The sequence below is a fragment of the Mycobacterium montefiorense genome (assembly GCF_003112775.1).
GTDB classification, from domain to species: domain Bacteria; phylum Actinomycetota; class Actinomycetes; order Mycobacteriales; family Mycobacteriaceae; genus Mycobacterium; species Mycobacterium montefiorense.
The window spans coordinates 282,846-340,516 of record NZ_BFCH01000018.1; the positions used below are offsets into that span (position 1 = coordinate 282,846).

Here is a 57,671-nt window from a genome sequence, read left to right on the forward strand (position 1 = left end):
TGCTCGACCACAATCCGCCGAACGACACCCCGTTGCGCGATATCTCGACCGTGGTCGGCGCCGACTATCCCGATGCCACCGTCTTGACACTCAGCCCGAGCTACGTGGGCAGCTACAGCACGCACTTCCCCCGCGTCACCCTTGAAGCCGGCGAAGACATCGCCAAGACGGGCAATCCGGTGGTCTCGGCGCAACATTTCTTGCACGAGCTGGAAAGCCCCGAGTTCCCCTGGACCGGGCTGACCATTTTCTTGCTTATCGGCGTGCTCGCGGCGGCCGTCGGCGCCCGATTCCTGCAGCTGCGCAGCCGACGGTCAGCAACCTCGGCCGATGCCGAAGAGGCTGACGTAGCACAGCCCGTCGAGGGCATCTAACCTCCCACGTTCGCCTCGGCCGGTTGGGCTGGGGACGACTCACAATCGTCTGCGGCAAATCGCGTAGGTCACCGTTCGGTCACATTAAACGCACGTAGAGGGTTGCGATTTGTGACGAGCGTTTCCCCGGCGACCGGTGTGACGTACGGTGCAAATGATGCTCGTGTTTTCTTTGGCGCTTATAGAGGTAAATGTGTCTGGCGCCGCCGTCCGTGTTAAGCCCAAGGGGAGCTAAGTCGAATGAGACGCACACGCCGGGGCCCAGCTGCGCGACCGGCCGCGAGGTTGGTCCGTCCGGTCATTCCAGCGGTCCTGAGCGTGGCCATGCTCGTCACCACACCGGGTCTGGCGCAAGGTGATCCGAACGCCGACACCCTCGGCGCGCTGATCGCGAATGTCGCCAAGGCCAACCAGCGTCTGGAAAACCTGAGTGCTGAAATCCAGTCGGAGCAAGAGGCCGTCAACAAGGCCCTGGTCGATGTGGAGACCGCACGGGACGGCGTGACCACCGCGCAGCATGACGTCGAGGTCAGCCAGCAGTCGGTCAAGGATGCCAACGCGGCAATCGCTGCGGCCCAAAGCCGTTTCAACACGTTCGCGGCGGCCACCTACATGAATGGTCCGTCGGGGAGCTACCTGACCGCGACTAGCCCCGAAGACATCATCGCCACCGAATCCGCTTCGAGGACCCTGGCGACCAGTTCCCAAACGGTGATGGACAACCTGCAGCGGGCCCGCACCGAGCAGGTAAACAAGGAGTCGGCCGCGCGGCTGGCCAAGCAAAAGGCCGAAAAGGCTGCTGCCGACGCGAAATCCAGTCAGGATGCCGCGGTCGCTGCGCTCACCACCTCGAAGCACAAGTTTGAAGAACAGCGTGAGCAGATCGACCAGTTGGCCGCCGAGCGGGACGCGGCCCAGGCCAAACTGCAGCAGGCCCAACTCGCGTCCGCGCATTGGTCGACCGGAAACGGCGGCGGTGCACCAACGACGGGCGACCGGTGGGACCCCGGCGCGCCGGCCAGTGCGCCCCACACCGGCGGCCGCCAGTGGGACGGTTGGGATCCCACGCTGCCGATGGTGCCCAGTGCCAATATCCCGGGTGACCCGGTCGCGGTGATCAACCAGGTGCTGGGCATCTCGGCCACCTCCACGCAGGTGACCGCCAGCATGGGGAAGGGCTTCCTGCAGCAACTCGGCATTCTCAAGCCCGACGACACTGGGATCACCAACGCCGCACCCGGTGGGGTCGGGGGACGCATTCCGCGGGTTTACGGCCGGCAGGCCTCCGAATACGTGATCCGTCGCGGCATGTCACAGATCGGCGTGCCCTACTCCTGGGGCGGTGGCAACGCGGCCGGCCCGAGCCACGGAATCGACTCTGGCGCCGGGATCACCGGCTTGGACTGCTCGGGCCTGGTCTTGTACTCGTTCGCCGGGGTGGGCATCAAGCTGCCGCACTACTCGGGTTCGCAGTACGGCCTGGGCCGCAAGATCCCGTCTTCTCAAATGCGCCGCGGCGACGTCATCTTCTACGGCCCGGGCGGCAGCCAGCACGTGACGATCTACCTCGGTCAAGGCCAGATGCTCGAGGCCCCCGACATCGGACTGAAGGTGCGCGTGGCACCGGTGCGCACCAGCGGCATGACCCCGTACGTGATTCGCTACATCGAGTACTAACGAGGAGCTATGGGGCACAAGCGTTTTCGCCTGATCAACTTGGCCTGGATTACCACAGTGGTGACCGGGCTGATGTTGTCTGTCGCCGCCCCGGCCACGGCTGACCCCGGCGGGTGGGACCCCACTTTGCCGGCCACCATCAGCGCCGGCGCTCCGGGCGATCCGCTCGCCGTGGCCAACGCTTCGCTGCAGGCCACCGCCCAGGCCACCCAGACCACCCTCGACCTCGGTAAGCAATTTCTGGGCGGCCTCGGGATCAACATCGGCGGCGATTCCGCTCCCACCGCGGCTACCCCGACCAACCCCGGCGGCAAAATCCCGCGGGCCAACGGCCGGCAGGCCATCGAGTACGTGATCCGGCGGATGGGCTCCCAGATGGGGGTGCCGTACTCATGGGGTGGTGGCTCGCTGGAAGGCCCCAGTAAGGGCGTCGGCGACGGCGCCAACATCAACGGTTTCGACTGTTCGGGCCTGATGCGTTATGGATTTGCCGGTGTCGGCGTGCTGATCCCGCGGTTCTCCGGTGACCAGTACAACGCTGGCCGCCACATTCCTCCCAACGAGGCCCGGCGCGGCGACCTGATTTTTTACGGCCCGGGCGGCGGCCAGCACGTCACCATGTATCTGGGCAACGGCCAAATGCTGGAGGCCTCCGGAAGTGCCGCCAAGGTGACTGTGAGCCCCGTGCGAAAGCCCGGTATGACGCCGTACCTGACTAGGATCATCGAGTACTGACCCAGGTGTGCCGTCGGGATCGCGGCCGAACCCGGCGGGTTTGATTTGCTCGTCAGCGGAGCGCGGCGTCGACGGAATCCCTAGGGCCTGGAATAGTTGGACGAGGGCACGTAGCTGCCCCACGACATTCGTCGTGATGGCAGTTGTGTTCGATTTGAGCTGTATCGGTTAAACCGAGAAGAGGATGTTAATGACAGCAGCAGGTGGGCCGCCCCCGGGCGCCAGCGGTTACTCGGGTCCGAGCGGGCAGTCTGGCCCCGGGGCCCATGCGGCGCCAGGTGGCGCCGACGGATTGGCTGCCGAAGTACACACCCTGGAACGGGCCATCTTCGAGGTCAAGCGGATCATCGTCGGTCAGGATCAGCTGGTGGAGCGGATGCTGGTCGGTCTGCTGTCCAAGGGCCACGTGCTGCTCGAAGGTGTCCCCGGCGTGGCCAAGACGCTGGCCGTCGAGACGTTCGCCAAGGTCGTGGGCGGCACGTTCGCGCGTATCCAGTTCACGCCCGACCTGGTGCCCACCGACATCATCGGTACCCGCATCTACCGGCAGGGCAAGGAAGAGTTCGACACTGAGCTCGGCCCGGTCCACGTCAACTTCCTGCTCGCCGACGAGATCAACCGCGCGCCGGCCAAGGTCCAGTCGGCGCTGCTGGAGGTGATGGCCGAACGTCAGGTGTCAATCGGTGGCAAGAGATACCCGCTGCCCAGCCCGTTCCTGGTGATGGCGACGCAGAACCCGATCGAGCACGAGGGGGTTTACCAGCTGCCCGAGGCGCAGCGTGACCGCTTCCTGTTCAAGATCAATGTCGGGTACCCCTCGCCCGAGGAAGAGCGCGAGATCATCTACCGGATGGGCGTTAAGCCGCCGCAGCCCAAGCAGATCCTGGACACCGGTGACCTGCTGCGGCTGCAGGACGTCGCGGCCAACAACTTCGTGCACCACGCGCTGGTCGATTATGTGGTGCGCGTCGTCACCGCGACCCGCCATCCCGAGCAACTCGGCATGAACGACGTCAAGACGTGGATCTCGTTCGGCGCATCGCCGCGTGCCTCATTGGGCATCATCGCGGCCGCCCGTTCGCTGGCGTTGGTGCGCGGTCGCGACTATGTGATCCCGCAAGACGTCGTCGAGGTCATCCCCGACGTGCTGCGCCACCGTTTGGTGCTGACCTACGATGCGCTCGCCGACGAAATCTCGCCTGAGGTCGTCATCAACAGGATTTTGCAGACCGTCGCCCTTCCGCAGGTGAATGCCGTTCCGCAGCAAGGGCATTCGGTTCCGCCGGTGATGCAGGCTGCGGGCGCGGCTAGCAGTCGGTGACCGATCCGAACCCCGCCGCGAAGTCCGCGGCGCTACATCCGCCGTCGTTTCAGCGCGGACAGCTCGATGACCCGAAATTGTCGGCGGCGCTGCGCACGCTCGAACTCACCGTCCGGCGCAAGCTCGACGGAGTCCTGCACGGTGACCACCTCGGCCTGATACCGGGCCCGGGTTCGGAGCCGGGGGAGTCGCGGGAGTACCAGCCCGGCGACGACGTCCGGCGGATGGACTGGGCGGTCACGGCCCGCACCACCCACCCGCACGTGCGGCAGATGATCGCCGACCGCGAGCTAGAGACCTGGATGGTGGTCGACATGTCGGCCAGCCTCGACTTCGGCACCACGGTCTGCGAAAAGCGTGACCTGGCGGTCGCCGCGGCGGCCGCGATCACATTCCTCAACAGCGGGGGCGGCAATCGGCTGGGCGCACTCGTCACCAATGGTGCGGACAACGTCCGGGTGCCGGCCCGCTCCGGGCGGCAACACGAACAGACGCTGTTGCGCACCATCGCGACTATGCCCAAAGCGCCGGTCGGAGTGCGTGGTGACCTGGCGGTCGCCATCGACGCGTTGCGTCGCCCGGAACGCCGTCGCGGAATGGCCGTGATCATCAGTGACTTCCTTGGGCCGATCAACTGGATGCGTCCGCTGCGCGCGATTGCTGCTCGCCACGAGGTGCTGGCCATCGAGGTGCTCGACCCGCGCGATGTCGAACTACCCGATGTGGGCGACGTTGTGCTTCAGGACGCCGAAACCGGCGTGACCCGCGAATTCACCGTCGATGCGCAACTGCGGGATGACTTCGCCAAGGCGGCGGCGGCGCATCGTGCCAACGTGGCCCGAACGGTTCGCGGTTGTGGCGCACCGGTTTTGACGCTGCGCACCGACCGGGACTGGATCGCCGACATCGTCCGCTTCGTGGAGTCCCGCCGGCGTGGGGCCATGGCGGGGCGCCAGTGACTCGCGCTTTTCCCAAGGCGGTCATGCACGGCGAGACGGGTCTGTTATGACAATGCCTTTGCTCGGCGCGATGTCACTGTCCGGGTTCGCGCACGCATGGTTCTTCCTTTTCCTGCTCGTCGTTGTCGGGTTGGTCGTGCTGTACGTGCTGATGCAGTTGGCCCGCGAGCGACGCATGCTGCGGTTCGCCAACATGGAGCTGCTGGAAAGCGTGGCTCCCAAACGGCCCGCTAGATGGCGCCATGTGCCGGCGATCCTGCTGGTGGCATCGCTGGTGTTGTTCACCGTCGCGATGGCCGGGCCGACGAACGACGTCCGGATTCCACGCAACCGCGCGGTGGTGATGTTGGTGATCGACGTGTCGCAGTCGATGCGTGCCACCGACGTCGAACCCAACCGGATGGCCGCCGCGCAGGAGGCGGCAAAGCAATTCGCCGACGAGCTCACACCGGGCATCAACCTCGGCCTGATCGCCTATGCGGGTACCGCGACGGTGCTGGTGTCGCCGACGACCAACCGCGAGGCGGCCAAGATTGCGCTGGACAAGCTTCAGTTTGCCGACCGCACCGCCACCGGCGAGGGGATCTTCACCGCGCTGCAGGCCATCGCCACGGTCGGCGCTGTCATCGGTGGCGGCGACAAGCCGCCGCCGGCCCGCATCGTGCTGTTCTCCGACGGTAAGGAGACGATGCCGACCAACCCGGACAACCCCAAGGGCGCCTTCACCGCCGCACGGACCGCCAAGGACCAGGGCGTGCCGATCTCGACGATCTCGTTCGGTACCCCGTACGGCTTCGTCGAGATCAACGACCAGCGTCAGCCGGTGCCGGTCGACGACGAGACACTCAAGAAGGTCGCCCAGCTTTCGGGCGGAAATTCCTTCAATGCCTCGACCCTGCAGGAGCTCAAGGCTGTGTACGCGTCGCTGCAGGAGCAGATCGGCTACGAGACGATCAAAGGTGACGCCAGCGTGGGCTGGCTGCGGCTGGGAGCGCTGGTGTTGGCGCTGGCGGCGCTGTCGGCGTTGCTGATCAACCGCCGGCTACCGACCTAGCTGATCTCGCGATGGTCTTCGGCGACGTCGCATTCGATGCGCTCTTCCCAAACCAGCACGCCAGCAGTTGGTAATGGCTCTCGAGCTCATGGCGAGAGATAGCTGGCGTGCTACCAGGGCCTCGCTGCCCAGAAACGGGTCTGCCATGGCGGAATTGTGCCGAGAATCACCGACAAGCGCCGCGAGTCGAGGTATGTTCCGGCCGCAAAGGGGGCAGATTGCAGCCCTGCCGCACCGAGGCGATAAGTTGGCCGGGTGACTGACGTAGCCACCGAGCTCGCCGCCGACGGCGGCAAACCCGCATTCGTATCGCGTTCAGTCCTGGTGACGGGCGGAAATCGGGGGATCGGCCTGGCGATCGCGCAGCGGCTGGCGGCCGACGGTCACAAGGTTGCCGTCACGCACCGCGGTTCGGGTGCGCCCGAAGGGCTTTTCGGCGTCGTGTGTGACGTGACCGACAGCGACGCCGTCGACCGCGCCTTCAAGGAGGTCGAGGAGCACCAGGGCCCGGTCGAGGTGCTGGTGTCCAACGCCGGTATCTCCAAGGATGCGTTCCTGATCAGGATGACCGAGGAGCGGTTCGAGGAGGTCATCAACGCTAACCTCACCGGTGCGTTCCGGGTGGCCCAGCGCGCATCGCGCAGCATGCAGCGCAAGCGATTCGGCCGGATCATCTTCATCGGTTCGGTGTCCGGCAGCTGGGGCATCGGCAACCAGGCCAACTACGCGGCCGCCAAGGCCGGCCTGATCGGCATGGCCCGCTCCATCTCCCGGGAGCTGTCCAAAGCCGGGGTGACCGCGAATGTGGTGGCGCCGGGCTATATCGACACCGAGATGACCCGCTCACTCGACGAACGCATCCAGGAGGGTGCGCTGGAGTTCATCCCCGCCAAGCGGGTCGGCACTGCCGAGGAGGTCGCCGGGGCGGTCAGCTTCCTGGCGTCTGAAGATGCAAGCTACATCGCCGGCGCCGTCATCCCCGTGGACGGCGGCATGGGCATGGGCCACTAGAGAAGGAAAACATAGACATGGCAGGCATTCTCGACGGCAAGCGGATCCTGGTAACCGGGATCATCACCGACTCGTCGATCGCGTTTCACATCGCCAAGGTGGCCCAGGAAGCGGGGGCTCAGTTGGTGCTGACGGGCTTTGACCGGTTGCGGCTGATTCAGCGCATCGCCGATCGGCTGCCGGAAAAGGCCCCGCTGATCGAACTCGATGTGCAGGACGAAAAGCACCTCGACACGTTGGCGGATCGGATCAGCGCCGAGATCGGCGAGGGCAACAAGCTCGACGGTGTGGTGCACTCGATCGGTTTCATGCCGCAGACGGGAATGGGTATCAACCCGTTCTTCGACGCGCCCTACGAAGACGTGGCCAAAGGCATCCACATTTCGGCGTACTCGTACGCTTCGCTGGCCAAAGCGGTGCTGCCGATTATGAATTCCGGCGGCTCTATCGTCGGTATGGATTTCGACCCGACCCGGGCCATGCCGGCCTACAACTGGATGACGGTCGCCAAGAGCGCACTGGAGTCGGTGAACCGGTTCGTGGCGCGCGAGGCCGGTAAGGCGGGGGTGCGCTCGAATCTCGTTGCCGCCGGGCCGATCCGAACGCTCGCGATGAGCGCGATCGTCGGTGGCGCACTCGGCGACGAAGCCGGTGCTCAGATGCAGCTGCTCGAGGAGGGCTGGGACCAGCGCGCCCCGATCGGCTGGAACATGAAAGACCCCACGCCGGTCGCCAAGACCGTGTGCGCGCTGCTTTCGGAGTGGCTGCCCGCGACCACCGGCTCCATCATCTACGCCGACGGCGGCGCCAGCACCCAATTGCTTTAACCGGCAATGGAATTTGACGCCGTCCTGCTGCTGTCCTTCGGGGGACCAGAGGGCCCACAGCAGGTGCGACCGTTCCTGGAGAACGTCACCCGCGGCCGCAATATACCGCCGGAAAGGCTAGACGACGTCGCCGAGCAGTATCTGCATTTCGGCGGCGTATCGCCGATCAACGGCATCAACCGCGCGCTGATCACGCAACTGGAAGCCGAGTTAGCTGACCGCGGTTCGGATATGCCGGTGTACTTCGGCAATCGCAACTGGAATCCGTACGTCGAAGATACGGTAAAAGTCATGTGTGACAATGGTATTCGTCGCGCTGCGGTATTCACCACGTCAGCCTGGAGCGGCTACTCCAGCTGCACGCAATATGTCGAAGACATCGCCCGCGGCCGTCGGGCCGCAGGTGCGAATGCGCCCGAGTTGGTCAAGCTGCGAACCTATTTCGATCATCCGCTATTCGTAGAGATGTTCGCCGACGCGATCGCGGCGGCCGCCGACACGTTGGCGGCCGAGTTGCGTGGCGAGGCGCGGCTGGTATTCACCGCACATTCGATTCCGGTGGCCGCCGATGAGCGCTGCGGCCCGCGTCTGTATAGCCGTCAAGTCGCTTACGCCACAAGGCTGGTCGCCGCGGCCGCCGGATACGCCGATTACGACCTGGCCTGGCAATCCCGATCGGGTCCGCCGCAGGTTCCGTGGCTGGAACCCGACGTTGCTGACCATCTGCGGGTACTGGCGGAGACAGGCACCAAGGCCGTCATCGTCTGTCCCATCGGATTCGTCGCCGACCACATCGAGGTGGTGTGGGACCTCGACGAAGAATTGCAGTCACAAGCGCGGGCGGCGGGGGTGGCATTGGCCCGGGCCGCCACGCCGAACGCCGACCGGCGATTCGCGATGCTGGCCGCGGATTTGATCGACGAACTGCGCTACAGCCGCGCTCCGGCCCGCACCAGCGGACCTGACCCGGTACCGGGTTGCCTTGCCAGCGTCGACGGCGCGGCGTGCTGCCCGCCGCATTGCGTTGCGGGAGAAGAGGGTTAGTCGGCCCAGGCCGAGTACAGGATCGCGTTAACCGCGGCCATTCGCGCCGAGCGCACCACCGAATTCAGCGGTCGCAGTGCGTCGCCGGCGATCCGCGCCTCCGACGATGATTGGGTACCGATCGGTTCCAGCCCGGATACGACACGGGCCGCGAAGCGATCCGCGGTCGGAGCGCCGCCCGCGTGCGCGGACGGATCGGAGGCCCGGCTGAGCCCGGCGCTCACCGCGATGATCGCGTCGACGTGTGCGGCGTTCTCCAGCACCCGCACGGCACGCGACGGCGCGTGGTCGGGAACCCGGTGTTGCCGCGCGGATTCCAGCAACTGTTCGACAAGTCCTCGCGGATCGTCGATGTCGCTTGCCGATCCCAGCCCGATAGCGCCGAGCGCATCGGCGGCCGAACGCACGGCCGACCGCAGCGAGTATTCGGCATCGCCCAGCTCGTGGTGTTCGAACACCGGCGCGCCGGGCAGTGAATACACCGTCCACGCCAGCGCGCACAGTTCCGGTAAGCCCGGGTCGTCGTCGCCGGCCTCCTCGGGATCGGTGTACGAGAACTCGGGGACCAGCCCGACAGCGGCGGTGGGGTCGTCCGGGTGGGTGATGATCACCGCCTCACCGGCGGCTAGCGCGTCGCGCTCGAACTGGGTCCCGGGGGCCAGGCCGCGAACGTCACCGGGAACCGGCAACACCACGTTGATCGTCCCCGGCAATGGACCCGAAGCACCCGTGGCCCCCGGCAGCGTCAGCCGGCCAACCGCGGCGCGCAGCGTCTGCAACAACGAGACGGTCCCGGCGTCGTGCACGTCGGGCCACGGCAGCCCGGTGTGGCCGGCTGCAACAGCATCATACGCGGTGACCGATTGCTTTGGCGCCCAAAGGGATAGCGCGTCCAACACGTCGTCGGGCGCAGCCTTGCCCGCGAGCCAGGCGTTAGCCCACACGGACAGCGAAACACTCGGACACCACATGATCTCGCAGTGTAGTTGTTTGGTCCGGCAAAGGCGGATCACGCGTATTCTGACGGCATGGCGATCGCGCTGAGCTGGCTAATCTTCGCACTGGCTCTTGCCGGCGCGGAGGCACTGACGGGCGATATGTTCCTGTTGATGCTGGGCGGCGGTGCGTTGGCCGCCTCGGCCACCGCATGGTTCACGGATTGGCCGATCCTGGCCGACGGGGCGGTGTTCTTGATTGTTTCGGTCCTGCTGGTCGTGCTGGTGCGGCCCGCGCTGCGGCGTCGGCTGACGCCTACACACGAGCTGCCCACCGGCATCAAGGCCCTCGAGGGCAAACGCGCGTTGGTGCTTGACCGAGTCGCCCGTGACGTGGGCCAGGTGAAGCTCGATGGCCAGGTGTGGACGGCGCGCCCGTTCAACGACGGCGATGTCTACGAACCCGGCGAATCGGTCACTGTCGTGCACATCGACGGCGCGACGGCGGTGGTGATCAAACAGTAGCCCGTCGACACAGGCGCTGCGAAAGCGCTGCGAGAGAAAGGAATTCCGGTGGAAGGTGCGGTTGCTGGTTTGGTGTTGCTGGCAGTCCTGGTGATCTTTGCAATCATCGTGGTGGCCAAGTCGGTTGCGTTGATTCCGCAGGCCGAGGCCGCGGTGATCGAACGGCTGGGTCGGTACAGCCGCACGGTCAGCGGGCAATTGACGCTGCTCATCCCGTTCATCGACCGGGTGCGTGCCCGGATCGACCTGCGCGAGCGGGTGGTGTCATTCCCGCCACAGCCCGTCATCACCGAAGACAACCTGACGCTCAACATCGACACGGTGGTCTACTTCCAGGTCACCGTCCCGCAGGCCGCGGTGTACGAGATCAGCAACTACATCGTCGGCGTCGAGCAGCTCACCACCACCACGCTGCGCAACGTCGTCGGCGGCATGACGCTGGAGCAGACCTTGACGTCGCGCGACCAGATCAACGGGCAGCTGCGCGGAGTGCTCGACGAGGCCACCGGCCGCTGGGGCCTGCGGGTCGCCCGGGTCGAGCTGCGCAGCATCGACCCGCCGCCGTCGATTCAGGCCTCGATGGAAAAGCAGATGAAGGCCGACCGGGAGAAGCGGGCGATGATCTTGACCGCCGAAGGTACCCGGGAGGCGGCGATCAAACAGGCCGAGGGCGCCAAGCAGGCGCAGATCCTGGCCGCCGAGGGTGCCAAGCAAGCCGCGATCCTGGCCGCCGAGGCGGAGCGGCAATCCCGGATGCTGCGCGCCCAGGGTGAGCGTGCCGCGGCCTACCTGCAGGCGCAAGGTCAGGCCAAGGCCATCGAGAAGACGTTCGCCGCGATCAAGGCGGGCCGGCCCACCCCGGAGATGCTGGCCTACCAGTACCTGCAGACGCTGCCCGAGATGGCCCGCGGCAGCGCCAACAAGGTGTGGGTGGTCCCCAGCGACTTCAGTGCGGCGCTACAGGGTTTCACCAAACTGCTGGGCGCACCGGGCGAGGACGGGGTGTTCCGGTTCGAGCCATCTCCGGTCGAGGACGTGCCCAAACACGCGGCCGACGCAGACGACGCCGAGATCGCCGATTGGTTTTCCACCGAGTCCGATCCCAAGATCGCCCAGGCGGTAGCCAAGGCAGAGGCGATAGCCCGCAAGCCGGTCGATGGCCAGCCGGGGCCGCCGCCGGAATTGACCCAATAGGATTGCCGGATGACTGCTTTGAGTTCGCCGAAGACCTATGCGGCGCTGGGCGCGTTTCATGCCGTGGACGCGGTGTTGTGCGGTGTTCAGGTAGCTCCGATCAAGAAAGTGTTGGACGACGTCGGTCTTCCGGACAACGTTCGGCCCGTGCTGCCGGTGGTGAAGGCGGCCGCGGCGGTCGGCTTGCTGTCCGTCAGCCGCTTCCCCGCGCTGGCCAGGCTGACGACGGCGATGCTGACGCTGTACTTCGTATTGGCGGTGGGCGCGCACGTCCGGGTACGCGACAAGGTCGTCAATGGCCTTCCGGCAGCGGTATTTTTGGCCATCTTCGCCGCGATGACGGTGAAGGGGCCGGAGCACAACTAGTCAAGCCGTAACTCGACCAACGGCAGCGGAGTGTCGGTGTCGGTGATCGCAACGCCGAGTGTTTCTTCGAGCACCGGCCTGAATTGTTCCCACGTTCGCCGGTGACGGCTGCGGTAGTCGGCCAGCGTGCGATCGGCTTCGCGTTGGTCGAGGACACGTGCGGTCGCGGGCGCGGGCGCGCGGCTGCCGACGTAGATGCGCACCCGTGGGGAAGCTTCGATGTTGCGGAACCACTGCGCTTTTCGGCCGAACCCCGATGCGACGATGTATACGTCTGCCCCGCGGTGGTCGACCACTTCCAACACGGCGTAGCGCCGGACGCCGGACTTGCGGCCCAGATGTTCGAGCATCAGGATGCGCGAGCCGAACAGTGCGCCGCCGCGGCACCGGTAGATCCAGATCGGCGCGCGGACAAGAGGTCGGGTCCGCAACAGCCGCCCGGCCGCCCTGGCGACAAGGGATCGCGAATGTGCTTGTGCCACTTAAACCAAACCCAGGGGGCACTGCTACGGCGAGACCGGATCGAGCCGCGGTGACGGCGGCAGCGCGTGGGGCCCCGGCGGCAATGGTGGCATCGGCACGGCACTCGGCGCTGGCGCCGGTGTGATGGCAGACGGCGCGGGATACCCTGACGGCGGTGTCGACGAGAACGGCGGCGGATAGGGCGGCGGGGGCAGCTGGACGCGGATCGTAAACACCAGGCCGGTGATCGCGAACGCGGCGATCGCGCCGAGGATCAGGCCAACCAGACCGGCACCAAGTAACGCCGCGGTGGAGAATCGCCGCCCGGGTGCGCCGATGGAGTTGTTGTCGGATGTCATGCGGCTCCCCACATTGCTCGTCGGATCAAGACGGTGGTGCGTCCGGTCTTTAGCGCGGACCGGGTCGTTGCGCGATCGCGGCGGTTAGCTGCCATTTGTTCAGCCACGGCTGTACTAGCTCGGCCACCGAGAATTTGGCCGGGGCCAGGCAGCCCGCGTTGGGAGTGGCAGGATTGCTGCCACGGATGTCGATGCCGACCGCCGTGGCGGTGCCGTCGTTTTGAATCAGATAGACCGGGCCGCCGGAATCGCCGCATTGACCGCCCGCCAAGAACGAGACCTTGCTCTCGGTGACGTCGAGCACCGGGCCGCATTCGGCCTCACCGCTACTCATGCCGAATTTGCACAGTTCCTGTCCGATCGACAGATCGGTGGTGACCCCCGTGATCGGCAGCGTGGTGGCGACTGCCGAACTCCGCGGGACGTTGTCGCCGTCGAGCACGATCAGGCCGATGTCGTGTTGCTCGTTGTGCACGCCTTCGCTGACTGTGCGGGCGAATGTGCCCAGCTTTGCGTACGGGAGGATTCCGCCGAGGTTCATCACCACCTTGCTTGGTGTGTGGGGCCGATTGCAATGACCGGCGGTGAGAAGACCAGCCTCACCCGTGCTGGTACGCACTAAAAAGCCGGCAGTGCAACCCATTCCGCCGGAGCCATCGGCGTATTCAACATAGATGCCCGCGCCCGGGCCGGCGGCCGTCGACGCCGGCAATGCGATGGGGGTCAGTTCGGGAATGGGCGCGGGTTCTTGCACGCGCTCGATGTGCTTGGGTGCCAGCCAGATGGCCGTCATGCACACAGCGGCGGCGAATGCGGCTGCGATCGTCAGCCACGAGGCGCGCGTTCGCTCCCGTGCGGCATGCGGGTACGAGACGGCCGACGCGACGACCACGCCGCCGGTCGGTACGCGATACAGCCTGATCCGATCGAGCAGGAACGACAAGACAGCGACGCCCACCGACGCGAGGGCGCCGAGCAGGAGCACGAGCAGGCCCGCCCGCGACGGCTGCAAACCGAAAGTCGCTAGCTGCTGCGCGTAGACCCGCTCCATTGAGTAGATCTTTCAGGCAACTGGCTGCCGCACTCAACAGTCCGGCCCGGTTAGCTGATAATGACCGGCTCGGAAGCGGGCTCGTCGGGGTGCGCTGTGTGGTGTCGTCGGCGGTAATGACGGACTTCGACGAACAGCCCCGTGAGCCCCAGCGCACTGGTGACCAGCGACACCAAGAAGAGCAGCGGGCTGGGGTGACCGGCCAGCGCGTCGCCGAGAAAAACCACCGCGGCGGTGCCGGGCAGTAGACCGGCCAGCGTGGCCAGCGTGTACGGCCTGATGCCGACCGCGGACGCGGCGGCGGCGTAGTTGACCGCCGAAAACGGCAGGACGGGAATCAGCCGCAGCGACAGGACCGACACCCAGCCCCGCTCGCGCAGCCGCTGGTCGGCCCGGTGCAGCGCTCGGTAGCGAACCAGCCGGTCGAACCGCCACCCTGCAGCGCGGACCAGCACCAGCGCCAACACCGCGCTAGCGGTACTGGCAACCACCGCGATCAGCACGCCCAGGGCGGGGCCGAACAGCAGCCCCGCGGCCAGGGTGAACGCCGTGCGCGGGATTGGCACCACCGTGACAACGGTGTGCGCGATCAGAAACGCCAACGGGAACCAAGGCCCCAACGATTGAGCCCAATCGCGCAGCTGCACCGCGCTGGGCAATGGAACACATAGCGCCAGCGCAACCAAGAGTGTGATACCGACCACTGCCGCCAGAGCGCGCGGCCGGGACACCTGGCGCGTGGTCATCCCCAGCGCGCGCCAGAGACTGCGCAGCGTGCTGGTGGTTTTGGAAGTGGCGGAGCCCGTCACGCCACTAAACGTTACGGGCCAGAAATGAATAACTTGTATCCCGGGCCTGGCGTTTCGGCTTGTCCTGGCTCGATCGATTCACCTCGCGGTTTTTGGCGGCGGGGGCAATCAATTAGCCTGATTAGTGAGTCGCGTGTCCTCCGCAACCTCAAGCAACGTTGCCAATAGCTGCGAAAACAGGAGCCGTCGGTGTCCATTGACGTACCCGAGCTCGCCAACCTAGAACAGGTTCGCGAGCGCTGGCGCACCGCGGTGGCAGGTGTGCTTGCCAAGAGTGCCCGCAAGGAACCCGCCGAGTTGGGCGAACAGCCCGAGCATCTGCTGGACACCCAGACATACGACGGGTTCGCCGTACGCCCGCTTTACACAGCGTTCGACGAGCTGCCCGAACCGTCGCTGCCCGGCGAGTGGCCCTACCTGCGTGGCGGGGACCCGTTCCGCGACGTGAAATCCGGCTGGAAGGTCGTCGAGGCGTTTCCGGGCGCCGCAGCCACCGCCGCCGAAGCCAACGCGGCCGTGTTGGGTGCGCTCGGCGACGGGGTCAGCGCGCTGCTGATCCGCGTGGGGACGGACGGTGCGACGGCCCAGGACCTCGAGGTGCTGCTCTCGGGCGTCTACCTGAGCATGGCGCCGATCATCATCGAGGCCGGTGCCGACTACGTGGCGGCGGCCGACGCGATGCTCGCCCTGGTGGCCGACGTCGAAGCCGACCAGCGTGCCACCTTGTCGATTGACCTGGGCGCCGACCCTTTGACCGCGGCGCTGAGCGGGCGTCCTGCGGCGGCGATCGACGACGTCGTCGCGGTGGCTTCGCGCGTGACCGACGAGCGCGGCGTGCGGGCAATCACCGTCGACGGGACCGCCTTCCACAACCTCGGCGCCAACGCGACCTGGGAACTGGCCGCCGGAATCGCGGCCGCGGTCGCCTATCTGCGGGTGCTCACCGAGGCGGGGATGCCGGTGGGTAAAGCGCTGGGCCAGATCAGTTTTCGGCTTGTCGCCGATGACGATCAGTTCATGACGATCGCCAAGATGCGCGCAGCGCGTCAGCTGTGGGCGCGGGTCGCAGAGGTTGTCGGCGAACCCGACGCCGGCGGGGCGATCGTGCACGCGCAAACGTCGCTGCCGATGATGACCCAGCGCGATCCGTGGGTGAACATGTTGCGCTGCACGCTTGCCGCCTTCGGTGCCGGGGTCGGCGGCGCCGACACCGTGCTGGTTTTCCCGTTCGATATCGCGATCCCGGGCGGGTTTCCGGGCACGGCAAGAAGTTTCGCGTGCCGAATTGCACGCAACACACAGCTGCTGCTGCTAGAGGAGTCGCACGTGGGGCGGGTGCTGGATCCCGCCGGTGGATCGTGGTTCGTCGAAGATCTCACCAAACAGCTTGCGCAGCGGGCGTGGGAGCAATTCCAGGCCGTCGAGGCTCGCGGCGGGTTCGTCGACGCTCGTGACTACATCGCCGAGGCGATCGCTGACATCGCCGGACGGCGTGCCGACGACATCGCGCATCGCCGTACGGCGATCACCGGCGTCAACGAATTTCCGAACTTGACCGAACCCACACTGCCGCAAAGTGATTCGATCGGCCAGCCGGATGTTGGCAACCTGCAGCGCTACTCTGCCGCGTTCGAGGCGCTACGCGATCGCTCGGACGCCTTCCTGGCCCGCACCGGTGCCCGCCCGCAGGCGCTGTTGCTTCCACTGGGGCCGCTGGCCGAGCACAACATCCGCGCCACATTCGCGGCGAACCTGCTGGCTTCGGGCGGCATCGAGGCGGTCAACCCGGGAACGCTGGACACCGGGGCCGTCGCCGCGGCGGTGTCCGATGCGGGATCGCCCGCCGTGGCGGTGATCTGCGGTACCGACAAGCGTTACGGCACCGAGGCGGCGGGAGCCGTCGACGCGGCGCGTGCCGCCGGAGTGTCCAGGGTCTACTTGGCGGGGCCGGAAAAGGCGGTGGCCGACACTGGCCCGCAGCACCGGCCCGACGAATACCTGACAGCTAAAATCAATGCGGTCGAAGCGCTTTCGGATCTGCTCACTCGGTTGGGGGCGTAACAAGATGACAACGTCTACTCCTGTGATAGGCAGTTTCGCCGACATTCCATTGCACGGCGATCGAGCGGGCCAGCAGCCCACCGAAGCTGCCGTGGACGAGCATGTCGCCGCGGCGGCTGCCGCGCACTGGTACACGCCAGACCAGCTAGTCTGGCGTACCCCGGAAGACATTGACGTCAAGCCGGTGTACATCGCCGCCGATCGTGCGGCCGTCGAGGCCGACGGCTATCCGCTGAAAAGTTTCCCCGGCGAACCACCGTTTGTGCGCGGCCCGTATCCGACGATGTATGTCAACCAGCCGTGGACAATTCGGCAATACGCCGGCTTCTCCACCGCCGCGGAGTCCAACGCGTTCTACCGTCGGAACCTGGCCGCCGGCCAGAAGGGCCTGTCGGTGGCCTTCGACCTGGCCACCCACCGCGGCTACGACTCCGACCATCCCCGCGTTCAGGGCGACGTTGGAATGGCCGGTGTGGCAATCGATTCCATTCTAGACATGCGGCAGCTGTTCGACGGCATCGACCTGTCCACGGTGTCGGTATCGATGACGATGAACGGCGCCGTGCTGCCGATCCTGGCGTTGTACGTGGTGGCGGCCGAGGAGCAGGGGGTGCCACCGGAGAAGCTGGCCGGCACCATCCAGAACGACATCCTCAAAGAGTTCATGGTGCGTAACACCTACATCTATCCGCCCAAGCCGTCGATGCGCATCATCTCCGATATCTTCGGCTACTCCAGCGCCAAGATGCCGAAGTTCAACTCCATCTCGATTTCTGGCTACCACATCCAAGAGGCCGGTGCTACAGCGGATTTGGAGCTGGCCTACACGCTGGCCGACGGGGTCGACTACATCAAGGCAGGCTTGGACGCCGACCTGGACATCGACAAGTTCGCGCCCCGGCTGTCCTTCTTCTGGGGCATTGGGATGAACTTCTTCATGGAAATCGCCAAACTGCGCGCCGGCCGGTTGCTGTGGAGCGAATTAGTCAGCCAGTTCGACCCGAAGAGCGCGAAATCGCTGTCACTGCGCACACATTCACAGACCTCAGGCTGGTCGCTGACCGCCCAAGACGCGTTCAACAACGTTGCCCGCACCTGTATCGAGGCGATGGCCGCAACGCAGGGCCACACCCAGTCACTGCACACCAACGCGCTGGACGAAGCGCTGGCGCTGCCCACCGACTTCTCCGCCCGGATCGCTCGCAACACCCAGCTGGTGCTGCAGCAGGAGTCAGGCACCACACGGCCGATCGACCCGTGGGGCGGCTCCTATTACGTGGAGTGGCTGACTCATCAGCTCGCGCAGCGCGCGCGTGCCCACATCGCCGAGGTTGCCGAGCACGGCGGGATGGCGCAGGCCATCGACGATGGCATTCCCAAGCTGCGAATCGAGGAGGCCGCCGCGCGGACCCAAGCCCGGATCGACGCGGGGATCCAGCCGGTGGTCGGGATCAACAAGTATCAGGTCGAAGAGGATCAGGAGGTCGAGGTCCTCAAGGTCGAAAACAGCCGGGTGCGCGCCGAGCAGTTGGCCAAACTGAAAGACCTGCGGGCAAGCCGGGATTCGCAGGAAGTCGAGGCCGCCCTGGCAGAGTTGTCCCGGGCGGCCGCCGCACAGGGCCGCGCCGGGGAAGATGGGCTGGGCAACAATCTGCTGGCGCTGGCCATCAACGCCGCGCGTGCCAAGGCCACGGTCGGGGAGATCTCGGATGCGCTGGAGAGGGTGTACGGCCGCCACCAGGCGGAGATCCGTACCATCGCCGGCGTCTATCGCGACGAAGCCGGAAAGGCTCCGAACATGGCAAGCGCCACCGAACTAGTCGAGAAGTTCGCCGAGGCCGACGGCCGCCGGCCCAGGATTCTGGTGGCCAAGATGGGCCAGGACGGCCACGATCGCGGTCAGAAGGTCATCGCAACGGCGTTCGCCGACATCGGCTTCGACGTGGACGTCGGTTCGCTGTTCTCCACGCCCGAGGAGGTGGCCCGCCAGGCTGCCGACAACGACGTCCATGTGGTCGGCGTGTCCTCGCTGGCCGCCGGACACCTGACCCTGGTGCCGGCGTTGCGTGACGCGCTGGCCGAGGTCGGTCGGTCCGACATCATGATCGTGGTCGGTGGCGTCATTCCGCCCGGTGACTTCGACGAGCTGTACGAGGCCGGCGCCGCGGCCATCTTCCCGCCCGGCACGGTGATTGCCGACGCCGCGATCGGCTTGCTGCACAAGCTCGCCGAGCGGTTGGGTTACCACCTCAGCTAGATGGCGACCAATGCCGGCAAGGCCGATCGTGAGGCCGTCGAAGGGCTAGCCGAGGCCATTCGCAGCGGGGACCGGGCCGCGCTGCCCCGGGCCATCACGATGCTGGAGTCCACCCGCGGCGACCATCGCGAGCGGGCGCAGCAGCTGCTGCTCGACTTGCTGCCCGACTCCGGAAACGCCCATCGGGTGGGCATCACCGGGGTCCCCGGGGTTGGAAAGTCCACCACCATCGAGTCATTGGGTATGCACCTGATCGACCGTGGCCACCGGGTGGCGGTCCTGGCGGTCGACCCCTCCTCGACGCGCACGGGCGGCTCGATCCTCGGCGACAAAACCCGGATGTCGCGATTGGCGGCGCACCCGGATGCCTACATTCGGCCGTCGCCTACGTCGGGAACGCTGGGGGGCGTAGCAAAGGCCACCCGGGAGACTGTCGTCCTACTGGAAGCGGCCGGTTTCGACATCATCCTCATCGAAACGGTCGGGGTGGGCCAATCCGAGGTGGCCGTGGCCAACATGGTCGACACCTTCCTGCTGCTGACTCTGGCGCGCGCCGGAGACCAGCTGCAGGGCATCAAAAAAGGCGTGCTGGAGCTCGCCGACATCGTGGTGGTGAATAAAGCCGACGGCGATCACCTACCCGAGGCGCGCAAAGCCGCACGCGAGCTCTCGTCCGCGATCAGGCTGATCTATCCTCGTGAAACCCTATGGCGGCCACCAGTTCTCACGATGAGTGCGATGGAGAGGACCGGTTTGACCGAGATGTGGGACACCGTCGAGCGCCATCGGGAGGTGCTCAGCGAGGCGGGGGAGTTCGATGCTCGACGGCGATCCCAACAGGTCGACTGGACCTGGCAGATGGTCCGGGACACCGTCCTGGACCGGGTGCTGTCCAATCCGGGGGTGCGCAAGATGCGCGCCGAGTTGGAGCGGCAAGTCAAAGCCGGCGAGCTGACCCCTGCGATGGCGGCCCAGCAAATACTAGACGCGGCGTCTCGCTAACGGAAAGGTAAATTAATCCGTGTTTGCGCTTGACACAGGCTGATCCAAAGTAAATTCAAAATTGTGACGGTAGACAATGGGGTCGATCACCGCGCGAATCCCTCCGACGATGCCCCTGACGCAGGTCATCGTGTGTTCGGTTCGGTGGACCCAAATTTCTCTTGCGTCGTACGCGGTTTTTCGAGCCTGTTCCCCGGACGTCGATTCGGCGGCGGAGCGCTGGCGGTCTATCTCGATGGCCAACCCGTCGTCGATGTGTGGACGGGCTGGTCGGACCGGGCGGGGCAGCTGCCCTGGACGGCTGACCGGGCGCCGATGGTTTTCTCGGCGACCAAGGGCATGGCGTCGACCGTGATCCACCGGCTCGCCGATCGGGGCCTGATCGACTACGAAGCCCCGGTCGCCGAGTACTGGCGTGAGTTCGGGGCCAACGGCAAATCGACCCTCACGATTCGCGAGGTGATGAGGCACCGGGGCGGCTTGTCGGGCTTGCGCGGAGCCACGCAGGAAGACCTGCTGGATCACCTCGTCATGGAAGAGCGGCTGGCAGCTGCGTCTCCCGGACGCTTGCTGGGCAAACCGGCCTACCACGCGCTGACCTTCGGCTGGCTGATGTCCGGCCTGGCCCGTGCCGTGACCGGCAAGGGGATGCGCGCACTGATTCGCGAAGAACTGGCAGAGCCACTGGGCACCGACGGCATGCACTTGGGCCGCCCGCCCGCTGGCGCCCCGACGCGGGTAGCCGAAATCATCATGCCGCAGCACGTCATCGGCAATCCGATCATCGGCTATGCGGCACGCAAGGTGGCTACCGAGCTGTCCGGTGGATTCCGCTCGTTGTAGTTCCGTGGCGTGATGGCCGCGGTGCAAGGCGATATCCCGCTCCTGGATGCTGAGATGCCGGCAGCGAACGGGGTGGCAACGGCTCGTGGTCTGGCGCGGATGTACGGCGCCATCGCCAATGGCGGCGAGATCGACGGCATCCGATTCTTGTCGCCGGAGATTGTCGCCGGACTAGCCGGACGGCGGAGCCTGAAGCGGGACCGAAACATCATGGTGCCCTTGTCATTCCACCTGGGCTATCACGGCGTGCCGTTCGGCAACGTGATGCCGGGATTCGGGCACGTCGGAATGGGCGGTTCGTTCGGTTGGGCCGACCCCGCGTCCGGGCTCGCGTTCTCGTTCGTGCACAACCGATTGTTGTCACCGTTCCTGGTGCTGGATCACTCCGGGGTGGCCACGTTGGGCAATCTGCTGCGGGTGGGCGTCGGTAAGGCCCGCAAGCATGGGTTCCGGCCGGTGAGCGAATTCGGGGCGCCGTTCAGCGAGCCTGGCGCCGTCGCTGGTTGATCCGAGTTCCCCCTCGAAATGCCGGGTTCGGCGGTATTATCAGCGAACCCTCGATGGTGTACACTCGGTGCCAGCCAAAGAACCACGAGGTTAGGGGCCGAGTGAAAGGGCTTCTTGGTGCGTACACCCAGATCCACCATCGAAGTGCCCGTGCCAATTTCCTTTCGGTCCCGTAAATTACCTTGGGTAATGATTAAAAGTCGGTGTTGCACCGCGACGGGCGCGCGAGCCGCATCCGGCACGGGACGGCGCCCATGACTGGCCTGCCAAACAGCGTGCGTCGCACGGTGCTATTCGTGCTGGGGCCGCAACGGTCCGGTACGTCGGCAATTACCCGCGTTCTTTCTCTGTGTGGTGTTGCGTTACCTGCCGGGATGTTGGGCGCCGACGCGGGCAATCCGCGCGGCTATTGGGAACCGCGCAAGGCCATCGCCATCAACGAAGGCATCCTCTATCGCCACCAGAGCGCGTGGTTTGATCCTTCGCTGCGCTCGATGGACGACGCGCTCGATGCTGAAGAGAAGGCCGCCTGCATCGCTTCGATTCAGGAGTATCTCACTGGGCTGCCAGACGCGCCGCTGCTGGTGATCAAAGAACCCCGGATTACGACGCTGACTGAACTCTGGTTCGAAGCGGCACGACGGGCCGGGCTCGACGTTGCGGTCGTGATCGCGGTACGCCACCCGTTGGAGGTGATCTCGTCCGTCGCCGCGACCTGGCGAGTGTCGCGCGAGCTCTCGGGTGCCCTGTGGTTGAAATACAGCCTCATGGCGGAGCGGTGCACCCGCCGTCTGCCGCGCGTGTTCGTTGACTACGCCGACTTCCTCGACGACTGGCCGCGGGAGATAAAGCGGATCGCCACGACGCTCGACATCGAATTGAACACGCACCAAGAAGATGCAATCGAGGCGTTCCTCACTCCTGATCTCCGGCGCCAGCGCCACTCCGGATGCGTGAAAGGGAAGGGGCTTGTCGGTGCGGACTGGATTTCAGTGGTCTACAACACAGTCGTATCGCGAAAGCGACGAGTTACGCACGGCGTGTGAGGACTTCAGCAGCCGGTCCAAGAAAATACTGTTCAGGTTGCTGCGGCCGTCGGTTGCGATGCCGATGATGGAGCTTGTCGCGATGGCACACGGGCGCCGCGGAACCTGGGCCTAGCGGCTTGGAACCGGTCTCGAATCGATCGGCAACTACCCGCGTCTAGCCGCCTTATCTCGGGAATGCTGCTGACGCACCCGCGGTCATATATATGATCGACTGAACCCATTCTCGACAATGCATGTGTTCGTGCTACCAACCCTGCAGACCAACGGGAGACGTCGACCCTTGACACAATCCGTGCTTATCACTGGTGGAGCTGGATTCATCGGGTCGGCGCTGTCGCGCCGCCTCATCAAAGCCGGTTATGACGTCGCTGTGCTCGATGTCCTGCACCCGCAAGTGCACGCCACAGGTCAAGCGATCGACTTGCCGGCATCCGTGCGGTTATTCACCGGCGACGTCACCCACGCGCCCGACTGGGATGCCGTTCTTCGGTTGTTCCGTCCGTCCCAGATCGTTCATCTGGCAGCCGAGACGGGAACGGCACAGTCCCTGTCGGAGGCGACCCGTCACGGATCCGTCAACGTCGTGGGCACCACCCAGCTGCTGGACGCCCTGAGCCGCTCGGGACTTGTGCCCGACCAGCTGGTGCTGGCGTCGTCGAGGGCCATCTACGGCGAGGGCGCTTGGCAATCCGGTGCACAAACCTTCTATCCGCGGCCGCGCAGCCATGCACAGCTGGCGGCCGGCATCTGGGATCCGCAAGGCCCTACGGGTGAACGTGCGGTGCCACTTGCGAGCTGCGCAGACCGGACAGAGCCTCGGCCCACCAACGTGTACGCGGCGACCAAGCTCGCCCAGGAGCACACGCTCGCCGCCTGGACCGCCGCGCACGACACGAACGTCAGCGTGCTGCGACTGCAGAACGTCTATGGGCCAGGCCAGTCGCTGACCAATTCGTATACGGGGATAGTTGCTCTCTTCGCGCGGTTGGCCCGCGAGCAACACGCGCTGGAGGTCTACGAAGACGGTCGGATCGTGCGCGATTTCGTGTACATCGACGACGTGGTCGACGCGCTTTTTGCTTCGGTCCAGCAACCCGCGGCCGAGCAACGCTGCCTCGACATCGGGTCAGGCACCCCGACAACGATCCATGAACTGGCGCAAACGATCAGCGCCGTCTGCGGGGCGCCCGAACCGGTCGTCGTATCGAAATTCCGCGATGGCGATGTGCGTGCCGCGAGCTGCGACATCGAGCCCGCGAAAGAAGCGCTGGATTGGCGTCCCAAGTGGACGCTCGACGATGGATTGCGCGAACTGCTGGAATGGATCGGACAACAGTACGAATCCCCTTCCACGGCAACCGATCACACACTCGAATCAAACCGCCCGGTAGCCGAACATGCCGGTCGCAATTAACGGCACCCGCGCTATGAATGGCGGGTCCTTTAACGAGCGGGTGCGCACGGCCCGCGATGACGCCGTGGGTCAAAGGACAAGCCACGCGGGCCGGCTCCGGACGCGGTGACGCTGAGTTGGCTGGGGGGCTCAAGATGACTTACGGGCAATCGCGTGATTCATTCCGCAATTGAAGTGATTCGCTATTAGTGTAGCCAGGACAGGGAGGTCACCGGTGGGCGTTGTGGTCGACAAGCGGGCGGTGGAGCGGACGACAGTTCATCGTCTGTGGAAAGCGGTCCTCATTGGCAGCGCGCTTGTCGTGGCCACAGCATGCTTTTACGTGCCGACTCTCTTGATCCCGATCGGAGTACTCCTGGGGTTGCTGATTTGTGCGCGCATTGTTTATCCGGGGCGTGGTCGCTACATTCCCAATTTATATGCGCGGGACACCAGGATTTATGACGAGGCATATGGCGATTTTGTTCGCCAGACCATGTCGGATCTGCGCCGACGTCGGATTCGGGGCCACACATTGTTGTCCGAAGCGTCGAACTTGGCGGGGCCGTCCCTGGGCGGCTCCGACGAATTGATCCTGGATCTCGGCGTCTGGATCGGGTGGTCAACAAGGCTCATATCCGATGCCAGCGATCGAATGGTCTACGGCTTCGACAGCTTCGAGGGTCTCGTTGAGGACTGGAAACTCGAGGATCATGTCGTCAAACGCGGAACGTTTTCCTTAACGGATCCGTTCGCTCAACGTTTTATGCACGACACCGGCGTGACTTTTCGTGAGGGCTTACCTGACGCTCTCGGCCGTAAAGTCCAGTTCGTCAAGGGCAGCACTTACGACACGCTGGCTCCATTTCTGGCAGACCGGCCGAACGCGCCGATCAGGCTGTTTCACATGGATTTGGACACATATGAGAGTTGCCTGCATGGATTGGAGACGTGCAAGGAACACTTCGTGCCGGGGTCCATCCTTGTCTTCGACGAGTACCTCGTCACCAATGGCGAAATGCGGGCGTTCTTCGAGTTTCAGAATCGCTACGAGCTGGAATGGCAATACCGGGCCTGGGGTCTCGAGATGATGGAGATGAATCTCGAGATGGTTTCCCACCGGTGGAAACGCATCTTTTACCGCTTGGTCGCGCTTCCGGTTTATTGGTTGATCGGGGAGGGCAGCTTCACGGTGAAGTGCTTCCGAAAGCCGTTCTGGCGATTCTGGTTAGGCGCTCCGATAAGCGACATGCTTTTCCTGCTCGGTGCCGCTGGGTCGCGGAAATCGGTGAGTCTCGAGATCACGGGTCTGGGTAAGCTCGACCGGACGCGCTAGGTTGACCGGCGATTGGCGGTAGACTGCCCCACGCCATGAGTCCGTGAAGTTCGATTGGTTGGCTCCCCAGCGAGCAAAGCCCAAGCCGCCTTCGAAGACTGTCTGGCTTCGTCGAGGTCACGGTCACAGGTTGCGCCCGAGCATGAGGGAAAGCCGCGAAACGAGTTGGCGGGGTCGGCGGACATCTAGGCTGAGCAACCGGCTGACACATGGGAAGAAGAAGTAGACGTATGGGAAGTAAGGGGCAGTTTTGACCGCAGCTGAATGCGACTCGCGATCGGCGTATCTCGACCTACTCCGTCGTGACCTCACAAGATACGGTCACGATCAGCTGGTGCCCGTCGGGTGGCACCGCCTGGGGCGGCCTGTTTTCAATAGCCGTAATTTTATGCTGGTCCGTAAATATCCGTTTAACGAGCATGCTCGGAACCTGGGCCTGGATTGGCCAACGGATGCTCTGACGATGATTGGGATGCAGCGGCTGATCAGTCTGCAGCATTGCGTGGAGTCCGTGCTGGCCGACGGTATTCCGGGTGATCTGGTCGAGTGTGGCGTGTGGCGGGGCGGCGCTGCGATTTTGATGCGTGCGGTCCTTTCGGCTTACGGGGACCTGACGCGGAAGGTGTGGCTGTGTGATTCATTCGCCGGCGTACCACCCCCAGATCCTGCGAATTACAAAGCCGACAAGGGAATTAAGCTGCATCGTCATGCGAAAATACTGGGAGTCCCAGAGGCGGAAGTAAGGGCGAACTTCGAGCGTTATGGCTTGCTGGACGATCAGGTGCGGTTTATCCCTGGCTGGTTCAAGGACACGTTGGCGGACGCTCCGATCGAGCAGATTGCGGTGTTGAGGCTCGATGGGGATCTGTATGAATCGACGATTCAGGCTCTCGATGCTCTCTACCCGAAACTATCGTCCGGCGGTTATTGCATCATTGACGACTACCACGCGCTGAAAGCATGTGAGCAGGCCGTGGCGGATTATCGTGAAAAGCAGGGCATATCTGCCGATATCGTAGAAATCGACGGCACAGGTGTGCTGTGGCGTAAGCCATGACCGCCAAACAACCGTAAGCTTTGGATCCGCAATGAAATTTGTGCTGGCATGCTATGGAACTCGGGGTGATGTCGAGCCTTCCCTCGTTGTCGCACGAGAACTACAGCGCAGGGGCCACGATGTGCGGATGGCCGTCGCGCCCGACCTGATGGAATTCGTCGAGGCGGCCGGGCTTCCGGCGGTCTCCTACGGGCTGGATACGCGGACCTGGCTGGACGTGTACCGCAACTTCTGGACCTCTTTCTTCAGCAGGTTCTGGCGGATCCGGCAGTTGAGAAGGCTGTGGCACGAGATGTGGGAGCTCAGCGACCAGACCTGGACACAGATGAGCACAACGCTGGTGTCGCTGGCGAAGGACGCCGACCTGCTGTTCGCGGGGCTGAGTTACCAGGAACTGGCCGCCAATATTGCTGAGTATTACGACCTTCCGCTGGTCACGCTGCATCATGTCCCGGTGCGGCCCAACGGGCAGGTCGTTTCGATCCTGCCCTCGCCGGTGGCCCGCTACGCGATGACGGTGTTCGACTGGTTCTGCTGGCGCCTTAATAAGAAAATCGAGGACACGCAGCGGCGTGAGCTCGGCCTATCCAAGGCAATCGGGCCCTCCCCGGGACGGATCGCCGAGCGCCAATCCCTGGAAATCCAGGGCTACGACGAGGCTTGCTTTCCCGGGCTGGCGACCGAGTGGGCGAAATGGGATGGCCACCGCCCCTTCGTCGGCACGCTGACGATGGAGTTGACGACAGACGTCGACGACGAGGTCGCGTCGTGGATCGCCGCCGGCACACCACCAATCTGCTTCGGTTTTGGCAGCATGCCGGTGGAATCGCCGGCCGACACGATCGAGATGATCAGTGCCGCCTGCGCGGAGTTGGGAGAACGGGCATTGGTGTGTGCCGGCTGGAGTGACTTCAGCGGCGTTGTGTATTCCGAACACGTCAAGGTGGTGGGAGCGGTCAATTACGCAAAGGTCTTTCCCGCCTGCCGCGCGGTTGTGCATCACGGTGGCTCGGGAACCACGGCCGCAAGCATGCGCGCCGGAGTTCCCACGTTGATTCTCTCGATGGACCCCAACCAGACGATCTGGGGATCGCAGCTCAAAAAACTGAAAGTAGGGACCTCCCGGCGCTTTTCGAGCACCGCCCGCGAATCGATGGTTGCGGACCTGCGCCGGATCCTCGACGCGGAGTATGCGACGAGGGCGCGCGCGCTCGCTACCCGGATGACCAAGCCCGCCGAGAGCGTCAGCACCGCCGCAGATCTAGTCGAAAACTTCGCTCGCACGAAGCATTACGCCTAATTGGTGAACGCGGCTCACCGCCAATTGTCCGGGGATATAACCCGAACCCGCCGGTTTGATTCGCTGCCCGGTGCAACTCGTCATTCGTCCGGCGGCAGCAGTGTAATCAAAACTTTGCGGAGGTGTTGCGTTATTGAATAGTAAATCCGCAGACCGCCTTTGCCCTCCCATCACGTCTTCTGATAGCAGGCAGGGGCCCGGTAAGATGTATCTGTTGCTACGGCGAATTTGGGGGAACTTGAACCATGAAAGACCCGTCTGAACCAGGGGTAAGCACGCTAGCCTGGGCTTGCTTACAACCATCGGAAGTGATAGGTCTAGCCTCGCGATGAAATTTGCTCTGGCATGTTATGGAACTCGTGGGGATGTCGAGCCCGCTCTCGCAGCGGGACGCGAACTGCTGCGCAGGGGGCATGAAGTTCGCATAGCTATTCCGCCCAACTTGCTCGCCCTGGCCGAGACTGCCGGGCTGGATGCGGTTGCCTATGGACCGGACATGCAGGCGTTCTGGGACGACGAGTTCCTGCGCAACTTCTGGTCGAGATTCCGTCGCACGTTTTGGACTGTCAAGGGTCCGATCGAGTTGGTGCGTGAAGCCTGGGAGCCTGTTCTACGGTCCTGGACGGACATGAGCACGACTCTTACGGCGCTGACCGCGGGGTCCGACGTGCTCTTCACCGGGCAGCTGTACCAGGACCTCGCGACGAACGTGGCTGAGTACTACGACATCCCGTTGGCTGTGCTGCATTACATCCCGATGCGCCCCAACGGTCAGCTCATTCCGAACCTGCCTTCGCCACTCGTCCGGACCGGTATGGCGGCGTACGACTGGATGGTCTGGCGCATGAACAAGAAGGCCGAGGACACGCAGCGCCGTAAACTCGGCCTACCGAAAACCGACTGTGCGTCGCCGCAGCGGATCGCTCGGCGCGGGTCACTGGAACTGCAGGCATACGACGAGGTGTGCTTCCCCGGGCTGGCGAAAGAATGGGCGAAATGGGGTGAGCGGCGGCCTTTCGTCGGCGCCCTGACGATGGGCCTGACGACGGATGTCGACGACGATGTCGCGTCATGGGTGCACGCTGGGACACCTCCGATTGTTTTCGGCTTTGGCAGCATGCCGGTCAGCGAATCTCCGGCCGATACGGTCGAAATGATCGCGGCGGCGTGCCAGCAATTGGGCGAGCGCGCCTTGATTTGCGCCGGTTGGGCCGACTTCAGCGAAGTGCCGCATTTCGATCACATCAAGATGGCCGCGGCGGTGAACTACGCGAAGATCTTCCCGGGTTGCCGCGCCGTAGTGCACCATGGTGGGTCGGGCACCACGGCCGCGGGACTTCGCGCGGGTCTTCCCACCCTGATTCTTTGGACAGCGGGAGACCAGCCGTTCTGGGGCGGTCATCTCAAACAGCTGAAAGTGGGTGCCGGCCGGAAGTTTTCGGCCACCACCCAGGAAACATTGGTCGAGGATCTGCGGGAGATCCTTAAACCGGAATACGCCACCCGCGCCCGAGCCATCGCGCCCCAGATGACGCCGGCTGCAGATAGCGTCAGCCGTGCAGTTGATTTGCTTGAAAGTTTCGCGCATAACGGACGCTTTGCGTGATCGACGCTAGTCTGGGAGCCACCCCCGCGTTGCGTCGAGAGAAGTGGGGGGCGTCCGGACCGGCGGGGTTTCGGTAGCTGGCCTCCTGTGCATCCGACGTCGCAGGTGCGCTTCGGCAACGCGAGTCGGAGGTGAGGTGCTGGGTACTCAGCTAACATGATTGCTGGTCGACCGGGGGAGTTGACAGAAGAACGTGGAACGCGTCGATGGCGTCGTAGGGGCGTCTAGGCTCCATGACTGGGAGTAAGTGACATGCGAGGAGAGGACAGTTTTGACCGTGACTGATCGCGACTCGCGGTCTGCGTACCTCGATCTACTCCGTCGTGACCTCACTCGATATGGCCAGGATGAACTGGTGCCGGTGGGGTTGTACCGGCTGGGGCGGCCACTTTTCAACGCGCGGAATTTCATGCTGGTGCGCAAACGCCCGTTCAATGAGTACGCGCGGGATCGCGGCCTGGATTGGCCGGCGGATGCTTTGACCATGATTGGCATGCAACGGCTGACCAGTTTGCAGCACTGTGTGGAGACCGTTCTGGACGATGGCATTCCGGGTGATCTGGTCGAGTGTGGTGTGTGGCGGGGCGGCGCTGCGATTTTGATCCGTGCGGTCCTTGCGGCTTACGGGGACCAGACGCGGAAGGTGTGGCTGTGTGATTCGTTCGCCGGAGTGCCTCCTCCGGACACGACGAATTACAAGGCGGATAAGGGTATTAGATTGCACCGGCATGCGAACGTGCTTGGGGTATCTGAGGCAGAGGTTCGAGCGAATTTCGAGCGTTACGGGCTGCTGGACGAGCAGGTTCGTATTCTGCCGGGATGGTTCAAAGACACATTGGTCGACGCTCCGATTGAGCAGATCTCGGTACTGAGGCTTGATGGTGACTTGTACGAATCGACGATTCAGGCCCTGGATGCGCTTTATCCCCGGTTGTCGCCCGGAGGTTATTGCATCATCGATGACTACTACGCGCTGAAAGCGTGTGAGCAAGCGGTAACGGACTACCGCGAGAAGCACGGAGTAACTGCTGAGATCGTGGAAATCGATGGCACCGGCGTGCTGTGGCGCAAGCCATGACCATCGCACAGCTGTAATGTCTGGGTTCCCAAAAGCACGGACGGCAAATGCCGTTCGCGGGAAACCGCTTGTCTACGAACATGTTTGCTTTCCGAGCTGCTGCATACTAAGTCAAATGAGTTGGTAGTGAACCCGTCCGATTCGCCGGAGACAAGGTGCGCGCCAATGCTATGGTTGCCGCCGTGGCCACCGGTCTAAACGCAAAAACAAACCTGCTGATGTGGTGGGTGCGCTTTGAGTACTGGCTCGCGCGCGCCGTGCTACCAGACGTGTACGCAAGCGACGGGCTGATCAGCTTCCACAACGATGCGTTCCTCGACGACCCCGCTTTCCAGCGCGCTTACCAACGCGGTGCGCGCGCTCTGCCCGACCAGGACTGGTATCAGTGGCAATGGCGGGTGCACGTCGGGCTATGGGTGGCGCAGAACGCGAACCTGCTGGACGGCGATTTCGTCGAGTGTGGCGTCAGTTACGGGTTCTTGAGCAGCGCCATCATGGAGCGCCTCGACTGGGATCGGACCGGCAAAACCTTCTATTTGCTCGACACCTTCTCGGGGATCGATCCCCGCTTCGTCACCGACGGGGAACGCGAATCGGGGGAAGTTGAACGAAGCCAGCTCAAGCTGCGCAATGGGATGTATGTCAGCGGCGTCGAGGGTGTCCGCGCCAATTTCGCGCAGTGGAAAAACCAACGCATCATCGTTGGTACGGTTCCGGAGACCCTGGAGCAAGTCGAGGCGCGCGCGGTCGCTTACCTGCACATTGACATGAACTGCGCTCCGCCCGAAATCGCTGCGCTGCGCCACTTTTGGCCGCTGCTGACACCAGGCGCCTTTGTGCTCCTCGACGACTACGCGAACCGAGGGCGTGACGAGCAGCGCGTCGCTATGGATATCTTGGCGGCTGAGTTGGGGGTATCGATCTGCGCACTGCCCACCGGGCAGGGCCTGCTGATCAAGCCGGCCAAATAGTTCGCTCAGACGGACGCCTTCCGGCGGGCGGCATCTTCTAAGAGATCAGCCGTGCGGCCAATGCTTTCTTCGGGTTTGGTCATCCGGGTAGCGAGTTCGCGGGCGCGGCTGGTGTATTGCGGGGTCAGGATCTCGCGCAGATCGGTAATCAGCGTCTCCTGGGTGGCGGTCGAAAAGCGCCGGGCGGCCCCGACTTTCAGCCGTTTGACTTGAGCTCCCCAGTACGGCTGATCGGCCGAGCTCCACAGCACCAGCGTGGGGATCCCCGCGCGCAGGCTCGCGGCAGTGGTGCCCGAGCCGCCGTGATGAACTACAGCGCGACAGCCGGGGAAAACGGTCGCGTAGTTCACTGGGCCTACCAGCTTGACGTGATCGGGATGTGGAACGTTCGTGAAGTCCGTTCCGCCGAAGCACACCAACGCGCGCTCGCCCAACTCCGCGCACGTCGCGCTGATCATTTCGACCAACTCGGTGGGGGATTCCACCGGTATGCTGCCCGAGCCGAAGCAGATCGGCGGTGTTCCCGCGGCGATCCACGATGTGACCCCGTCGTCGGCCTTGGTCGTCAACTCCATTGTCAGCGCGCCGACGAATGGTCTGCGGCCATCCCATTCCGCCCACTCGGCGGCGAGCCCGGGAAAGCACACCTCGTCGTAGCCCTGGATTTCCAGCGATCCTCGCTCGGCGATCCTTCGCTGTGAACGCGATGCCGCGCTCGACAGGCCCAGTTCGCGGCGCTGCTCGTCTTCGACCTTCTTCGTCGAGCGCCAAAACAGCCATTCGATCGCCGTCATCGTGGAACGGACCAGGGGAGCCGGCATGCTCGGGACGAGCTGGCCGTTGGCCCGCATGGGGAAGTGATGCAGCGTGGCCAGCGGAATGTCGTAGTGCTCCGCCACGTTGGCTGCGGCCTGTTCAAAGTTGATGCCGGTGGATAGCAGGTCGGCTCCCTCCGCCAGCGACATCAGGGTCGTATTCACCTGGGCCCAATGCACGATGATGGGCTCCCAGATTTTGCGCACCAGGTTGATCGGGCCGCTGATCGTCCAGGCGCTCCGGAAAAAATTCGTCCACATATTGCGCAGGAAATCCTCATCCAGAAATTTCTCTATCGGTGGCCCGTAAGCCACGGCCGCCAGCTCAGCCTCCTCGGCGAAGTCCATCAATCCGGGGGGGACCGCCAAACAGACTTCGTGCCCCCGGCGCTGCAGTTCGCGGCCGACAGCGGCGGACGGCTCGATATCGCCGCGCGTCCCGTAGCTTGCCAGGGCGAATTTCATCAGGAGCAAGGCCTTTCAGTTGCCGTCTAGTTGTTCGTTGCCGGCATGCGGGCGAAATTTTCGAGCAGATCGGCTGTCTTGGCGGCACTTTCGGCGGGATTGGTCATCCGGGTGGCGATGTCGCGGGCACGGTCGACACAATCCGGGGCGAGGATCTCGCGCAGGTCGCCGACGAGTGTTTCTTGGGTGGTGGCCGAAAAGGGCCGGGCGGTGCCCACCTGCAGTCGTTTGACCTGGCCGGCCCAAATCCTCTGATCACCCAGGCTCCACAGGCTCAGCGTCGGCACCCCGGCGCGCAGGCCGGCGGCCGTGGTGCCGGCGCCGCTGTGGTGGACGACCGCCCGGCAGGCGGGGAAGACAGTGGCATAGTTCACCGGGCCAACCACTTTGACGTGATCGAAATGAGGCACGGTGCTGAAGTCACTCCCGCCCGAGCCGACCAGTGCTCGCTCGCCCAACCTTGCGCACGCCGAGCCGATCATCTCGATTGTTTGGGCTGGAGACTTCACCGCCGTACTGCCGAAGCCGAAGAAAATCGGCGGAGTTCCGGCAGCAATCCACGCCGCGACATCCTCATCGGCCTCCGTGGACATCGCTATCGTCAGGGTGCCCACGAACGGCCGTTGATCGCGCCATTTGGCCCATTCGTCGGCCAATCCGGGGAACACAACCTGGTCGTAGGCTTGGATCTCCAGCGATCCACGCGCGCTGATGCGGCGGGGGGCCGGCCCAGTGGCCTTCGGCAGGCCCAGTTCGCGGCGTTGTGCGTCCTCGGCCCTCTTGGTTACGACGCGCTGCGGCCAGTCCAGCAGCGTCATCGCGGTGCGTACCAGCGGCGCGGGCACATTCGGCGCGAGTTGGCCGTTGGGCAGCATCGGAAAGTAATGCATCGCGGCCAAGGGAATGCCGTAGTACTCCGCGACATTGGCGGGGACCTGAGGGAAACCGGGGCCGGTGAACAGCAGATCGGCGCCGTCGGCCAGCGCCACCAGCGTCGCGCTCATCTCGCCCAACGAAACTTGCAGCAGGTCCTGAGTTTGGCGCCACGAGTCGAGCACCTGCCGGACCTTCCAGAACTTGCGGAGGAAGTCCACGTCCCAGAACCCTTGTTGCTGATCCGGTCCGTAGGGGACCACATCAAGCCCGGCCGCCTCGACGAGATCCACCAGGTTGGGCGGGACGGCCAGCCGGACTTCATGCCCTCTGCGCTGCAGTTCGCGTCCGACGGCGGTGCTGGGTTCGATGTCGCCGCGGGTTCCGTAGCTCGCCAGCGCAAACTTCACGACGAATCCTGCCTTCCGTGTGTCGAATAGTAGGACGACGCCGCTGCCACGACATTAGTCCTCGCCTCTCAGATGTGCTTTGGCTGGGTGGCCCCGGCCAGCTGGCCGTTGGTTACCAACAGTGGCACTAGCGGACGCTCACTGTCCCCTGATTGCAAAACCATGGTATGACCGAAATGCATCCGGTGAGACGACCGCGAGCGGGGTATCCGATTGATTGGGCTGCGCAAGCGGTTGAATGAATCGTGGACGGCCGCTGATTGGTGTTATGGCTCTAGCACACGCAACATAGGTAACCGTCGGGCGTCACCGCTATCTTCAACTTCCGCGGAGGTCCCGCGGTCAATCTTGAGTTCGGAATGCGACCGGGCGGCGCTGGGTGCGGGCAGTGCTTCGGTGCCCACCACACTGCTACTTGGGGTTTCACCTATCCCTTCTTTAATTATCCTGCCGTGCAGCGCATTACGGGGTCCACACGCAACGTCGATTAGCCGGCTTGCCAGGTCGGTACTATGATGGTGCGTCCGTAACCTCAACTGCAACTTGGGTCTTGGGGATTACGCTTGCCCCTGTCGAGTATTGCCGTAACCACTTGCAGCGCAACATATGCAGGCACGTCATCGTCAAATACAAAGTGCGCTAGACGAAGTACGGCCTGCTCGGCCAGCAGTTCTAGCCGCTTGTGCGCCGCATTTCTGACTGGCGGGGCGGCACCTGGAACGTCTGGACGTGAGCTCCCGTCTCCTCGGCGCTGTGGTCGCCGGCAAACGCGTGTTCCTGATCGGTCACACGGGGTTCGAGGGCAGTTGGATGACGGCGCTGCTTAAGCGGTTGGGATGCGGCGTGTACGGCTATGCCCTGCCCCCAAACGGAAACCGAGCCTGTTCGGATTGGCGTCGGCGCGCAAACTACTCTCCGGGGAAGCACTTGCGGACATCCGCGATCCTTCTAAACTCGTGGAGTCATTGCGCATCGCACAACCCGGCTCTGGTGATCCACATGGCGGCGCAGGCGTTTGTGCGGCGAAGTTATGCTGAGCCGGTCGAGGATGTTGGTTTCGGGATGGGGAGAAGAGTATCAAGTGCGAATTGAGATAGGAAAGCGCCCGTGAACGAGCACGAAAAAGCTTGCGCTGAATGTGCCGAGGAAGTCGCCGAACAGGGCAAAACCCAAGAACTTACGCTCCTTTCTTCTCAATGGATTTCCGCGTCCACTAGTGCTCGATACCCATACCATTTCGCCGCGCTTGGCCGCCCGCAGGATATTGCGGCGACGATTGTCGAAGACCTGCCGGTCGGTGCCCATCCGGATCGTCTCTGGGGACACGGGAACAACCCGAAAACCGTCGTTTGGAAGCACTTTGAGACCCATCCGGAGTTCGAGATCGATGACTCCATCGATAGCAAGCCGCTGATCTCAGTGGCGCCACGCGGGTTCCTGCGCAGGAAGATGTGAACGTGGAAGATGTGAACGTGAATGGCCAAGTTCGAATAAGTATCGGCATTCCCGTCTACAATGGCGAGGCGTCTCTTGAGCAGGCTCTCAGATCTATAAATTCTCAGTCGTTCCGTGACTATGAGGTGATCATCTCTGACAATGCATCCACGGATAATACGGCTCAAATTTGCCGAGAAATGGCTGCAATCAATCCTCGAGTGAAATACTTTCGTCAGGAAAATAATATTGGCGCCGCTGCTAATTTTAAGTTCGTTTTAGATAAAGCAGTGGGTGAATATTTTCATTGGCTTGCTGCAGACGATACGCGGTCAAGCAATTTCTTGGAATTAAATATCAACTTCCTGGACGAAAATGTCGACCATGTAGCGTCAACCTGCCCGAACAGGTTCAAGGGGCAGGCCGAAGCGGACAATGTCACCTTCTCGCTTGTCGGCACTCCGGCCGAACGCTTTGCGGGCTTTATGGACCACTGCTGGCAATCTCAAGCTGTGTACTACTCTGTGGTTCGGACCGCAATCCTGCGCCAATGTGATGTCATCGGTCAGTCATTCTGGGCGGCAGATTGGGCGATCGATCTGTTCCTTGCCTCGCGTGGAAACATAAATCGAACCGATGACGGCTGGTTGGAACTCGGTGTGTCGGGAGCCAGTAGCGGCGCGGACGCATGGCGTGTTCTGCGAAGTGGCCGCATCGAAGCTGTACTGCCGTTTTTCACTTTCTCGGCCCATGCGCTCAAATTGGCCAAGCCTTTCCCTCTGGCCGACAGATTGTCACTATTGTCTCGGCTTGTGGTTCTCAACTGGCGCGGGGCCTATGGGAAAGCATTCACCGCGTTGTATCAGCGGTACAAGGCCGGTCTGCGCCCAATGCGGAGGGGCAACTGAATGCTGCGCAGTATCAAATAAGTGCTTGAGGATGGACTAGCGGAGGGGGCAGAGCGGGAAACTTCGTCGCCGGTGTTCCCGAGTTAAAAACTCTGTAGAATCCCTGCCGTAAGTGCGGCGTGAATGCCGTTACTTACCAACTAGTTTCGCCGAAGGTAAGCCCGCGGCCAGTACGTCACCCGCTCCGTCAAGGCACTCTCGTTGAACGGCCAGGCAGGCTCGACACAATCGAATTCAGGATGGCCTTCCAAAAACTCGTCTATTGCCGAGAGCGGATTGTTCCAAGACCAGTCCTCTTCAGTTCTTGGAGCACCAGTCACCTGCTTCATGATTCCGTCGCACACGACGATATAGCTACCAGGGCTTACAATAGGTGAGTAAGCCTCAAGCTCTGCAGTTACGTGATCCTTGAGGTGATTGCTGTCCAAAATCACCAGGACGGTCTCCGATTTCCCGATCGCGCCCTTCACCGAATCAACGATCACCGAATCCACGGAGCTCCCCTGGATCAGGGAGATGGCCGGACTAAGTCGATGCTCCTCGATCGCCTTCCTATTGTGCGGGCGAATATCGATGTCAATACCGACAACCCTGCCCTTCCCGATCGCCGCGCAAAGGCTAGCGTAGAAAATCAAGGAACCACCGTGCGCAACGCCTGTCTCAACGATTACATCTGGCTTAACCTCGTAGATGACTTCTTGAATTCTGAGCATGTCTTCTGGAAGCTGGATTATTGGCCGGCCGAGCCAACTGAACCCATATACGTATTTCGTATCCCAACCTGCCCTCAACCATGCTTCAGAAATGATAGAGAAAGCTTTAGGGTCACTCAAACTAATTACCGAGCCATCGCTTAGAGTGATAGTCGAATTCGATGAGGAATAACTAAAGTCCGACATTGTTCCAATTCCTTTTAATGGGTCATCTGAAGTGGTTTTAATTGCTACTTACTGAACGGATCACACCGAGCACCTCATGTGCACAAGGGTGCGCGAAGATTCGCCCGCGCAATCAACTGAAGGAATTTCTGAAAGCTCGACAAGCTCGCCATGCGGTCCGCGAGTCTCGTAGAGTGGCGTCTCTTTCACTCTAGAAAAGCCGCACAATTCATAGAATCCGACCGCCGGATTATCGGACAACACCCTAACCCACACATCGCCAATACCAAGGTCCAACTTCGCCCAGTTGACCAAGCGTGAGAATGCGCTTCTCATCAGGCCAGGTTCCGACTTCCCCGCAAATCGGACAATTGCATCTCCTTCGATCCTCGCTCCAGCAGGATCTCCGTAGGCTAAACCCATATAGCCGTAATGGTCATTCGATTCAATATTGCTCACCGAAAACAATATCCGTGAAGGATCGCCTGCTACGGCCCCCGCAAGCCAGCCCGCCGTTCGCTCAGCGGTGGCGGTAAAATAGGTAAGGAAAGAAGCGGAATTAGAATTGCGGGCTTCCGTCAGCATTCTAACTGTGCGGTCGTCTATCCGGTCGGCCTGACAGTTAATTGGGAAAAGGCCATATGCTGTCCCTTCGACCGGCAGGCAGAGGGAAGAAAGATCGAGATCACCGACGCCCTTGAGGCACTGGAACAGCTCTTGGTACTTCATCAGTCAGCCTTGAATGTCGAAATGGAATTGATCACTCGCGATTGATCTTCACTGCTCATCCTACTGTGGAGCGGAACGGAAAGAATCTGATCAACGATTTTTTCGGTGACCTCCAGCGATCCCCTACGGCAGTCCTTGAGGTAAGAAAAACTGTGCCCAGCTTGCCAATGGATACCCGTATCGACTCCACAATCCTTCATGTGGGCACGAAGTTCGTCACGACGACCGCCCAGCACTCGTACGTAGTACAAGAACGGGTTGACTTGGTCGAAGTCGCCACGAGGGGCGTCGATCGAGTTGAGTGACGACAGCTCTGCGTAATATCGCTTACAGGCCTGTTGCCGCGTGGACCGGATTTCATCGATCTTTGAAATTTGTGCGACACCTATTGCGGCGTGGAGATTCGCCAAATGATATCTGAAACCGAGTTCTTCAATGTCATAGGTCCACGCACGCGAATTTGTATACATCTGCGCCGCCGGTTGGGTCATGCCAATCAGCCGCTTCGCGTGGAGCCTCGACACGTTATCGCGGCCGCGGACAACAATCGCACCGCCGTCAATACATGTGATTGTCTTTACCGGATCGAAGCTAAACATCGTGAATTCGTGCTGATTGCCAGTAGGCCGGCCTTCGTAAAACGATCCGAAGGAATGCGCGGCATCGTGTAGCACCGGGATGCCGTGTCGTTCCGCTACGTCAGCGATTGCGTCATGATCACAGATGAAAATGTCGTAATCCATGGCAATAATGCATTTAGTTCTGGGTGTGATCAATTCTTCGATTTTATCAGGATCGATACAGAGTGTTTCTTCTTTGATGTCTACGAAGACTGGGTCGGCCCCGCAGGCGCGTATGGCTTGAAAATCTGCGGCGTTGTTGAAGGACGGCGTAATTACCTCATCGCCGCGCCCGACATTCATCATCAGCAGTGAAAGATGGAGCGCAGCATGCCCAGTGCTAACTGCTACAACATGACGGTCATCATCCGAGTCGAGTTGACAAGTCTTCTCAACTGCCTCTTCGAACTCTTGAACATAGCTGCCCATGCCGAGCCATCCAAGTTCGAGCGATTCCACTGCAGCAGCAATTTCTTCAACCTCGATCAGCGGCTTGAATACTGGGACAGTCGCCACGAGTTAATTCACCTCGCAAATAGTAAAGTCTAGCTGCACCTGCCAAACTTGCCGACGAACGATCATGCAGTTTTTAAACATACACGTCGTATGAAGACCTGCTGGCGAGTCCCCGACGTTGATGTGCCCCGGGAACATCAACGTCGGCGGAAACGCCGGGACGGATGTATGCATAGCACTGCTCGGCCCCAGCCGTTGGCCGCGGCATCGGTGGCGTAGCGCACCTCGAGTTCGGTGATCGATGGCCCGGTGTACGCGATACGTGGGTTCACAGGAAGCTCAGTTCAGGAACCGCTATCACGAAGATCGCGCCTCCCTCAGCGAGATCTTTCAGCTGGGTCCGCACTTCTTGAGCGATGTTCCTCGGCAGGATCACCACGTAGTCTGGCAAGTTTTCCCACAGCGCCTCGGGCGCTCGGATTGGAATGTGGCTTCCCGGCAGCAATTTCCCCTGCTTGGATGGTGCGGCATCACAGACGTAGGGCAACAAGTCGGGCCTGACACCGGCGTAGTTCAGCAAGGTGTTGCCTTTGGCGGCCGCTCCGTAGGCCGCCACTCGTCGGCCGGCACGCTTCTGTTCGATGAGGAAGGCCACGAGATCGTCCTTCACCCGGTCGGTTCGCTTCTGGAACTCGGTATAGGTCTCCAGCCGAGTCACCCCGAACTGGTCTTCGCGCGCGAGCAGCGCCGCAACGCGCTCCGTTGTGACGATCGCAGCCTCGGTGTGGCACCCGTAAACCCGCAGGCTATGGCCGTGGGTCGGCAGTTCCTCGACGTCCCACACCCGCAGGCCTGCTTCGGAAAAGATGCTGGCCACCGTGGTGAGTGACAAATAGGAGAAATGCTCGTGGTAGATCGTGTCGAATTGGGTCTGCTCGATCAATGGGACAAGGTGCGGAAATTCCAGTGTGACAGTGCCTTCCGGCTTGAGCACCGCAGCCAATCCCCGGGTGAAGTCGTTGATATCGGGCACGTGGGCGTACACATTGTTGCCGGCGATCAGGTCCGCCGACCGTCCTTCGTCCGTTAGTCGCCGCCCCAGGGCTTCGCCGAAGAATTCCCGCATGACGGGGATTCCCAGCGCCTCGGCCGCCGCGGCCGTGCTTGCAGTTGGTTCGATGCCCAGGCAGGGAATCCCTGCTGCAACAAAATTCTTCAGGAGATAACCATCGTTGGAGGCCACCTCGATGACGAAACTCTCGGGCCCAAGCCGCAACCGGTCGGTGATCATGCGTGCGTAGCCGGCCGCGTGTTCGAGCCAACTGCTCGAAGTGCTGGAGAAGTACGCGTAGTCGGCGCTGAACAGTTCCTCGGCCTGGGCATAGTCCTCGGTCTGCACCAACCAACAGCGGTGGCACACCTTCACCCGCAGCGGGTAGTGCACCTCCGGGTTGCACAGCTCCTCGGCGTAGACATAGGCGTTCGAGGGGGGCGCAAAGCCGAGGTCCACAAAGCTGTGCTCCAACGCCACGCCGCAGTGTCGGCATTTCATAAGGCGACTCCGGTGAAATCGGCACTCAATAACGGATGGGAAAGGTCACGAGCTGAAAGGTCCTGTGGCGGCAACGGCCACGCGATGTCCAGCCGCGGATCGTCAGGCCGCAGGCCACCTTCGGCGGCCGGGTGGTAGAACGCGGTGTGCAGATAGAGCAACTCGCTGTCCGGCTCCAAGACCTGAAAGCCGTGCGCGAAACCTTCTGGAATGATTAGCATTTGCGCGTCATCCTGTGCCAGTTCCTGAGCGTGCCACTGCAAGAACGTCGCGGATCCCGTACGCAGGTCGACGGCGACATCCCAGACCCGCCCGCGAAGGCAGCGGATCATTTTCACCTCCGCATACGGCGGATGTTGGAAGTGCATGCCACGCACAGCTCCGACGCTGCTGGTTCGCGAGTGGTTGATCTGCTCGATCCGGCGCTGGCCCAGCACGGGCTGAAGTTCCTCGGCGCAGAAAAGCCGAGTGAACGCGCCGCGCGCATCGCGGTGCGGTATCGACTGCGCGATTTTCAGATCCGCCAACGGCGTGTCAACGACTTTCATGCTGTCGCCCAACACAATCCGGCTCCGGCTGCATCGGCGGTGTAGGCCGTCAGTTCGTCAGTGCTCGGCAGTTCACCCGATTCCATCAGGAGGCGATACCAGTTGGCAGTGTGGTGGATTGCCTTTTCAAGCTTCCAGACGGGACGCCACCCCAACTGCATCCTCGCCTTGGCGCTGTCCAGTTGCAGCAGACCCGCCTCGTGCGGCTGAGGATCAGACGTCACTTGCCACCGAAGCTGCGGCCAGGTGTGAGCAAGGTCCTGAAGTACCTGCTCGACGGTTCGGTTTCCTTCCCCGTCCGGGCCAAAGTTCCACGCACCGGCGCAGGCGGCGTCGCCGGCGAGCAGCCGGTGCCCCAGCAGCAGATAGCCGCTGAGGCAATCCAATACGTGCTGCCAGGGTCGCGTGGCGCGCGGCGAGCGAATGACGAGCGGCTCGTCGGCGGCAACCGAACGCACCAGGTCGGGAATCAGCCGGTCCTCGGACCAGTCACCACCGCCGATTACGTTGCCGCCCCGGGCGGTTGCAAGCAGCGGAGCCGACGCCTGGTGCAGAAACGCGGTCCGATAGCTTGCGGCCACCAACTCGGCGCCGGCCTTGGACGCGCTGTAGGGGTCGTGGCCTCCAAGGCGGTCTCGTTCTCGGTACGCCCACGGCCACTCGCGGTTTTCGTAGCACTTGTCGGTCGTGACGACGACGATGGCACGCACATCCGGTGATTGGCGGGCGGACTCGAGGACATGCGCGGTGCCCATCACATTGGTAGCCCAGGTGGTGATCGGCTCGCGGTAGGAGCGACGCACCAAAGGCTGTGCCGCCAAATGGAATACGATCTCGGGCTTGGCGGCCGCGAAGACCTTTCGGACGGACGCTTCGTCGCGGATGTCGAGGCGATGGTCCTGGATCGTTAGCTTCAGGAGGTCCCAATGGCTGGGTTCGGACGGCGGGTCTAAGGCGAGCCCGGCGACCTCGGCCCCCAGCATATGTAGCCAGAGACACAACCAACTGCCCTTGAAGCCCGTATGGCCGGTGACGAGGACGCGCCGGCCCCGATAGGCGGTCTCGAAAGCGTTCAACGCCAGCACTTCCACGGCGCTTCGCCGCTACTCCAGAGCTCTTCGAGCGTGTTCTTATCCCGAAGCGTGTCCATGGGCTGCCAGAAGCCGGAATGCTCGAAGGCCATCATTTCGCCATCGGCAGCCAGACGCGTCAGGGGCGCGCCTTCCCACGAGGTCTGGTCGCCTTCGATGTAGTCGAGCACCGCGGGGGAGAGAACGAAGAATCCACCGTTGATCAGGCCACCATCGCCCCGCGGCTTCTCGGCAAAGCCCTTGACCACGTCACCCGAGCACTTGAGGGCCCCATAGCGGCCCGGCGGCAGCACCGCGGTGACTGTGGCGCGGCGCCCGTGCTGGCGGTGGAATTCGATGCTCGCGCCGATGTTCACGTTGCTCAGCCCGTCACCATAGGTAAAGCAGAAGGCCTCATCATCCCGGATATAGGATCCCACTCGCTTCAGGCGGCCGCCTGTCAGGGTGTTCTCACCGGTATCCACCAGCGTCACTCGCCAGGGTTCCGCGTGGTGCCGGTGGACTTCCATCTTGTTTGCCGACATATCAAAAGTGACGTCCGACATGTGTAGGAAATAATTGGCGAAGTATTCCTTGATGACGTACCCCTTGTAACCGCAACAGACAACAAAATCGTGAATGCCATGGTGGGAGTAGAGCTTCATGATGTGCCATAGGATTGGCCGTCCGCCGATCTCCACCATGGGTTTGGGGCGGATTGCGGTTTCTTCGCTGAGGCGAGTACCAAACCCCCCCGCCAGCAATACGGCTTTCATTGGTGTCCCTCTCGACAGCTCCGTCGGCTACTTCCGGGTCTACAGCGCCGCACCAGGTCCACTGTGCCACGACGCATCCGGCTGGCTACTTAGGGCCGGTGGGTGCTTCGCGTCAGGCCACGGGTTGCACGGCGCACAACGACAAGGGAATCGTAAATCTCGATAGCGCCCAAAATCGGTGTAATCGCTGGCACTGAGACTTCCCGGATCGGTCTGGATGTCCGACTTGAACGCCGGTTTCGCTGGTGGTGACCCGGTAGTGGGAGTGCATAGCATCTATCAACGCCCTGACGAAGTCGATGAATGAGGTACGGCTATCGCGATAGAATTCTCGGGTTGGTTTACATCGGTCGACAAATGAAAACGCAATCAGATGATTTCCCGATAGATTTGTGCCGTGCCGGCCGCGCACTTGTCCCAGGAAAACACGGCGGTGCGCGCGTATCCCCGTTCGCGTAGATCAGCCTGCAATTCGTCGGTGGTAACCACACGTTCAAGTACCGCCCGCAACTCTTCGTGATCGTTCGGGTCGAAATAGACGCCCGCGTCCCCGACTACTTCGGGAATCGAGCCGCCATTGCTGCACACGACCGGGCAGCCATGACCCATCGCCTCAAGCGGAGGAAGCCCGAATCCCTCGTATTTTGAGGGACAGACGAACGCGGCAGCTGCCCGGTAGCGGGTGGCCAATTTCTGATCAGATCCCGACTCGTACCGCACCCGATCAGTGATGCCCAGTGCACCGATCTCTTCGTGCTCGTCGGGCAACAAGGGGGGACCGCCGAACGCGATCAGTTCGAGTTCTCGCAAGACGGGGGAGCTGGCGTAAGCCTGCAGCAGCGTGCTGAAGTTCTTGTAGCCCCGGCGATTTCCCACGTAGAGAAGGAATGGCGCGGTCTTTTGGCGATCTTCCTGCGTCGTCGTCGCGTTGGCGCCCGCGGTCATTGAGTAGCCGAGGTGGACGACGCTCGTTTTTTCCGGGTTGACGCCGTAGATACGCACGAGGTCCCGCTGGGTGTTCTCGGAAATGCAGATCACATGGTCTGCCCGATCGACCGCGGCGCGTTTGGCTGCGGTCATCCGTTTGGCGTCTGGGAATTCTGCGGGGAGCAGCTCGTGGATCATGTCGTACACCGTCACCACGCGGCGCCGGCCCTTACCGACGGGCTTGGGGGCGAAGTAGGTCTCGTGGACGATGTCGGGTTTCGCTCCCCGCCACGTCCACGGTGCGACGAGCTGATTTGCCATAGGAATGACCGAAATCCCGCCGATTGTGTACGGCGGTATGTTCACGTACCTACCGCGTGTGAAGCTGCTGCCAGAATCAGCCAGGTACTTGTTGACGTGCCATGGCGCGACGACGGAAACGTCGAAAGCGCCATGGGCCGGTAGGCGGCTCGCCAGTTCGAAGAAGTAGCGCGAAACGCCGCCATATGGTTGGAATGAGAAGATCTGGTGATCAAAGGCGACTTTCACCGGCGCTCAGCTCGATCCCACTCCGCCTCGACCATTGCCTTGACGACGTCGCTCATTCGGTAGGTGGCCGACCAGCCAAGGACTTCTCTTGCTCTGGAAGCATCGCCGCGCCCTTCGGCGAGATCCGAGGGGCGCCTTAGGGTCTCCGAGAGATCTGTGTGCTCGCGCCAGTCGAGCCCCACCTGGCTGAACGCGGTAGCTGCGAACTGCTCAAGAGTAGAGCTCTCGCCGGTAGCGATCACGAAGTCAGACCCCTTGGGCTGCTGCAACATCCGCCACATCGCATCAACATATTCGGGTGCCCATCCCCAATCTCGTTTGATCTGAATGTTGCCCAGCATGAGGCGCGACCGCTCGTTACGGGCAATGCGGACAGCTGCCGCAACGATTTTCTTCGTCACGAAGCGCTCAGGGCGCAAAGGGGATTCGTGATTGAACAATATGCCGGTGCTCGCGTGGAGTCCGTATGCTTCTCTGTAGTTAGCGACGAGCCAATGCGCAGTGCTCTTCGCTACGGCGTATGGGCTGCGAGGACGAAACGGTGTCTGCTCGCTCGCCGCGCCACCCGTTGTGTCTCCGAAGCATTCGCTCGAGCCGGCACTATAAAAACGAATAGGCTTATCAAGGAAGCGGATCGCCTCAAGTAGATTGATTGTACCGACCGCGAGACTCTCGAGGGTCTCCACCGGTTGCTCGAACGACAGGCCAACCGAGCTTTGTCCGGCTAGATTGTAGATCTCCTCGGGATCGGTCTCGTGTAGTACGTTGAGCACGCTACGAAAGTCATTGGTGGCCATGGATTCCAAATTCAAGCGGTCACGAATTCCCAGGCGCGTCAGGTTCGCGAACGTACCAATCTGTGCGTCGCGCGACGTGCCGAACACCTCATAGCCCTTGTCGAGGAGCAGGCGCGCCAAATACGCGCCGTCCTGGCCTGAAATGCCGCAGATGAGCGCTCTCAATCAAACCCTCCTGAGGTGTCTCCCGCCACGTCGGCAAACGCGGAAGGAGGCCAAACAGAACGTACGGCACGTTCTGCGTGATGAGCAAGCCAACCCACCTTAGATGCGGCGCTCACCTTATGGACCGCCGCGCACCACGGGTGCGTCGAGGGCCAAATCGTTCGCTATGCGGGCAGTCCAGCCCATGCTTCGTCCAGAGGGCCGCGACTTTGCGTACTGCGGGGGCGAGGTTGCTGATCGATCTTGACAGCGCCACGTGCGCAATCGCCGCGCCCGGTCGTTGAGTTAACTCCGGCCGTCACAACACCGCGGACAAGCCGCTGGTCGGACCTGTTGCGTGGGGCAGCAGCCCGCGGGGGATTGCGTTGCTCACACGTTTGGATCACGTCGCGGACACGGGCTTCGACAAAAGCATTTCTCGACCAGTCCAAGTAGCCAGCTTCTGGTAAGCGCACTCCCACCTTGGATACCGGAGTCTTAGAACATTCCGCTTCCCCCTGCGGCAGAGCGCCTTTCGCGTTCACGATGGCGAGATATCAATGTCGTCAGCGCTTCTCGACTTCGCGTCAAAATCCGACTACTGGCTGGTGTTTGGCGCGGAAGCCGTTGATTACCTTGATATTTCGAAGAAAATTAGCGGACAGCGTGACGATCCTCAATGCCCATTGCCCCTTGGGCCGATGCTTTGCTAAGAATAGAGTTGCTGACTCAGTGCTCACGGATCCGGCCGCGACGGGTGTAGGCAGCGGGAATAGGACTCACGTGGAACTCAATCTCAATCCGCTGGCCCTCCTCGCGCAAGCCCTGACGGCGGGCGAAGCTAGGCAGCGCACTCTGATTGGCCGCGGGCTCACGTGGCAGGTGCGTGAACGGGAAGTGGTCAACGGCCTGGCCGACGTGGAATTCTCGGTGTTCAGTCAATTCGGCGACGACGGCATCATTCAGTGGCTCATCCATCGGCTTTCGGGATTGAGCGAGACCTTCGTAGAGTTCGGTGTCGGGGACTATCGAGAGTCCAACACTCGATTCCTGCTGCTGAACGACAACTGGCGCGGACTGGTGATGGATAGCTCCGATCGGAACGTCGCCGTCATCAAGCGCGACGAGATCTCGTGGCGCCATGATCTTCAGAGCGCCTGCACCTTCGCGACGGTAGAAAATATCAACCAATTGATGCTGGATCATGGGTTCGAAGGCGAGATCGGGCTTCTTCATATCGACATTGATGGCAACGACTACTGGGTCTGGCGTGGCCTGGATGCCGTACGACCCGCGATCGCGATCATGGAGTACAACAGCGTGTTCGGCGCCGAACGAGCGATCACGATCCCTTACGACCCGAATTTCAGTAGAGCGCGCATCAACAATCTGTACTTCGGCGCCTCGCTGCCGGCTATGTGCGACCTCGCTAATTCCAAGGGATATGACTTTGTCGGCAGCAACAGTGCAGGGAACAATGCTTATTTCGTTCGCTCCGACCTGCAGCACGGACTCAAGGTCCTGACCGCTGCGGAGGGCTACGTGACATCGAAGTTCGCCGAGTCCAGGGACAGCAAGGGCCGGCTGACTTATCTGCGAGGCGAGCGGCGACTGGCTTCCCTAAAAGGATTGCCCGTGGTCAATACTCAGACGAACGCCGAAGAGAAGCTCTGAGCCGCGGCCTGGAAGCGCATCATTCGCAGCCGCCGCGGCGATCAGTGGGCCCATCGCTCAACGTCTCTAGCCCGCGACATTTACTATGAGTCGACAGCGGGGCCTTACCGATTCAGCAACGTGAGGAGTGAAGCGGCCGCGATGATGAGATGCCGGACATTTGGTGACGAGGACGCGTCGACCCCGGGGGGATTCTGATGAAGCGAGCGTTGATCACCGGAATCACCGGCCAGGACGGCTCGTACCTCGCTGAACTGCTGCTGGGGAAGGGGTATGAAGTTCACGGGCTGATCCGTCGAGCTTCGACCTTCAACACGTCGCGGATCGACCACCTATACGTCGACCCGCACCAATCGGATGCGCGTTTGTTCCTGCACTACGGCGACCTCACTGACGGCACCCGGTTGGTCACGCTGCTGAGCACGATCGAGCCCGACGAGGTCTACAACCTCGCGGCGCAGTCCCACGTGCGCGTCAGCTTCGACGAACCGGTGCACACGGGTGACACCACCGGCATGGGATCGATGCGGTTGCTCGACGCCGTTCGCTTGTCCAAGGTGGATTGCCGGTTCTATCAGGCGTCGTCTTCAGAGATGTTCGGCGCGTCGCCGCCACCTCAGAGCGAACAGACGCCGTTCTATCCGCGCTCGCCGTACGGCGCGGCAAAGGTCTACTCGTACTGGGTAACGCGCAATTATCGCGAGGCTTACGGGATGTTCGCGGTCAACGGCATCCTGTTCAATCACGAATCACCCAGGCGCGGAGAAACTTTCGTGACCCGGAAAATCACCCGGGCGGTGGCGCGGATCAAGGCCGGAGTTCAGGAAGACCTCTACTTGGGCAACCTCGATGCCATCCGCGACTGGGGATACGCACCGGAGTATGTCGAAGGAATGTGGCGGATGCTGCAGGCCGCCGAACCGGACGACTTCGTTCTCGCGACAGGGCGCGGGTACAACGTTCGCAATTTTGTCGTGGCTGCATTCGAGCATGTCGGACTCGACTGGCAGAAGTACGTGAAATTCGACGAGCGCTATCTGCGTCCCACCGAAGTCGATTCGCTGATCGGCGACGCGACCAAAGCCGCCCAGGTGCTTGGGTGGAAGGCAGCGGTCCACACGGGCGAGCTCGCCCGCATCATGGTGGACGCGGACATTGCGGCACTGGAGTGCGACGGTAAGCCCTGGATTGACAAGCCGGCCCTGCCAGGTTGGGGCTGAGCGGGGGGATGGGTACATCAGCCGGCGTCCTCGACCGGGCAGCGCCCGTTTACATTGCAGGACACCGCGGTTTGGTTGGATCCGCTTTGTTGCGCGGCCTCCAGGCAGCGGGGTTCACCAATGTCGTGGTGCGGTCGCACGCCGAACTCGACCTGACCGATCGGGCCGCGACGTTCGACTTCATCCTGGGCGCTCGGCCCCAGCTGGTGATCGACGCGGCAGCGCGGGTCGGCGGCATCATGGCAAACGACACCTATCCGGCTGAATTCCTGTCTGAAAACCTGCAGATCCAGGTCAATCTGCTCGATGCCGCCGTCGCCGCGCGCGTGCCGCGGCTGCTGTTCCTCGGATCTTCCTGCATATACCCGAAATTCGCACCGCAGCCGATCAAGGAGGCCTCGCTGCTCACTGGGCCGCTGGAGCCGACCAACGATGCTTACGCGATTGCCAAGATCGCCGGCATCCTCCAGGTCCAAGCAGTGCGGCGCCAGCACGGGCTGGCCTGGATCTCGGCGATGCCCACCAATCTGTACGGGCCGGGTGACAACTTTTCCCCGACTAACTCGCATCTCTTGCCGGCGCTCATCCAGAGGTATGAGGAAGCCAAAGCCAGCGGTGCGGCGGAGGTGACGAACTGGGGGAGCGGAACTCCGCGGCGCGAGTTGCTGCACGTCGACGACCTCGCGAGTGCGTGCTTGCACCTGCTGGAACACTTCGATGGTCCAGAGCACGTCAACGTCGGGACCGGTATCGACCACACCATCAGCGAGATCGCCGACATGGTAGCAGCCGCGGTGGGCTATACGGGCGAAACACGTTGGGATCCAACGAAACCGGACGGGACACCCCGCAAGGTGCTGGATATATCGGTGTTACGTGAGGCGGGCTGGCTGCCCCGGATCGCGCTGCGAGAGGGTATCGAGGCCACGGTGGCGTGGTACCGCGCCAGCGCCGGTGCGGTGCGGAGATGACATCGTGGCTCGCGCGGTGCCAGGCGTCCACTCGCATCGGCGTTAGTCTTTGTTCGTATTCGGATCGCTCCGTTGTTGGAGAATCTATTCCCCTCACATATGCGCATGTTAGTGTCACACAATGCAATTACTAAATCGTGCCGGCTTGATTGCACGTGCCGTCGCACTTCAGGTATCGCGTTCCTATTCTGATCGGGACCTGAGACGCCATTTCGTCAAACATCTCGATTCGCATCAGGTAAATGTTGTATTTGATATCGGTGCTAATTCGGGCCAATATGCAGCCGGTCTTCGTAAGGCGGGTTTCAACGGGCGGCTGATATCGTTCGAGCCGCTGGCGGAACCGTTTTCGCGGTTGCAGAGCAACGCATCCAAGGATCCGCTCTGGGAGATCCGGCGTTGTGCGCTGGGGGATACCGAGGGGACGATCTCGGTCAATGTCGCAGGCAATGCCGGCGAAAGTAGTTCTGTCCTCCCGATGCTGAAACGCCACCAGGATGCCTATCCGCCGGCAAACTACGTCGGTACCGAAGAGGTGCCCATACATCGGCTGGATGACGTGGCGTCGGAAATCCTCAAGCCGACCGACAAGGCTTTTCTCAAGATTGACGTGCAAGGATTCGAACAACATGTACTTGCCGGTGGCGAATCAACGATCAATAATCGCTGCGTCGGCATGCAACTCGAGCTGTCGTTCCTGCCGCTTTACGAAGGCGGAATGCTAATAAATCAAGCGCTCGATCTCGTATATTCCATGGGCTTTACTTTGACCGGCCTGTTGCCGTGTTTCGTCGATCCGCGGGATGGTCAGATGTTGCAGGCGGACGGCATCTTTTTCCGACAGAGCGAATGAGTGAAGCCGCGGGTGCTCGATTTAGGCGCACGCCGGGTTGGACGCTGCTAACGTGGCTAGCGCCATGACTGCGCCGATGTTTTCCATCATCGTTCCCACCTTCAATACCGCCTCGACCCTCGACGCCTGCCTCCGCAGCATTGTTGGCCAGACCTGCAACGACTTCGAGGTGGTCTTGGTGGACGGCGGTTCCACGGATGGCACCCTCGACACCGCGAAAACCTTTGCCTCCGAGCTTCATACGCGCCTGGTGAGCCATTCCGGTCCTGACGACGGGCCCTACGACGCGATGAATCGCGGAGTGGACATGGCGAGTGGCTCCTGGGTGCTTTTCCTGGGCGCCGACGACGTTCTGTACGAAGCTGACACGCTGGCCCGGGTGGCGGCTTTCATTGACGGGCACGACTCCGCCGGTCTGGTGTACGGCGATGTGATCAACCGGTCAACTGGGACCCGCCACGCCGGCGAATTCGACCTCGACCGTCTGTTGTTCGAGACGAATATGTGCCACCAGGCGATTTTCTATCGTCGCGAGCTTTTCGCCGGTATCGGCCCCTACAACCTCAGGTATCGCATCTGGGCCGACTGGGACTTCAACATTCGCTGCCTGTCCAACCCCGCGTTAGTCACCCGGTACATGGATATTGTCGTCACGCTGTACAACGATGTCACCGGGATCAGCAGCGCTGTCGACAAAGAGTTCAGAAAGCGGCTGCCGATATTCTTTTGGGCTGCGGCCGCCGAGATTTCCGGCCGGACGCTGGCGTTGTTCAAGCAGAAGGAAGTCCGCCAGGCCGTATTTCGCCAATGGCTGGTCAGATTCAAGGCCAGGAGCTAGGGCAGGCCTCAGCCACCGGCCTCGGCGGCGCGCTGATAGCCCCGCACGGCCAAGGGCGTGAACACCGCGGCAAGCACGACTGTCCACAGCAGAGTCATTCCGAGGGGCACCAGCAACGGACCGCCAAGCGCTAAGGACCGCATCGCCTCAACCGGTGGCGATATCGGCTGTACGCGAACAAATGGCTGAAGCCAACTCGGGTACATCCCGATCGGAGTGGTACCGGGGTTAAGGAAAGCCAGCGTCACAGTTCCGCCCGCCAACCACGTCATGATGCTGGGCCCTTTACTCCTGACAACCGCGGTCGTGACCACTGTCGTGAACCCGACGACCATGATCGACGGGACTAGAAGGTACAACAGGGCGGTGGCCCAGCCATGGGCGAAACGCAGTCCCATCGCCACGCCAAGTGCAGTGATGACGGTCGTTCCAATGAGCGCGCGCACGATCTCGGCGGTCAGACGTCCGGTAAGTGCACTGATCCGGTGGACCGGCAAAACCCACATGCGGGTAAGCAGCCGCGACTGCCGGTCGACTGTGATGCCGACGGCATTGCCCAAGGCGCCGAACAGGGCCGACAACACCGAACAGACGGGTACCAACCCGTATACGCTCTCGACGCCGGTGACTTTGTGCACCTGCGGGCCAAGGATCGCCTGGTAAAGAAGGAGTAGACAGACCGGAAAGAATATCGACCCCAGCAGCACCGGGCGGTCACGCCGCCACCGGACCAGGAGTCGACTGGCTTGCACCCAAGTCTGAGAGAGAAGCGAGTGCCGCGCCCCCGCCTCGGAGGTCACGAACTGCGCCTTTGCATCCGAAGCGTGATCGCCCCGAACACCAACACCATGCCGATGCACCACGTCAAGGTGATTGCGGCGTTGTCGACAGCGACGTGCCCGGCGCCGAGGCCGCGCAGCGTTTCGGCAACCTGTGACACCGGCTGGTTGCGCACCACTGGGCGCAACCAGCTCGGGAAGGTCTTCTCCGGGGCGATTCCGGTGGACAGCATGAACAGCAACAATTGGGGGATGAATAGCATGTAGCTCGCGCCCTGGAGACTGTTCGAGCTCGAGCCCAGCGCATCAGCGCCCAACCCGACGCCCAGGCACAGCAGCAACGCTATGAGGACGAAGGCCGTCGCGTATCCCGCCCCGCCGGTAAACCGGAATCCGAAACCGAAGCCGGTGGCCACTGCCACTGCGAGCGCAAGCGCAGCCCGGATCTGAGTGGCAGCCATGCGGGCGGTAACCGGGGCAATCGCCGCAATCGGCAGGGTGCGTAGCCGCTCGCCGAGTCCACTGAGGTGGTCACGTACCGCGCGGTCAGCGGTCATCAGCCCGACAAAGATCATCGATTGGACGACCACCGCCGGGACCAGATACTGGGAATAAGTCACGTTGCCGGTTTCGATCAGGCCACGCAGCGCCACGCTGAAACCCGCCAAGTAGGCGACTGGCGACACCACCTCGAAGATGATCTCGCCATCCCGCGCCGATGACAGCAGCGAACGTTCGGTAAGGGCGGCCAAAGCGGTCATGGGCGGGCGGTGGTCCGCTCAGTGATATGCAGGAACGCCTCGTCGAGTGAAGGCTTGCGCAGCGAGATGTCGGCGAGTTCGATGCCGAGGGCATCAACTCGCCGAAAGACATCGGCGAGTGTGGTTACTCCTTCGGGAGCGACCACCGACACCGAGTTGGTGTCGACGTCGACGTCGACGCCGTCTAGTCCCGTCAGGGCAGCCGCGACCTGGGGCAAGTCGGCGGGATTCGCCGGGCTCACTTGGCAGTAGTCGGCACCGACCCGACGTTTGAGGTCCTCGGCGGTACCGCTGGCGATCACCTGGCCGTGGTCGATCACGACGACTGAGTCACTCAGTACGTCGGCCTCTTCCAGGTACTGCGTAGTCAGTAGCACGGTGACCCCCTGCTCGGCCAGCGAGCTCACTAGGGCCCACACGTCGCGGCGGCTGCGCGGGTCGAGGCCCACCGTCGGCTCGTCAAGGAAAAGCACCTTCGGTCGCACCATCAATGCTGCGGCGAGGTCAACGCGACGCATCATGCCGCCGGAGTATGTGCCCGCTGCGCGGTCCGCGGCTTCGACTAGGTCGAACTGCTCGATCAACTCGTCCGCGCGAGCCTTCGCCTCCCGGCGACGTTGGCCTCGCAGCCTGCCGAACAAGACGAGGTTCTCCCGGCCGGTGAGCAGAAAGTCCAGGGCAATGAATTGCCCCGCTATCGCGATGCTGGCGCGCACTTGAGCGGGTCGGCGGGCAATGTCGTGTCCGACAATGGTGGCCCGGCCCGAAGTCGGGCGTATCAGCGTGGACAGAATATTGATCGTGGTGGTCTTGCCGGCGCCATTGTGGCCGAGCAGACCGCACACTGTTCCTGGTGGGACAGAGAAGCTAACACCATTGAGCGCAGGCGTGTTTCGCCCGAAGGTCTTAGAGAGGCCGTCGACTTCGATCGCCAGTGAGCTCACAGTAGCGAGTATTCCATGGTGGGTGCCGGTATGTTGTCGGTATCGGTGTTACATGGTCTGGGACAGTGGTTTTCGATGGCCTCTGCAATACGGCTCGTACGCAACCATCTACAAATTCTTAGCCAAATGCCCTCAAGCTTTTCCGTGTTCGCAATCGGTATCGTCAATTAAACCGATTGCCTTGGGATCTCGGCCGTGGGCGCGTCGTCAGGGTGCTCCTCGCCTAGCAAGGCACGTACCATGGGGCGGGATCCTTCGGGCCGCAGCATCTGACTGGACGGGCGCGGACGAACGACTTGTGGCCACCAGAACCAACGTCCAAGCAGCGCGGCGATTGTGGGGGTCATGAATGAGCGCACAATCAGCGTGTCGAACAACAGGCCCAGACCGATAGTCGTACCGACCTGGCCGATGATTCGCAGATCGCTGGACGCCATCGACGCCATCGTGAAAGCGAACACCAGACCCGCGTTCGTCACGACCTTGCCGGTACCGCCCATGGCGCGAATGATGCCGGTATTGATGCCCGCGCCTATTTCCTCTTTCATTCGGGACACCAGCAGCAGGTTGTAGTCCGACCCCACCGCGAGAAGCACGATCACTGACATCGGCAGGACCATCCAGTACAACTTGATGCCCAGGATGTACTGCCAGATCAGTACCGAGAGCCCGAACGACGAGCCGAGCGAGAGTGCGACCGTACCCACGATGACTAAGGCGGCGACAAAGCTGCGCGTGATGATCAGCATGATCGTGAAAATCAGGCAGAGAGCGCCGATGCCCGCGATGAAGAGGTCGAATTTAGAGCCGTCTTTGAAGTCCTTGAAGGTCGACGCGGTGCCGGCGAGCCAGATCTTGGAGCCTTCGAGGGGCGTCGTTTTGAGCGCCTCCTCGGCTGCCGTCCGGATCCTGTCCACCCGTGCCACGCTGTCGGGCGATGCCGGGTCGCCCTTGTGGGAAATGATGAATCGGGCCGCTTTCCCGTCTGGCGACAGGAATTGCGTCATCGCCTTCTGGAAGTCCGGATTTTTGAAAACCTCGGGTGGCAGATAGAAGGAATCGTCATTCCTGGAGGAATCGAATGCCTGGCCCATAGTGGTGGCATCTTTGTTGTCGACGTCCACCTGGCCGACGATCCCAGACATCGTGCTGTGCATAGTCTGCGTCGTGGTTTTGAAGAACTGCATGGACGCGATCATCTGCGGGTACATTTCGAGTAACTGTGGCAGCAACGTGTCCATTTTGCGGAGATCGATCAGTAAATCACCGACTTTTTCACTCAGCTCATCGATACCATCGAGCAGGTCAAATATTGACCTCAGAGACCAGCATATTGGGATATCAAAGCAATGCTTTTCCCAGTAGAAGTAGCTTTTGATGGGTCGAAGGAAATCCTCGAAATCTGCGAAATGATTTCTTAATTCGTACAAGATCTGGGTCATCTCGGCGGTCTTGGTGATCGAGTCATGCGTAAGGGCGGTGAGCTCTTTCTGTAATGCGTAAAGACGTTTCATCGACGCCATTTGTACGTCCATCATACGGATCTGCTCGAGCATGTCGTCCATGCGCGCCTTGATATATTTTATATTTTGATTCTGGGCCGAGTTCTGCATGCTGAGCATGAAGGGGATTGAGGTGTGTTCAATCGGGGTTCCCTCGGGCCTGGTTATGCCCTGAACTCGAGCAATCCCCGGGACTCTAAAGATCCCCCGGGCCAACCTGTGTAGGACGATGAAATCGGCCGGATTGCGCATGTCGTGATCAGATTCGATCATTAGAATCTCGGGCAACATACGCGCTTGGGAGAAGTGACGGTCAGCGGCCGCATAGCCGACATTCGCTGGAATATCGTCGGGCATGTAGAGCCGGTTGTTGTAGCTCGTTTGGTAACCCGGCAGTGTGACCAAGCCGACCAGCGCGACGGCGATCGTGGCGACCAGAATCGGGATGGGCCAGCGGACAATTGACGTGCCGATCCGGCGCCACCGACCAAAGCGGATCGCTCGCGTGGGATCGAGTAGCCCGAAGCGGCCTCCAATGGTCAGGACTGCCGGCACCAACGTCAGCGCGATGACAACGGAAACGACCAAGCCGATCGCGCAAGGCACGCCCATGGTCTGGAAGATCGGCATTCGGGTAGAGCTCAGGCACAACATCGCTCCGGCGATCGTCAAGCCGGACCCCAAGACAACGGGAACGACCGCGCGGAAGGTGCTGTAGTAGGCGGTTTCCCGATCCTCGCCGGCTTGGCGTGCCTCTTGATATCGGCCGAAGAAGAAGATCCCGTAGTCCGTTCCGGCCGCCATCGCAAGGGCCACCAGCAGGTTGACGGCGAACGTCGACAACTGCACGAGACTGTTATCGCCGAGAAACGCGACGATTCCGCGGGCCGCGAGTACCTCGACCCCGACGGTGATCAACAATAGGATCGTCGTGATGATCGACCGGTAGACGAAAAGTAGCACCACGAAAATGATCGCCGCGCCTACCGCGGTCATCTTCAGGATCGATCTATCACCAGCCTCTTGCATGTCCGAGAACAGCGCAGACGGACCGGTGACATAAGCCTTGATCCCAGCAGGGGGCGGATTTTTCGCAAGAATGTCTCGGACAGCGGCGATCGAGTCTTGGCCCTGCGTCGTGCCCTGGTTGCCGGCCAGATTCATTTGGACGTATACGGCCTTGCTGTCGGCACTTTGTGCACCCGCCGAGGTCAGTCGGTCGCCCCACAAATCCTGCACATGTTCGATATGCTTTGTGTCGGCCTTGAGCACCCGCATCAATTTGTCGTAGTACCTGTGCGCGTTGTCGCCGAGCTCGTTCTGCCCCTCGATCACGAGCATGACAAAGCTATCCGAGTCGGACTCTTTGAAGACCTTGCCCATGCGCATCATGGCCTGCACCGCCGGCGCATCCTGGGGAGCCAGCGGCACGGAATGCTCTCGGCCCACCCGCTCCAGCGACGGAACTCCGAAGGTGACCAGCAGGGTCAGCGCGATCCACCCCAGGACGAAGAGCAGCGAAAGATTGCGGAGCGTCCGTGCCACGAACGGCTTCTGAACCGGGGGCTCAGGGTGTTCGGCAGCGATAGGTTCCGTGGTCATGTCGCGCCTCACCGCGTTTCTTTCAGCAGCAGCGAACGTACTAACGGGCGGGACCCCAGCGGGCGCAGCATCTGGCTTGCGGGCCGGGTGCGCACCTGCTGCGGCCACCAGAACCAGCGCCCCAGCAACGCCGCGACGGCCGGTGTCATGAAGGCACGCACCACCAGGGTGTCGAAGAGCAGACCCATCCCGATGGTGGTGCCCAGCTGGGCGATGCTGCGCAGGTCGCTGACGGCCATCGACGCCATTGTGAATGCGAACACCAGGCCAGCATTGGTGACGACCTTTCCGGTGCCCGCCATGGCGCGGATGATGCCGGTGTGGATACCGGCGGCCAGCTCCTCTTTCATCCTGGAGACAAGTAACAAGTTGTAGTCAGAGCCCACGGCCAAAAGGACGATCACGGACATCGAAAGTACGGTCCAGTGGATTTGCAGGCCCAGTAAATATTGCCAAACCAGGATGGACATCCCGAAGGACGCCCCCAACGAAAGCAATACCGTCCCCACGATCACCAGCGCGGCGAAAAAACTTCGCGTCATGATCAGCATGATGATGAAAATAAGACATAGGGCCGCGACGCCGGCGATCAAGAGATCGTATTTGGCGCCGTCGACTAAGTCCTTCACCACAGCCGCGGTTCCGGTGAGGTAAATCTTGGAGTCTTCCAGCGGAGTGCCCTTCAGCGACTCCTCGGCGGCTGTTCTGATCGGATCTACGCGGGAGAGGCCCTCAGGTGTTGCCGGATCGCCCTTTTGTGAAATAAGCATCCGGGCGTTCTTGCCGTCCGGCGACAGGAAGATCTTCATGACTCGTTTGAAGGCATCCGAACTTTCGATAATGCCCGGTGGCAGATAGAAAGAATCGTCGTTTTTGGAGCTGTCGTACGCCTGGCCCATCGCATTCGGGTTTTGGCCGCCGTTCACCTCCATCTGGCCCATGGTCCCCTGCATGGTGCTATGCATGGTGAGCATCATTGTCCGCATACTCTGCATAGTTTCGATCATCTGCGGGATCTGTATGATTATCTGCGGCAACAGCAGATCGAGTTTATCGAGGTCGACCACTAGTTCGGTAAACTTGTCATTGACTTCGTCGACGCCGTCGATGGCATCGAAGACGGATCTAATCGCATAGCAGACGGGAATGTCGTAGCAATGCTTTTCCCAATAGAAATAGCTACGCAGAGGCCTGTAAAAATCTTCGAAGTCGGAAGCGCGATCCCGCAATTCCGCCGTAACTTTCTGAATTTCATGCGTTCGCGCGACCATGTCATGCGTTGTTGCGGTAAGTTCTTTCATAACACCTAGCATGTGTTGCATCAGGGCAATCATTTTGCCCATTTCCGCGGCCTGTTTCAGCATGTCATTCATGCGGTCCTTTTGGAACGCCATATTTGTCAGCTGAGATGAC

51 protein-coding genes and 3 pseudogenes (2 of these 54 cut by a window edge) are annotated in these 57,671 nt (G+C 62.2%); 32 read left to right on the forward strand and 22 right to left on the reverse strand.

Annotated elements, in window-relative coordinates:
* From DB708_RS14020 to DB708_RS14060, 9 genes are all read left to right on the forward strand, one after another.
* Positions 1-374, forward strand: partial view of an Rv1476 family membrane protein gene (locus tag DB708_RS14020; RefSeq protein ID WP_338103956.1) — the 3' portion only. It extends 211 nt beyond the left edge of the window; 374 of the gene's 585 nt are visible here — the last part of the coding sequence; its start codon lies off the left edge, out of view; it ends in the stop codon at positions 372-374.
* Positions 375-614: 240 nt separating this feature from the next.
* A complete protein-coding gene (gene ripA, locus DB708_RS14025; protein WP_108922731.1) occupies positions 615-2,051 on the forward strand; it encodes an NlpC/P60 family peptidoglycan endopeptidase RipA in 1,437 nt (478 codons plus the stop codon).
* Between the two features lie 9 nt (positions 2,052-2,060).
* On the forward strand, positions 2,061-2,786 hold the full coding sequence (gene ripB, locus DB708_RS14030; RefSeq protein ID WP_108922733.1) for an NlpC/P60 family peptidoglycan endopeptidase RipB: 726 nt from the start codon (positions 2,061-2,063) through the stop codon (positions 2,784-2,786).
* 190 nt (positions 2,787-2,976) lie between these two features.
* Positions 2,977-4,107 (forward strand): chaperone MoxR1, encoded by a 1,131-nt coding sequence (gene moxR1, locus DB708_RS14035; protein ID WP_108922735.1) that lies wholly within the window; start codon positions 2,977-2,979, stop codon positions 4,105-4,107.
* Entirely contained in the window at positions 4,104-5,066 is a 963-nt protein-coding gene (locus DB708_RS14040; RefSeq protein WP_108922737.1) for a DUF58 domain-containing protein, read from the forward strand. The genes moxR1 and DB708_RS14040 overlap by 4 nt, the downstream gene beginning before the upstream one ends.
* Positions 5,067-5,112: 46 nt before the next feature.
* Positions 5,113-6,120 carry a VWA domain-containing protein gene (locus DB708_RS14045; protein ID WP_108922739.1) on the forward strand — a complete coding sequence of 336 codons (1,008 nt, stop codon included), beginning with the start codon at positions 5,113-5,115 and terminating at the stop codon, positions 6,118-6,120.
* Positions 6,121-6,375: 255 nt separating this feature from the next.
* The gene (fabG1, locus tag DB708_RS14050) at positions 6,376-7,131 is read left to right on the forward strand and encodes a 3-oxoacyl-ACP reductase FabG1 (RefSeq protein ID WP_108922741.1); all 756 of its coding nucleotides are present in this window, start codon (positions 6,376-6,378) and stop codon (positions 7,129-7,131) included.
* A 17-nt stretch (positions 7,132-7,148) separates the two neighbouring features.
* Positions 7,149-7,958, forward strand: coding sequence for an NADH-dependent enoyl-ACP reductase InhA (gene inhA, locus DB708_RS14055; protein ID WP_108922743.1), 810 nt, complete (start codon positions 7,149-7,151; stop codon positions 7,956-7,958).
* A 6-nt stretch (positions 7,959-7,964) separates the two neighbouring features.
* Positions 7,965-9,002, forward strand: a complete 1,038-nt coding sequence (locus DB708_RS14060; protein ID WP_108922745.1) for a ferrochelatase — start codon at positions 7,965-7,967, stop codon at positions 9,000-9,002.
* On the opposite strand, the gene DB708_RS14065 is transcribed toward DB708_RS14060, so the two are convergent.
* Positions 8,999-9,973 (reverse strand): hypothetical protein, encoded by a 975-nt coding sequence (locus tag DB708_RS14065; protein WP_108922747.1) that lies wholly within the window; start codon positions 9,971-9,973, stop codon positions 8,999-9,001. The genes DB708_RS14060 and DB708_RS14065 overlap by 4 nt on opposite strands.
* Positions 9,974-10,030: 57 nt before the next feature.
* On the opposite strand from DB708_RS14065, the gene DB708_RS14070 reads away from it, so the two are divergent.
* The 3 genes from DB708_RS14070 to DB708_RS14080 are packed head-to-tail and all read left to right on the forward strand — an operon-like array spanning position 10,031 to position 12,022.
* Positions 10,031-10,462 carry an NfeD family protein gene (locus tag DB708_RS14070; RefSeq protein ID WP_108922749.1) on the forward strand — a complete coding sequence of 144 codons (432 nt, stop codon included), beginning with the start codon at positions 10,031-10,033 and terminating at the stop codon, positions 10,460-10,462.
* A gap of 48 nt (positions 10,463-10,510) precedes the next feature.
* A complete protein-coding gene (locus DB708_RS14075; protein ID WP_108922751.1) occupies positions 10,511-11,656 on the forward strand; it encodes an SPFH domain-containing protein in 1,146 nt (381 codons plus the stop codon).
* A gap of 9 nt (positions 11,657-11,665) precedes the next feature.
* Positions 11,666-12,022 (forward strand): DoxX family protein, encoded by a 357-nt coding sequence (locus tag DB708_RS14080; RefSeq protein ID WP_108922752.1) that lies wholly within the window; start codon positions 11,666-11,668, stop codon positions 12,020-12,022.
* Here DB708_RS14080 and DB708_RS14085 read toward each other — a convergent pair.
* From DB708_RS14085 to DB708_RS14100, 4 genes are read right to left on the reverse strand one after another with little or no spacing between them, the layout of a single operon-like run.
* Entirely contained in the window at positions 12,019-12,504 is a 486-nt protein-coding gene (locus DB708_RS14085; RefSeq protein WP_108922754.1) for a nitroreductase family deazaflavin-dependent oxidoreductase, read from the reverse strand. The two genes, DB708_RS14080 and DB708_RS14085, sit on opposite strands and share 4 nt — an antisense overlap.
* 24 nt (positions 12,505-12,528) lie before the next feature.
* Entirely contained in the window at positions 12,529-12,843 is a 315-nt protein-coding gene (locus DB708_RS14090; protein WP_108922756.1) for a hypothetical protein, read from the reverse strand.
* A 49-nt stretch (positions 12,844-12,892) separates the two neighbouring features.
* The gene (locus tag DB708_RS14095) at positions 12,893-13,894 is read right to left on the reverse strand and encodes a S1 family peptidase (RefSeq protein ID WP_108922758.1); all 1,002 of its coding nucleotides are present in this window, start codon (positions 13,892-13,894) and stop codon (positions 12,893-12,895) included.
* 50 nt (positions 13,895-13,944) lie between these two features.
* Positions 13,945-14,703 (reverse strand): TVP38/TMEM64 family protein, encoded by a 759-nt coding sequence (locus DB708_RS14100; RefSeq protein WP_235616763.1) that lies wholly within the window; start codon positions 14,701-14,703, stop codon positions 13,945-13,947.
* Positions 14,704-14,892: 189 nt separating this feature from the next.
* Between DB708_RS14100 and mutA the strand changes: the two genes are divergently transcribed.
* The 12 genes and pseudogenes from mutA (at position 14,893) to DB708_RS14160 (ending at position 31,163) form a co-directional block, all read left to right on the forward strand.
* Positions 14,893-16,764, forward strand: coding sequence for a methylmalonyl-CoA mutase small subunit (mutA, locus tag DB708_RS14105; RefSeq protein ID WP_108922760.1), 1,872 nt, complete (start codon positions 14,893-14,895; stop codon positions 16,762-16,764).
* A 4-nt stretch (positions 16,765-16,768) separates the two neighbouring features.
* Entirely contained in the window at positions 16,769-19,021 is a 2,253-nt protein-coding gene (gene scpA, locus DB708_RS14110; RefSeq protein WP_108922762.1) for a methylmalonyl-CoA mutase, read from the forward strand.
* The gene (gene meaB, locus DB708_RS14115; RefSeq protein WP_108922764.1) at positions 19,022-20,023 is read left to right on the forward strand and encodes a methylmalonyl Co-A mutase-associated GTPase MeaB; all 1,002 of its coding nucleotides are present in this window, start codon (positions 19,022-19,024) and stop codon (positions 20,021-20,023) included.
* Between the two features lie 63 nt (positions 20,024-20,086).
* Positions 20,087-21,373 (forward strand): annotated as a pseudogene (gene lipL / locus DB708_RS14120) (esterase/beta-lactamase LipL).
* Positions 21,374-21,627: 254 nt separating this feature from the next.
* Positions 21,628-22,534 (forward strand): annotated as a pseudogene (locus tag DB708_RS14125) (sulfotransferase family protein).
* Positions 22,535-22,714: 180 nt separating this feature from the next.
* Positions 22,715-23,836, forward strand: coding sequence for an NAD-dependent epimerase/dehydratase family protein (locus tag DB708_RS14130; protein WP_108922766.1), 1,122 nt, complete (start codon positions 22,715-22,717; stop codon positions 23,834-23,836).
* 214 nt (positions 23,837-24,050) lie between these two features.
* Positions 24,051-25,151, forward strand: a complete 1,101-nt coding sequence (locus DB708_RS14135; RefSeq protein ID WP_165839821.1) for a class I SAM-dependent methyltransferase — start codon at positions 24,051-24,053, stop codon at positions 25,149-25,151.
* 250 nt (positions 25,152-25,401) lie between these two features.
* Positions 25,402-26,208: a TylF/MycF/NovP-related O-methyltransferase gene (locus tag DB708_RS14140; RefSeq protein WP_108922768.1), complete on the forward strand. Its 807-nt coding sequence runs from the start codon at positions 25,402-25,404 to the stop codon at positions 26,206-26,208.
* 31 nt (positions 26,209-26,239) lie between these two features.
* A complete protein-coding gene (locus DB708_RS14145) occupies positions 26,240-27,508 on the forward strand; it encodes a glycosyltransferase (RefSeq protein WP_108922770.1) in 1,269 nt (422 codons plus the stop codon).
* A 328-nt stretch (positions 27,509-27,836) separates the two neighbouring features.
* A complete protein-coding gene (locus DB708_RS14150) occupies positions 27,837-29,114 on the forward strand; it encodes a glycosyltransferase (protein ID WP_108922772.1) in 1,278 nt (425 codons plus the stop codon).
* A gap of 271 nt (positions 29,115-29,385) precedes the next feature.
* Positions 29,386-30,192 carry a TylF/MycF/NovP-related O-methyltransferase gene (locus DB708_RS14155; protein WP_108922774.1) on the forward strand — a complete coding sequence of 269 codons (807 nt, stop codon included), beginning with the start codon at positions 29,386-29,388 and terminating at the stop codon, positions 30,190-30,192.
* Between the two features lie 170 nt (positions 30,193-30,362).
* The gene (locus tag DB708_RS14160; RefSeq protein WP_201263521.1) at positions 30,363-31,163 is read left to right on the forward strand and encodes a class I SAM-dependent methyltransferase; all 801 of its coding nucleotides are present in this window, start codon (positions 30,363-30,365) and stop codon (positions 31,161-31,163) included.
* Positions 31,164-31,168: 5 nt separating this feature from the next.
* On the opposite strand, the gene DB708_RS14165 is transcribed toward DB708_RS14160, so the two are convergent.
* Together DB708_RS14165 and DB708_RS14170 are read right to left on the reverse strand one after the other, a co-directional pair.
* Positions 31,169-32,443 carry a glycosyltransferase gene (locus DB708_RS14165; protein WP_108922775.1) on the reverse strand — a complete coding sequence of 425 codons (1,275 nt, stop codon included), beginning with the start codon at positions 32,441-32,443 and terminating at the stop codon, positions 31,169-31,171.
* A gap of 26 nt (positions 32,444-32,469) precedes the next feature.
* The gene (locus DB708_RS14170) at positions 32,470-33,726 is read right to left on the reverse strand and encodes a glycosyltransferase (protein ID WP_108922777.1); all 1,257 of its coding nucleotides are present in this window, start codon (positions 33,724-33,726) and stop codon (positions 32,470-32,472) included.
* 771 nt (positions 33,727-34,497) lie between these two features.
* Between DB708_RS14170 and DB708_RS28215 the strand changes: the two genes are divergently transcribed.
* From DB708_RS28215 to DB708_RS14180, 3 genes are read left to right on the forward strand one after another with little or no spacing between them, the layout of a single operon-like run.
* Positions 34,498-34,818 (forward strand): NAD-dependent epimerase/dehydratase family protein, encoded by a 321-nt coding sequence (locus tag DB708_RS28215; RefSeq protein ID WP_369692930.1) that lies wholly within the window; start codon positions 34,498-34,500, stop codon positions 34,816-34,818.
* A gap of 15 nt (positions 34,819-34,833) precedes the next feature.
* Entirely contained in the window at positions 34,834-35,181 is a 348-nt protein-coding gene (locus DB708_RS14175) for a CmcI family methyltransferase (RefSeq protein ID WP_108922779.1), read from the forward strand.
* Between the two features lie 2 nt (positions 35,182-35,183).
* Positions 35,184-36,068 carry a glycosyltransferase family 2 protein gene (locus tag DB708_RS14180; RefSeq protein ID WP_235616764.1) on the forward strand — a complete coding sequence of 295 codons (885 nt, stop codon included), beginning with the start codon at positions 35,184-35,186 and terminating at the stop codon, positions 36,066-36,068.
* Between the two features lie 140 nt (positions 36,069-36,208).
* Here the strand turns inward: DB708_RS14180 and DB708_RS14185 are convergent, their stop codons facing one another.
* From DB708_RS14185 to DB708_RS14225, 10 genes are all read right to left on the reverse strand, one after another.
* Positions 36,209-36,967 carry a cephalosporin hydroxylase family protein gene (locus tag DB708_RS14185; protein ID WP_108922781.1) on the reverse strand — a complete coding sequence of 253 codons (759 nt, stop codon included), beginning with the start codon at positions 36,965-36,967 and terminating at the stop codon, positions 36,209-36,211.
* A gap of 60 nt (positions 36,968-37,027) precedes the next feature.
* On the reverse strand, positions 37,028-37,675 hold the full coding sequence (locus tag DB708_RS14190; protein WP_108922783.1) for a GNAT family N-acetyltransferase: 648 nt from the start codon (positions 37,673-37,675) through the stop codon (positions 37,028-37,030).
* On the reverse strand, positions 37,675-38,811 hold the full coding sequence (locus DB708_RS14195) for a DegT/DnrJ/EryC1/StrS family aminotransferase (protein ID WP_108922785.1): 1,137 nt from the start codon (positions 38,809-38,811) through the stop codon (positions 37,675-37,677). The genes DB708_RS14190 and DB708_RS14195 overlap by 1 nt, the downstream gene beginning before the upstream one ends.
* A 137-nt stretch (positions 38,812-38,948) precedes the next feature.
* Positions 38,949-39,083: a hypothetical protein gene (locus DB708_RS27975; RefSeq protein ID WP_261859441.1), complete on the reverse strand. Its 135-nt coding sequence runs from the start codon at positions 39,081-39,083 to the stop codon at positions 38,949-38,951.
* Positions 39,080-40,303, reverse strand: a complete 1,224-nt coding sequence (locus DB708_RS14200; RefSeq protein WP_235616765.1) for a class I SAM-dependent methyltransferase — start codon at positions 40,301-40,303, stop codon at positions 39,080-39,082. Before DB708_RS14200 ends, DB708_RS27975 begins: the two co-directional genes overlap by 4 nt.
* Positions 40,300-40,851 (reverse strand): dTDP-4-dehydrorhamnose 3,5-epimerase family protein, encoded by a 552-nt coding sequence (locus tag DB708_RS14205; RefSeq protein WP_108924227.1) that lies wholly within the window; start codon positions 40,849-40,851, stop codon positions 40,300-40,302. Before DB708_RS14205 ends, DB708_RS14200 begins: the two co-directional genes overlap by 4 nt.
* Positions 40,848-41,936, reverse strand: a complete 1,089-nt coding sequence (gene rfbG, locus DB708_RS14210) for a CDP-glucose 4,6-dehydratase (protein WP_235616822.1) — start codon at positions 41,934-41,936, stop codon at positions 40,848-40,850. The genes DB708_RS14205 and rfbG overlap by 4 nt, the downstream gene beginning before the upstream one ends.
* The gene (gene rfbF, locus DB708_RS14215; protein WP_108922789.1) at positions 41,924-42,697 is read right to left on the reverse strand and encodes a glucose-1-phosphate cytidylyltransferase; all 774 of its coding nucleotides are present in this window, start codon (positions 42,695-42,697) and stop codon (positions 41,924-41,926) included. Before rfbF ends, rfbG begins: the two co-directional genes overlap by 13 nt.
* 369 nt (positions 42,698-43,066) lie before the next feature.
* Positions 43,067-44,173 (reverse strand): glycosyltransferase family 4 protein, encoded by a 1,107-nt coding sequence (locus tag DB708_RS14220; RefSeq protein ID WP_108922791.1) that lies wholly within the window; start codon positions 44,171-44,173, stop codon positions 43,067-43,069.
* On the reverse strand, positions 44,170-45,135 hold the full coding sequence (locus tag DB708_RS14225) for a GDP-mannose 4,6-dehydratase (protein WP_108922793.1): 966 nt from the start codon (positions 45,133-45,135) through the stop codon (positions 44,170-44,172). Before DB708_RS14225 ends, DB708_RS14220 begins: the two co-directional genes overlap by 4 nt.
* Before the next feature lie 762 nt (positions 45,136-45,897).
* On the opposite strand from DB708_RS14225, the gene DB708_RS14230 reads away from it, so the two are divergent.
* The 5 genes from DB708_RS14230 (at position 45,898) to DB708_RS14250 (ending at position 50,670) form a co-directional block, all read left to right on the forward strand.
* Positions 45,898-46,788: a hypothetical protein gene (locus DB708_RS14230; protein ID WP_108922795.1), complete on the forward strand. Its 891-nt coding sequence runs from the start codon at positions 45,898-45,900 to the stop codon at positions 46,786-46,788.
* A gap of 197 nt (positions 46,789-46,985) precedes the next feature.
* The gene (gene gmd, locus DB708_RS14235; RefSeq protein WP_108922797.1) at positions 46,986-48,008 is read left to right on the forward strand and encodes a GDP-mannose 4,6-dehydratase; all 1,023 of its coding nucleotides are present in this window, start codon (positions 46,986-46,988) and stop codon (positions 48,006-48,008) included.
* Between the two features lie 8 nt (positions 48,009-48,016).
* Positions 48,017-48,979 carry a GDP-L-fucose synthase family protein gene (locus DB708_RS14240; RefSeq protein WP_108922799.1) on the forward strand — a complete coding sequence of 321 codons (963 nt, stop codon included), beginning with the start codon at positions 48,017-48,019 and terminating at the stop codon, positions 48,977-48,979.
* A 121-nt stretch (positions 48,980-49,100) separates the two neighbouring features.
* Positions 49,101-49,832: an FkbM family methyltransferase gene (locus DB708_RS14245; protein WP_108922801.1), complete on the forward strand. Its 732-nt coding sequence runs from the start codon at positions 49,101-49,103 to the stop codon at positions 49,830-49,832.
* Between the two features lie 64 nt (positions 49,833-49,896).
* Positions 49,897-50,670, forward strand: coding sequence for a glycosyltransferase family 2 protein (locus tag DB708_RS14250; RefSeq protein WP_108922803.1), 774 nt, complete (start codon positions 49,897-49,899; stop codon positions 50,668-50,670).
* 8 nt (positions 50,671-50,678) lie between these two features.
* Here DB708_RS14250 and DB708_RS14255 read toward each other — a convergent pair whose 3' ends face one another.
* The 5 genes and pseudogenes from DB708_RS14255 to DB708_RS14275 form a co-directional block, all read right to left on the reverse strand.
* Positions 50,679-51,470, reverse strand: coding sequence for an ABC transporter permease (locus DB708_RS14255; RefSeq protein ID WP_108922805.1), 792 nt, complete (start codon positions 51,468-51,470; stop codon positions 50,679-50,681).
* Positions 51,467-52,210, reverse strand: a complete 744-nt coding sequence (locus DB708_RS14260; protein WP_108922807.1) for an ABC transporter permease — start codon at positions 52,208-52,210, stop codon at positions 51,467-51,469. The genes DB708_RS14255 and DB708_RS14260 overlap by 4 nt, the downstream gene beginning before the upstream one ends.
* Complete coding sequence (locus DB708_RS14265; RefSeq protein ID WP_165839822.1) at positions 52,207-53,154, reverse strand: ATP-binding cassette domain-containing protein; 948 nt, start codon at positions 53,152-53,154, stop codon at positions 52,207-52,209. The genes DB708_RS14260 and DB708_RS14265 overlap by 4 nt, the downstream gene beginning before the upstream one ends.
* Before the next feature lie 167 nt (positions 53,155-53,321).
* Entirely contained in the window at positions 53,322-56,258 is a 2,937-nt protein-coding gene (locus DB708_RS14270) for an MMPL/RND family transporter (protein ID WP_108922809.1), read from the reverse strand.
* A 137-nt stretch (positions 56,259-56,395) separates the two neighbouring features.
* Positions 56,396-57,671: pseudogene (locus DB708_RS14275) on the reverse strand (MMPL/RND family transporter) (its annotated part continues 1,490 nt past the right edge of the window); the annotation flags it as partial.

Bases quoted from the DNA above. Each gene is read 5' to 3' on its own strand.
- ripA (WP_108922731.1), top strand. From the start codon at position 615: ATGAGACGCACACGCCGGGGCCCAGCTGCGCGACCGGCCGCGAGGTTG.
- ripB (WP_108922733.1), top strand. From the start codon at position 2,061: ATGGGGCACAAGCGTTTTCGCCTGATCAACTTGGCCTGGATTACCACA.
- moxR1 (WP_108922735.1), top strand. From the start codon at position 2,977: ATGACAGCAGCAGGTGGGCCGCCCCCGGGCGCCAGCGGTTACTCGGGT.
- DB708_RS14045 (WP_108922739.1), top strand. From the start codon at position 5,113: ATGACAATGCCTTTGCTCGGCGCGATGTCACTGTCCGGGTTCGCGCAC.
- inhA (WP_108922743.1), top strand. From the start codon at position 7,149: ATGGCAGGCATTCTCGACGGCAAGCGGATCCTGGTAACCGGGATCATC.
- DB708_RS14060 (WP_108922745.1), top strand. From the start codon at position 7,965: ATGGAATTTGACGCCGTCCTGCTGCTGTCCTTCGGGGGACCAGAGGGC.
- DB708_RS14065 (WP_108922747.1), bottom strand. From the start codon at position 9,973: ATGTGGTGTCCGAGTGTTTCGCTGTCCGTGTGGGCTAACGCCTGGCTC.
- DB708_RS14070 (WP_108922749.1), top strand. From the start codon at position 10,031: ATGGCGATCGCGCTGAGCTGGCTAATCTTCGCACTGGCTCTTGCCGGC.
- DB708_RS14080 (WP_108922752.1), top strand. From the start codon at position 11,666: ATGACTGCTTTGAGTTCGCCGAAGACCTATGCGGCGCTGGGCGCGTTT.
- DB708_RS14090 (WP_108922756.1), bottom strand. From the start codon at position 12,843: ATGACATCCGACAACAACTCCATCGGCGCACCCGGGCGGCGATTCTCC.
- DB708_RS14095 (WP_108922758.1), bottom strand. From the start codon at position 13,894: ATGGAGCGGGTCTACGCGCAGCAGCTAGCGACTTTCGGTTTGCAGCCG.
- scpA (WP_108922762.1), top strand. From the start codon at position 16,769: ATGACAACGTCTACTCCTGTGATAGGCAGTTTCGCCGACATTCCATTG.
- meaB (WP_108922764.1), top strand. From the start codon at position 19,022: ATGGCGACCAATGCCGGCAAGGCCGATCGTGAGGCCGTCGAAGGGCTA.
- DB708_RS14145 (WP_108922770.1), top strand. From the start codon at position 26,240: ATGAAATTTGTGCTGGCATGCTATGGAACTCGGGGTGATGTCGAGCCT.
- DB708_RS14150 (WP_108922772.1), top strand. From the start codon at position 27,837: ATGAAATTTGCTCTGGCATGTTATGGAACTCGTGGGGATGTCGAGCCC.
- DB708_RS14160 (WP_201263521.1), top strand. From the start codon at position 30,363: ATGGTTGCCGCCGTGGCCACCGGTCTAAACGCAAAAACAAACCTGCTG.
- DB708_RS14165 (WP_108922775.1), bottom strand. From the start codon at position 32,443: ATGAAATTCGCCCTGGCAAGCTACGGGACGCGCGGCGATATCGAGCCG.
- DB708_RS14185 (WP_108922781.1), bottom strand. From the start codon at position 36,967: ATGTCGGACTTTAGTTATTCCTCATCGAATTCGACTATCACTCTAAGC.
- DB708_RS14190 (WP_108922783.1), bottom strand. From the start codon at position 37,675: ATGAAGTACCAAGAGCTGTTCCAGTGCCTCAAGGGCGTCGGTGATCTC.
- DB708_RS14200 (WP_235616765.1), bottom strand. From the start codon at position 40,303: ATGAAATGCCGACACTGCGGCGTGGCGTTGGAGCACAGCTTTGTGGAC.
- DB708_RS14205 (WP_108924227.1), bottom strand. From the start codon at position 40,851: ATGAAAGTCGTTGACACGCCGTTGGCGGATCTGAAAATCGCGCAGTCG.
- rfbF (WP_108922789.1), bottom strand. From the start codon at position 42,697: ATGAAAGCCGTATTGCTGGCGGGGGGGTTTGGTACTCGCCTCAGCGAA.
- gmd (WP_108922797.1), top strand. From the start codon at position 46,986: ATGAAGCGAGCGTTGATCACCGGAATCACCGGCCAGGACGGCTCGTAC.
- DB708_RS14240 (WP_108922799.1), top strand. From the start codon at position 48,017: ATGGGTACATCAGCCGGCGTCCTCGACCGGGCAGCGCCCGTTTACATT.
- DB708_RS14245 (WP_108922801.1), top strand. From the start codon at position 49,101: ATGCAATTACTAAATCGTGCCGGCTTGATTGCACGTGCCGTCGCACTT.
- DB708_RS14250 (WP_108922803.1), top strand. From the start codon at position 49,897: ATGACTGCGCCGATGTTTTCCATCATCGTTCCCACCTTCAATACCGCC.
- DB708_RS14260 (WP_108922807.1), bottom strand. From the start codon at position 52,210: ATGACCGCTTTGGCCGCCCTTACCGAACGTTCGCTGCTGTCATCGGCG.
- DB708_RS14270 (WP_108922809.1), bottom strand. From the start codon at position 56,258: ATGACCACGGAACCTATCGCTGCCGAACACCCTGAGCCCCCGGTTCAG.